Consider the following 57,671-nt stretch of genomic DNA (forward strand, 5'->3'; position numbering starts at 1 on the left):
ATGGGCGGCATCTCAAATGTAAATGGTTCTGGCAGCAACCTCCCTCCCTCTCCTTATGATGGAGGTGATTCAGGTGATAAGAAAAGCAAAAATTCAACAACAGATAAGGTCAACGCGCAAGCGGAGTCTTTATATGCTACTCCGCATAAGGGATATGCTACTCCGCGCAATAGTCAAAACGTGGAAACCCCATATTCGGTGGTAGATATTAGCGCTTCGATAGGCAAAGAAGTAAGCGAAGGGGTGAGCAAAGGGGTAAGCAAAGGAGAGAAAGCTCCTCGTTCGCGCAGCGTGTTAAGCTGGTTGCAGAAAGGTCTAGGAGGACTAGCAAACAAAGTTGGGCGAGCGGTTCGCAATACTGTAGGCTCGATCTTCCCTAAAAAACCTAGTAGTGCATCGCGTTCTAATACAAAAGGCTATTCTCCTTCGGCTCTCAGGGGATTACGCCTTATGTTCACAGATTTCTGGAAATATAAGGTTTTGCGCGGCACCCCCAAGATTGATGGGGTTTTTGCAACTCTTGATTCTAGAGAGGCCGAAGATATGGCTGCTTACATGACAGAGTATGCAGCGGCTTTGGAGAAACGAAATTTAATTGATCCTGAGAGACGCAAGGCTTGCGCAGACGTAGCGAATAAATGGAAGCAAAGAGCCAAAGATCTAAAAGACAAGGATGCTGCGAAAAAATTTCTGCAAGATCCTTTAGGGCGTAAGACTCCGAATTATAAAAGCGAAGGTTTTGGAGAGTACGTTGTTGGAAATTCTAAATTCTATGATGGTCCTGGGTTAGACCGTCTTAATGAAGTCGATACAGGGTTTTGGTTAGATATGCAGCATCTCTCGGATGTCGTGTTGTCTCGAGAGATTCAAACAGGACTTCGGGCTCACGTTGTTTTGAAGCAATCTATGTCAGAGTTGGAGGATCTTGAAACACAATTTAGAGCGTTACAAGAAGCTTATGATGCCGCTCGTAGTGAGATAGAAGAATCGGGATGGACAAAAGATGCTCCATCACAAACGGAAGTCGACGGACCCACTAGATCCTCTTCTAGTGCGCAACAAACTTTTCAGCGTTTTGTAAATGAGTGTCGAAGCGTGGAGCTTTCTTTCGGGGGATTTGGAGAGCATGTAAGTAGGCTCGCTGGTGCTGTATCTCGAGGCTTAGCTGCTGCAGGAGAAGCGGTTCGCAGATGCTTCCGTTGCTGCAACGGAAAAACGGGTGAATACGAAGTTATCGAGGATTTATCTCCAGAAGGATTAGCTTTAGCCGAAGAGTTAGCTAGATTTGCTGATGAGGTGGGCATAGAGCGAGGCGAAGACGGCCGTTACAATATTCCCTGTGTAGACCAGTGGAGAAAAGGGGTGCCTGATATTGAAGGAGAAGGGGCCGAAGCAATCTATGAAAGCATGCTACCTGCTTATGAATCGATGGATTTGGATATCGATGATCGGAGGAAATTAGCTATACAAACTCAGCATTACCAGGTTCCTAGATCTTCGGATTATGATGTGCCGCGTTCTTCAGATTATGATCATCCGAGAAGTATATTCCCAGAACCACCTAAAATGCCTACTAGATATGAGCTAGAAAACTTGGATACAACACTAGGATTTCGAGAGGCTGTTTATGCCAGCTTTGTGGCGGGAATGTATAATTTCGTTGTTACTCAGCCCCAAGACCGGATTCCAACTTCCGAGCAAGTAGAATCTTGTCTGCGAGAGATGCTTAGCAATGGCACGCAGACTTTCTTCGAGCTTATGAGGCGATGGAATAGAGACATCGATGACTCTTCTGATACTGAAGGTAAAGGTCGTCGTAAATAGGTTCGTTAGTCAAAACCCCAAGTTCACCATGGTTAATCCCATGGTGAACTTTTTTTTTGCTCAAAGAAGAACGCATTCTTCAAGGTTAAAAATTTTTATTCTCTGTGATCTGAGTGGTGGTGGCATCCCCCTTTGGAGGAGCAGCAGTCACCATGGCGCTTTTTACAGCAATTTTTAAAAAAGCTTAGAAAAACTATAACTCCTGCGATTCCCGTCATTACGTAGGCAGCTTGTGTTAACAGGGTGCCTTCACCAAGTAGGCGAGTCGCAATGTTGACTTTATAACCTGTTACTCCTAAAACTCCGGTATTGATGGCTCCGAGAACAACAATAAGAGAGGATAATCCTCTACAAACTTTACAAAGCATGACGTTTCTCCAACGTAGATGTATACTTAATTCCGACTTTTAATCTTTTTTACAATTTAATAAAGTCTTTTTTTGTTCTTCCTATTAAGGGCGTCTTTTGCTGTAGCAAAAGACGCTTCAGTGAGAGCGTTTTTAGTGTAAAAAAGTACGAAGGATTTTATTCTGTATAAGATCGTGATTGACCATGTTTAGGATGAAAGATGACACAGTCATATGTAAACAAAGAAGAAATTATTTCTTTAGCAAAGAATGCTGCAGTAGAGTTGGATGATGTCCACGTGGAAGAATTCGTCTCATCTATGAACGATGTCATTGCCTTGATGCAGGAGGTTATTGCTATAGATATCACGGATATTATTCTTGAAGCTACGGTGCATCATTTCGTTGGACCCGAGGATCTTAGGGAAGACATGGTAACTTCAGATTTTACTCAAGAAGAGTTTTTAGCAAATGTTCCCGTGTCTCTGGGAGGATTAGTCAAAGTTCCTACAGTTATCAAATAGGTGGAATCGCTATGTATCGTAAAAGTGCTTTAGAATTAAGAGATGCTGTAGTGAATAGAGAGATTTCAGCTACAGCAGTAACGGAGTATTTCTATCACCGTATAGAAAATCATGATGAGCAGATAGGGGCATTTCTCTCTCTCTGTAAGGAGCGCGCTTTGCTCAGAGCGTCTCGTATAGATGATAAACTTGCAAAGGGAGATCCTGTAGGAATGCTTGCCGGTATCCCTATTGGGGTAAAAGATAATATTCATATAACAGGGGTGAAAACCACCTGTGCTTCGAAAATGTTGGAGAACTTCGTAGCTCCCTTCGATGCTACGGTAGTGAGACGTATCGAGATGGAAGATGGGATTCTGCTTGGTAAACTGAATATGGATGAGTTCGCCATGGGATCCACGACTCGGTATTCCGCTTTTCAGAATACCAACAATCCTTGGGATCTGGAGCGTGTCCCTGGCGGATCTTCTGGAGGATCTGCGGCCGCGGTCTCGGCAAGGTTCTGTCCAATAGCTTTGGGATCCGATACGGGGGGATCGATTCGTCAGCCAGCATCTTTTTGTGGAGTAGTTGGGTTCAAACCTTCATATGGAGCGGTTTCTCGTTATGGATTGGTTGCCTTCGGCTCTTCTTTGGATCAAATTGGGCCATTGACGACCGTGGTCGAAGATGTCGCTTTAGCCATGGATGCTTTTGCTGGACGTGACATTAAAGATGCAACGACGCGAGATTTTTTCCGAGGGACCTTTTCTCAAGCTCTATCCTTAGAGGTGCCGAAGTTAATTGGAATTCCCAGAGGATTTTTAGATGGTCTTCAAGAGGACTGCAAAGAGAACTTTTTTGAAGCTCTTTCTGTGATGGAGCGGCAAGGTAGTCGGATTATTGATGTAGACCTAAGTGTTTTGCAACATGCGGTTCCTGTGTATTATATTATTGCTTCTGCAGAAGCTGCTACAAATTTGGCACGCTTTGATGGAGTTCGGTATGGACATCGTTGTGCACAAGCCGACAATATGCAAGAGATGTATGCACGCTCTCGCAAGGAAGGTTTTGGAAAGGAAGTCATTCGGAGAATTCTGTTGGGGAATTATGTGCTTTCTGCAGAAAGACAAAATATTTTTTACAAAAAAGGAACAGCTGTCCGAGCTACTTTAATAGAGGCCTTTCAAGCAGCTTTTGAGCAGTGCGATGTGATTGCCATGCCGGTATGTGTTTCCCCCGCTATTAAGGACTCAGATGTTCTTGATCCTGTTTCTCTGTATCTACAAGATATTTATACTGTAGCAGTGAACCTGGCCTATTTACCAGCTATATCAGTTCCTTCGGGACTTTCGAAAGAAGGGCTTCCTTTGGGAGTGCAATTTATCGGGAAAAGAGGGGCAGACCAGCAAATTTGCCAAGTAGGGTACAGTTTCCAGGAGCACTCACAAATCAAACAATTGTATCCTAAAGCTGTGAATGGACTTTTTGACGGAGGAATAGAGTAAATATGGGTATAGCACATACTGAGTGGGAGTCTGTGATCGGTCTGGAAGTTCACGTTGAACTGAATACTGCATCAAAATTGTTTAGTCCTGCACGCAATCACTTTGGGGATGAGCCTAATACGAATATTTCTACCGTATGCACGGGGATGCCAGGAGCTTTACCGGTTTTGAATAAAGATGCCGTGCGTAAAGCTGTTTTATTTGGGTGCGCTGTTGAGGGAGACGTTGCTCTGTTCAGTCGATTCGATAGAAAGTCTTATTTTTATCCCGACAGCCCAAGAAATTTTCAAATCACCCAGTACGAACATCCAATTGTAAGAGGAGGATGTATACGTGCTATAGTTGAAGGTGAAGAGAAAACTTTTGAACTTGCTCAGACGCATCTAGAAGATGATGCCGGAATGCTTAAACATTTTGGGGAGTTTGCTGGAGTAGACTACAACCGAGCAGGGGTGCCTTTAATTGAAATCGTCTCCAAGCCTTGTATGTTTAGTGCAGAAGATGCGGTAGCCTATGCGAACGCCTTAGTCTCTATTCTGAGCTATATAGGAATTTCTGACTGTAATATGGAAGAGGGCTCTATCCGTTTCGATGTGAATATTTCTGTTCGTCCTCGGGGAAGTAAGGAGCTTAGAAATAAGGTAGAGATCAAAAATATGAACTCTTTTACCTTTATGGCGCAAGCACTGGAGGCGGAGAAGCGTCGTCAGATTGAAGAATATCTTAGTCATCCTAACGAAGATCCTAAAAAGGTTGTTCCTGCGGCGACTTATCGCTGGGATCCAGAGAAGAAAAAGACTGTGTTGATGCGTCTTAAAGAACGCGCAGAAGATTATATGTATTTTGTGGAGCCAGATCTTCCTGTTTTGCAACTTACAGAATCTTATATTGACGAGGTTCGTCAGACATTACCAGAATTGCCTCATAGCAAGTATATGCGCTATATTACCGATTTCGATATAGCGGAAGATCTGGCAATGATTCTTGTAAGTGACCGACATACGGCCCATTTCTTTGAAACGGCAACAATGTCTTGTAAGAATTATCGAGCCCTTTCTAACTGGATTACCGTGGAATTTGCTGGGCGTTGCAAAGCTACTGGAAAGACTCTGCCCTTTACGGGAATTCTTCCAGAATGGGTTGCTCAGTTGGTGAATCTCATAGACCGTGGAGTGATTACAGGAAAAATTGCCAAAGAAATCGCGGATAGGATGGTTTCTTCGTTTGGAGAAAGTCCAGAAGATATTCTGCGAAGACACCCTTCATTATTACCAATGACAGATGACAATGCTTTGCGAGCGATTGTGAAAGAAGTCGTGGCTCAAAATACCGCATCCGTAGAAGACTACAAAAATGGAAAAGCGAAAGCTTTGGGCTTTTTAGTTGGACAAATTATGAAGCGAACGGAAGGGAAAGCGCCTCCTAAACGAGTGAACGAGTTGTTGCTAGCAGCGATACGAGAGCAATAAACCGTCGTTTTTGGTGGATAAAGAAAAGGCCTTTCCATAGCTATGGAAAGGCTTTTTTTATCTGTCGTAAAGAGTGTATTCCCGCAGCGTTCTTTTTGTGTCTATCAATGCTTTCTTTTTTTTCTTTTAGAAGAAGATGAGGAGCTTGTTGCCCCTTCGTCCGAGGAGTCTTCTTGATTTTGTTCTTTCTGTTCTTGATTATTGCGTTGATGACGAGCATCTCTCTGGCTGCGAGTGAGGCGCACAACACGTCGTTCTATTTTAGAAGAAGAAGGGGTTTTTAACGAGGTGGGGCTTGTTGTTCCCGAGACGTCGCCGAGAGCAACGGTTCTAGCATCGCTAACATCTGACAAGGCGGAAAAGTAGACGCTATTAGAAGAAGCATCCGAAGAGTCTGTGCTTTCCGATGTTGTGACAGAGAGAGGAGCTGCTTCAGAGTGTTTTTCTTGAATACGTGAGGAGGGTGTGGGTGAGCTGGATTTGCTTTCTGTATAAGGCTTGGAATGGAGGGATTCTTGGGACTGAGAGGACTCTTTTGTCGTTGCAATTAACGTCGTAGGAACAAGAACCTTTCTTCTGATAGCTCCGCGTCTATGCAAGTTTTTCTTTCTACCATGGGCGTTGCGAAGGCCTTCTTGTGAGGAGCTCACCTCTTCTTCTTTAGGAAGCTGATTCTCCCAAGCTGCTAGCTCAATTTGTTTAATTTTATTCTGTTTTTGCCACTGCTCGCGGTTGCTCAAATAATTATAGGTGACTTTGTGTAAAGACATTAGCGCAAATCCTAAAGTCATGGAGCCCATCAAGAACATCGGATTGGCTAAGATCAAAGCTCCACCTCCTACTGCGACAGCAGAGAACATGAGTCCTGCGGCAGTCCCTGTTAGGATGAAGGGGAGGGAGATAGCGGCTACAGTGTCCGCAATCTCCTTACTCTTTTGAGATTCTGCAAGATCGGAAACCAGAAGTGTTACTCCTAAGGCTCCGATAGCTAAAGCAGGAGCGAGTGCAAACAAGGCGAGCCCAGATCCTTGAGTCCAAAGAATAATGCTGACGATACAGAGGATGCTGATAGCAATTATAGAAATATCATAAACATAGCGTAGTTTAGGATGGCGATCAGGGGCTGTTAGGAATCTTGATAAAAGTCCTTTTGCTTGGAATGGCTGCTGAGGTGGTGTTGGTGTTACTGAGCCCATAATTTACCCAAAAAACAAAAAACGCTGAGTACCAGATCTATTATAAAATAATGGAAGTGTTTGCAGGGAAATTGTTTTTAATAATAGGTTAAGATTTTAACTAAAAACACTCGTTAACATTTTTTATAGGCGGAAGATTGCTTAGAGGAAACGGGTTTCGTGAACAGAGAAGGACAATTAAGATCAGGAGCAGATGAAGAACGAGAGAGCTTTGCTGCGGCGACTTCGATTTTAAGGGAGGGGGCGGGCTTGTGTTCCAGAGCGGGGAAAAGGTGGGTGTAAATTTGAAAACATGTCTCCGTAGTGGCTAGAGCCATACTGATAGAGATCATGGGGAAGATAAACCCGGGAGCCCAAGTGACGCAACTGACAATGCCTACAATGATTAACGCTAAAGAGAAAAGAGAAAGAAAAGTAGCCAGAATATACCCAGAGCACGTATCAAAGCTTTTACGGAATAAACAAGAAATTAGGCCCTTGATGGGGAAAATAAATAGGCCTGTCGCGCAAAGAACCGGAAAGGTAATGAGTTTAAGTAACCCAAGAATAAAACCTGCTAAAGAAGCTATAGACAGCGCTGCTTTGGGGTGTTTCTGAGCTAAAGGGCTCATATAGGCAGCGAAAACCCTTTCAGGGAACACTAAATTTAAAAAACGATCCGGGCCTGTTACAGGTGCTGCTGTGGAGGACATGTTTCCAACTATGTTTGATGTACCATAAAGCCCGCGTTACGGGCATAAAAGTTTATATCCGAGAGATATTCTGACAAAAAATCGATAAATTGTATCTATTTTATTTATAGTTAATCTGTTTCATCTAGGAGTTACTAGCTAAAATGTTTTTCCAAACAATTTGTTAGTAAAATCCTTACTATAGCTCAAGAGTTGTACATGCAATTTGATAAAAATTTTATTGAGCAGTATGATCCGCCCGATCCAAAATGTTTCTTTGATACAAGAATCGAATCCCTATATCAGGGATTCTCGCGCTGATTATATGATGGAGTCTTATGCTTAAAGTTTTTTTTCACACGATGACTCTTTTGGGGCATGTGTTATCTACGCCCATTTATATTGTAGGAGACGCTTGTGGAAAGGATCGAGATGAGTACAGAAATCCTCCTTTAAAAGCTTTTTCTCTTGAAAGCCAGTTTCTGCAAATCGAAAAGGCAGATTTTAAAACCTTACCGAATCAGTCTTTAGGATATCGACAAGCAGACACTATGTTGTTTGCTACACTTCCGGTTACCGATATGTCGGGATTTCTTCTATCCGCGCGCTATTTGGGAGCGGAACTTCTCTGGGAAAGCTCTAAAGAGCTACAAACTTCAGATCCGCATGCTTTAGGGTATTTTGCTTTTCAGGATAAGTCTTTTTATCAGTATGTTACTTTGTCAGCAGGAGCCTATACAATGGCCCTTGCTAATTGGCAGTGGTCTGTCCTTTTCTCGGGAATGCTAGATCCAGAAAATGTTGAGATCGGATCAGGATTATATCAGGTTATTTTGTCTTCCAAGTATCATGCTTCAGAAGTTTTTTCTGTTGTAATGGGAGTGATTAATGAGGTCGGCTTACATGATACACAAGCGTGGCCTTTACTGGGCTTCTCTTACAAGCCAGAAGCTAATCTGACTGTAAATTGTATCTATCCTGTGAACTTTTCTGCGGAGTATCAGTGCACCTCTGTTTGTGATCTAGGAGTAGCGTATCGCTTAACACGATTTCGTAAAAAATTTCCTAAAAATTCTTTAGCCACTTCCGAAGGAATTTTCGAATATTCGGGAAGAGAAATAGAAGGAAATATTAAGCTTATTTTTTGGCCAGGACAAACTCTCAAGGTATTTGGTGGATATTCTATAGGAAATGATATCTCGCTAGCAAACCCTCATAATGAAGATGAAAAGGTTTATAAATTTGGGTCCTCGCTCTTTTTTGGAGGTTCTGCAAACTTCCATTTTTAGAAACTCAGAGGCTTGTTAAGAAGTGGAATCAAGCACTTCAGAAAAGGTTTTAAAATGTGTTTTACAGAGTTTTGCTAAGATATCGCGACCTTTTGTGCGGAGAATCTCTTTTGCTTGCTGTTTGACCTTCCCAGAAGCTCCTTTAAGAAGGCGGACTTGATAGCGAGATTCTAGTGTTTGTATAGAAGTAAGAAAGGCTTCTCGAGCTAAGATCGAAGCAGCAGCCACGACGATGTCTTGTTCTGCGCGATGGCGCTGAACAAGTTCAATATCAGCACGTTTTTTTCGAACGGCGTGTAGAAGGACTTTCTCAGAAGAAGCAAATTGGTCGGAGATAGCAAAGACCTCTCCTGGTGGTGTAGGAGCTAAATCATCAATAATAGCAGCATGCGTCCAAGCAAGAAGAGCATTTAGGTTCTGAAAACTGGTGTATAGGGCATTATATTTTTCTGGAAATAGAGTGAGGACTTTGCAGGTACAAAGAGAACGAATTTTCTTAGCTAAAAAAGGGATTTTGTCGTCTGAGATGAGCTTAGAGTCGCAAATGGTGGTTTGGTAGAGCGCTTCTATAGCTTTAGTGGAAGGAGCATATACTCCTGCTGTGCACAAAGGACCAAAAAAATCTCCTTTTCCAGATTCATCTACGCCAATACGGGGACGCAAATCTTGCTGTGTATTTGGTATAGAAAAGGAGCATAAAATTTCTGGCTCAAGAAAAAATTCTACAAATTCTTGAGTGCCCTTTCCTTGTACGACAATCTTCCCAGATTGGTATACGGTGCAGCTTACTGATGGCGATCTTCCCTGGAAAACGGTGTGGGGAGGAATCGAAATGTGAAATCCTTTTTTCTCTAACTTGTCCCGGAGAAGGGCGAACAAAGAAGGAGAAAGTTGAGAAACGAAAGGGGATGACATAATTTTCCTACAAAAATTTCTTTTTCAAGAAGGAACCCGCAAATAAGGATTTTTCTCCACATTCTATCATCCTCAAAGCTTTATGACCGAAAAATTTTTCTAGGAAGAACAAAACCTTAAGTGTAACGCTTGAGAAAAAGTCTAATAAACTTTGATACTGTAAAAGAGAAAAATGAAGAGAGGTCCACTCATTTCAATGGCGGAGCCTGAGCGAACAAGGGGAACTACATGAGCGAACATATCCACAAAGAGTTGTTGCATCTAGGAGAGGTTTTCCGCTCACAAAGAGAGGAGAGAGCCCTTTCGTTAAAAGATGTTGAAGCTGCAACATCGATTCGTCTGTCTGCATTGGAAGCTATAGAAGCTGGGCACTTAGGCAAGTTGATTTCTCCTGTTTATGCTCAAGGCTTTATGAAAAAATATGCAGCTTTTTTAGGGTTAGATGGGGAAAGATTACTCAAAGAGCATCCCTATGTGCTAAAGATTTTTCAGGAATTTTCAGACCAAAATATGGACATGCTTCTTGATTTAGAATCTATGGGAGGAAGAAACTCTCCAGAGAAGGCCATTCGAAGTTGGTTCAATTTAGGCTGGGCGGGAGTCCTCGTTTTAGGAGTAGCTTGCCTCTGGTGGTTAGGGAGCGTGCTGAATTTTCTCTAAAATTTAGGCTTTTCGTAGTAACTTGCGAAGACTCTGTGTTAACAATTCTTCTTGTGATAGGGATGCTTTTAGCCTGTTTTTTGAAAAGATTTTTCTAGATCCCGTTTTTTTATAATGACGACGAGTCCTTCTAGATAGCCCAAATAAGTCTAGAACAGCAGGGAAAAAGTTGGGCTTAACCAAAAGCTCTTCTTCCGAAGATAAAAATTGTAAAGAATAGGGAGAAAGGGAACCTTCGGGAATGCTATCAAGCGCCCCTATAATCGCTAAGGAAAGAGAAGCATTTGCATAGAATTCTGCAAATTCTGTTAAAAATTTTTGCAAAGAGTTTAGCGCATCTCCTTTCACGATAACCAAAATATGACTAAACGCATAACAACGTTTAAATTTATGGCGAAGTTTTCGTTTCCAGCGTTTATGTAGCCACAACCACTGCTCCGGTTTACAAGCAATTCCTTTTTCGAGAAATCGCATTAATTGGTCCATTAATTGTTCTGTAGATTCTCGTATGGAAAGTTCTTGATTAGCGTAAAAAGCCTTGCTAGGGACTACAAGGTAGTTTCCGTTGGGTTGTCGGTAAATAACGACAGCAATAACAGGCTTTTTAGTTTTGTAAGCTAATAATGCAGGAGAGGTTGTAGTAAATGCCTGAGAACCGAATAAAGGATAGGAATATTGCGAAGATAATAAGACTTGATCTCCAACAATTCCTACAACTTCTCCTTTATGAAGAGCTCTCAATGCTTGGTTTATGGCATTTTGAGGAGGCACGATCCTTCCTTGAAAAGATTCTCTTAAGGAAATGATTTTTTTATTAAGTCGAGAATTTTTTACCGGTTTGGCAAAAGCTAAACCAGGATATCTCTTAGTAATATAAAGGAATGGAAGCTCCCAGTTTGCTTGATGTCCACAGAATAAAATAGCGCCTTTTTGTTGATCTAAATGAGCGAACAAATGCTCAAGTTCTTGTTTAGAGGAAACTTCTTCTGGGAAGAACCCTTCAGGAGAGTCTTCTGAGGTGGCAATGGTAATAATGTCATCAATATGTTTCGAGAATTTGTCTACAGTTGCAAGCTCTACAAACGTAATAATCACTTGTTGAACAGACTGCAAGGCTATTCGATATCGTTCAGCAAAGCTTTTTTCCGGGAATGCAAGAGCTAAATTCGTGAGGGCAGTTTTTCTAAAGTCAGATATGATATAAAAGATTATCGTCCCCACGCCCTTCCCAAAAAGTCGTAAAGATGAGCGAGGAAGTAGTCGCAGGATGGTCAGGATTCCAAGACCTAACCCATAAACGAGATGATCGACGAGGATTTTTCCTCCCGAGCGTAATCTTTTAAAGAGCATAGTGTCTTTCCGTAAGGCTATGTGTGATGTTGCGCATGGTTATAGCAAAGCTTTTTTACTAGAAAGGAATAGATAGGAGCCTAGCAAAATAGAAGCTTTTTTGTATAAATTGCCTCTTCAGTTGAAAAAAAGCTTGTCACAATCAGGAAGGTTTTTTCTTTAAAGAGGAAGAGGCTACTTGAATGATCACCTTATTCCCGGATGTTCTTGCTGTTAAAGCCAAAGGCTCTCCATCTTGATCAAATAGTGTAAGTTTCCGCAAGTATTCTCTAAAGCGGTGCCGGATTCCTGCCTCGTCAAGGATCATGTGTTTATTGGTTTCGCGATCTTGCGCAATAACTGCTTGAACAAAAGTGTCTTCTAAAGTTTTTTCGTCTAAAAATTCTACAGCCCAATGGATGAAGTGTTCTTTTTGAGATTTTATAGGAGGCTCCATAATGATGGTAAGCGCCATATTATTTTTTACCACATCCAGGAATAGATGGCTGACGTCTTTTACGTAAAGAGGGAGGTCCATTTGATAAATTCCATGGTTCAAGACCAAGGGGGCATTCTGTTCGAGATAATAATTTTGAGGATTTACAAACTGGCTGTTTTCTACAGGGAAAAATAGAAGAACAGGAAGATTGATATTCAAGGGAATAAATTCTTGTTTTAAGAACAGGAGTCGTAAAAAATCCGCTTGCGGATCGTTTAATTCCACATAGCTATTATCAAAGGGAATAAATACTTTTTTCCAATCTTCAGGAACAGGATAGACGACCTCATCAAGATTCCCTTGAGCTAGACGACTGCGGTCTAGCTCTTCGAAAGAAACCTTATTGAGATTAAAAGTCAGCTCTAATCCGTGATCCTTTAAAGAAGAAACGTATTCCTTAGGACCACTTACTTTTTGCACTAAGTACTTTGGCCAAACATCAAGGTATTCATATCCTTTCGGAGCTCTCCCTATAGGTTTCGTAATTGTGACAGAGATATCCTCTGTCACGAACTGAGTTAGACGAATGAAAATATCTTCCGACGTTACACTTTTGATATTTTTGCGTAGGTGAATGTCGGAATCCAAACAAACCAAATTATATGGGTTTATTGTTTCTATCCAACTTTCTGTTCTTCCTTTAGCACTAATAACAATCTCAAGGTTCGTAGGGCGAAGTTTTTCGATAACCGATTTATTCCCGGTTATCATCATGGCTACTTTTTTCTTCAACAAACCATTGGCTTGCAAACCAATAACTGTTTGCTCTGGAGTTAGATCAATTACACGTACAGGAATATTATGAAAGGTTCTTGTTACCGTAATGGACTGGTTAGCTAATGCCCAAATGATAATGGCAAAGCCCAAAGAAACTAGCTTTTGGAGCCAGTTACGAGAAACCCAAGAGACGAAATTGATCATTTTTTACGCATCCAGGAGATAATAGGGTTTGTCTTTCGTTCATTGCGAGTTAGAATACTTCGTAAAATGGCTTTAAATCTATCCATTTTCACTCCGCGAGTTAAGATCCCATCTCGGGCTAAAGAGACAGCTCCGGTCTCTTCCGACACAACAACTACGAGAGCATCGGTGCGTTGACTAGCACCCAGTGCTGCTCGATGGCGAGTCCCCATGGAGCGTGAGAGTTGTGTGGTATCATGGGCAAGAGGGAGAATCACTCGTGCGTAGGAGATAGTTTCTCCTTTCATCAGAACAGCGCCGTCATGTAAATGGGAAGACGGTTCGAAGATGGCTTCAAGCAGTTCTTCAGAAAAGTCCGCATTGATTTTTACAGCAGAGAGATTCAGCAGCTCATTTAAGAGACGCTCGTTCTCCAGTACGATAAGAGCTCCTATTTGTCGTTCGGCCATGCGATAAACGCAGGCCGTAAAATGATCAATAAATTCGTCTTGCAGGTTGATTACGAATTTTCCTCTGCGTAAGCGCACCCTAGAGAGCGCAAGACGAATTTCTGGTTGAAAGATAATAAACACTACGATTGCCGCAATATTGACTACATGGAGCATCAGATTGCGAATAACAGGGAGATGAAGCTTTTCTGCAAGAACAAATAGACAAAGAAAAGAGAGCAGACCAAAGACTAAGTCCATAGCTGCTGTTCCCCAGAAAAACTTTAGTAAGTAATTGAGGACCACCCAAATTAAAGCTATCTCCAACAGAGGTGTGGCGTAATACATTATACCTACGAACATCTATTAAGATAACCCTAGCAGTTGAAGTGTTTTCATTATTTTTCAACAGAACAAGAAATTCTGCAAAATCCCCGAAACTTATCATAAGCGAAAAGCGAACCGAGCCCAAGGAAGGTTTTCAAGAACCCCCTAGGGAGAGGACTCATCCCCAGTTTAGCTGGAAGAGGGTTAATGGCAAAGTATTTTGTGGAAAAGGACGACTTTAACAACTAATGACAGGGAAACGCGCATAGTATATAACTACAGAGAATGCAAGTAGTGTTTGATTTGGAGAGCCAAGTATGAGTGCTGAGATATTGGCGAGGGTGCAATTTGCGCTGTTTATTGGGTTTCACTATCTCTTTGTTCCTATTAGTTTAGGATTAAGCATGATGATAGTTCTTATGGAAGGGCTCTACCTGTTTACGAAAAAAAGCATTTATAACCAATTGACTTGGTTTTGGATTAAAATTTTCACTCTGACTTTTGTGGTTGGGGTTGTTACTGGAATCATGCAAATTTTTTCTTTCGGAGCCAATTGGTCTCGATTTGCAGAATATACAGGGAATATCTTTGGCATGTTCTTAGGAAGCGAAGGCATGTTTGCTTTTTTCTTGGAATCAGGGTTTCTAGGAGTCTTGTTATTCGGTCGACATAAGGTATCCAAGAAAATGCATTTTTTCGCAGCTTGTATGGTAGCTTTAGGGGCGCATATGAGCGCTTTTTGGATTGTTTGTGCAAATTCTTGGATGCAGACTCCTGCTGGTTATGAAATGGTTATGCGTAATGGAGTTTTGGTTCCTCAAATGACTTCTTTTTGGGCTGCGGTATTATCTCCTTCTGCTTTGCAGCGTTTCACGCATGTTGTCCTTGGAGCTTGGTTATCAGGAATATTTCTTGTTTTATCGGTAAGCGCTCATTATTTGCGCAAAAAGCGTCATACAGAGTTCGCGGAAAAAGGATTGAAGCTGGGGGTGTTTACAGCTTTGATTGTTTTGATGTTACAGCTTTGGTCGGCAGATGTCACAGCTCGAGGAGTTGCTAAGCATCAGCCCGCAAAACTTGCTGCTTTTGAAGGAGTTTTTAAAACTCAAGAACATACGCCGATCTACTTGTTCGGCGTTGTTGATATGAAAAACGAGCGCGTTATTGGCATTCCAATTCCTTCCGGATTATCTCTTTTGGTTCATCGAAATGCGAAAACTCCCGTTAAAGGCCTAGACCAGTTTCCCAAAGATGAGTGGCCAAATGTGGCTTTTGTTTTTCAAACGTATCACTTAATGGTCATGTTATGGGGAGTTATGCTCCTTTTAGCTTTGATAGCTTTGGCTGTGCACAAGAAGAAAACTTGGGCGTGTAGGAAGGGAATTTTATGGATACTTTCGCTTTCTGTATTCTGTCCTGAGTTGTGTAACGAAATCGGCTGGATCTCTACAGAAGTAGGCCGTCAGCCTTGGGTTGTTTATGGTTTGTTAAAAACTAAAGATGCAACGTCACCTATCGTTCATTCTGGACAAATTTGGCAGTCTTTAATTCTGTTTTCAATCGTTTTTATCTGTTTATTGAGTCTTTTCGTTTCGCTTCTTTTGAAAAAAATTGGCGAGGGACCTGATGAAAAAGATCTTATAGAAAGAGATTTGTGAGGGCATTCATTATGGAAATTTCTTTAACAATGATGCTTCCTGTTATTTGGTACGCAATTCTTTGCATCGCTGTATTTGCTTACGCTTTAGGGGAAGGCTTTGATTTGGGATTAAGCACGATCTATTTTCTTTCTAAAGAAGAGAAGGAGCGTCGATGGCTTTTAAACTCAATAGGCCCTGTTTGGGACGGGAATGAAGTGTGGCTCGTGATCATGTTTGCAGGTTTATTTGCAGGTTTCCCGACAGCCTATGGTACCCTGTTGTCCATCTTCTATATGCCCATCTGGACTATGGTTATGCTGTATATATTCCGAGGCTGCTCTTTAGAATTTCGAAGTAAAGCAGAGTCTCATCGCTGGAGATGTTTTTGGGATATTCTTTTTTCTGCTTCAGGGATGTCGATTAGCTTTTTTTTAGGAACTTTTGCTGGGAATCTATTGCTTGGGCTGCCAATAGCTCCGGATACTTCTTATAGTGCTTTGTCCTGGAAGCTCTTTTTACGACCCTATCCCGTATTATGCGGACTATTTGTAGTCGCTGCTTTTGCTTTGCATGGGATTAGTTTCGCTTTGATGAAAACAGGAGAAGGTTTGCAACTTCGCCTAAGAAATCGGTTTTCTTATGTTTTATCAGGTTATCTAGTTTTGTATATCAGCTTGCTCATTGCAACAATTTTAGATTTGCCTCAGGCTGTCGGAGTTTGTTGTCGTGTTGGAGGTGGCTCGGGTATTCCTGCTTATCCGGTATTGATTTTGCTGGCTTTAGCAACACTTTCTTGTTGCTATGCAGCAAAAATGGCTGTGACAGCTGCTAAGTATGGCAAAGCATTTGTTTTTTCTTGTATCAATTTACTGTTCCCCATACTGGCTTATAACGTGTTGCTTTTCCCTAACTTACTCGTGTCTTCTGTAGATAACCGTTATACCTTAACGATTTTTAATTCAGCTGTAGAACCGGGGGCCTTGCAACATCTCATTAAGATCGTTTTAATAGCTCTTCCTTTTGTTATTGCTTACACGATCTATATTTATCGGGTATTTAGGGGAAAAACGGATTTTCCCTCTATTTATTAGTTGTGATTAGGAATACAAAGCTCTTGTAAGAGCTTTGTACCAGATGATTGCTGCAGTGGCGAAGGAAGAGGATCAAAGAATGGTTGCAGCTGCGGCAGCAAGCTCGGAACGTTCTGTTCGAGTCATGAACATGTGTCCGTATAGAGATAAATGATGAAATTTTCCCACAAGATAGGTAAGACCATTGGAGTTTTCGTCGAAATACAAGCTGTCTATCTGAGTAGGGTCTCCTGTTAAAACAATTTTTGTGCCTTTCCCTGCTCGCGAGATAATAGTTTTGATTTCGTGTGGAGTGAGGTTTTGTGCTTCATCAATGATCATGAATACTTTGGGTAAGGAGCGTCCTCGGATATAGGTGAGTGCTTCCATCTCTAGCTTTTTGGTCTCCATCAAACTTTGCAGGGTTTCTGCGAAGTCTCCCATATTATTAGCGTCGAACAGAAACTCCATATTATCATAAATGGGTTGCATCCAGTGCATCAACTTTTCTTCTTTTATTCCAGGAAGAAATCCGATGTCTTTCCCCATTGGAATAATGGGTCTGCTAACCAGAAGTTTGTTGTATTTAGGCTTGTCGAAAACTTGATACATAGCGGCGGCTAAAGCCAGGACTGTTTTACCGGACCCAGCCTGTCCCATCAAGGTAACGAGTTTGATGTCATCCCTTAGTAGTAGATCTAGCGCGCAGCGTTGCTCTCTATTTAGAGGACTCACTCCCCAAATTTTCTCTGGAAGGGATTTTAGAGCAATGATTTTATTGTCTTTAGGGCTATAACGACCGAGGGCAGAGTGGTTTTCGTCATCTCCTGAAAGGAAGAAGTATTCGTTGGGGGAGGGTAAGGGAGTAAGATCTGAGGGGAAGGCTATCGAGCCGTCTTTGTAAAAATATTCTATAGAGCTGTTTGATACCTTAAGTCTTCTGTGGCCACGATAGAGAGAGCGGAAGGAGACGCATTTGTTTTCGTAGTCTTTAGCCTCAATACCTAAAGCCTCTGCGTACACCCTTCGGCTCAGGCTTTTGGTTACGAAAATTACGGGTTCTCGTTGGGAAATGATTTGTAATAATTCTAGAGTGAGGTGTTTTTTAGGTTTTTCATTGGTGGAAAAATTTGCTAAAGGAGAAACCTCAATGCATAACTCGCTGCCGTTTTTTAAAAAAATCTGGCCTGTAGCGGATTTGTCTGATTGTTCCAGTAGCAGACGAATGTTTCCTAATGCTCGAGAAGCGTTTTTTCCAGATTCGTCACGAAATTTGGCGCAAGACTCTAACTCTTCGATTACTGTAAAAGGGATAATGATACGAGTGTTAGATAAAGAGGAGAGGGCCTCTGGATCGTAAATAAAAACACTGGTGTCAATAACGGAGGTTTTTTTCATTGCAAGTTCCTAATTTACTCGAGGATAAGAGGGAAGCTGCTTCGATGTGTACCATATTAAGACAAATTAAAACATGTCTTTGTTCGAGGGGGAGGATGTAAGTTTTTAGCAATCGGGAGGCTTATCTGCTAATCTGTTTGTCAAAAATGCCTCCCTTAACTACAATGCCGGAGAAAGCGAGTCCTTCTGTTGGAGGTTGTTATGAAGGTCAAAATTAATGATCAATTCATTTGTATCCCCCCCTATGTTTCAGCTCGATGGAGTCAAGTGGCTTTCATAGAGTCCTATGACGGGGGCACAGAAGGGTGCGCTACCTTAAAGCTTCATCTGATTGACGGAGAGACAGTTTCTATTCCTAATCTTAAGCAAGCGATTATCGATGAGGCTTTTCAAGAGCATTTGCTCTATCTGGAATCAACATGTCCTCAGAAAAATAAGGAAGAGGAGAAAATAGGGTCTTTGTTAGGCGCCATTCAACAAGTGGCTAAAGGGTGTGAGGTACAAGTTTTTTCTCAAAAAGGCTTGGTGTCCATGCTTTTAGGCGGGGCAGGGTCTATTGATTTGTTATTGCAACACTCTCCGGAACACAAAGATTATCCTGATCTTCCTGCCGATCTTTTAGAGAAGTTGGCGCAGGTGTTGCGCTCTTTATCCTTGGGGGCTACGTCTGTTTTAGCTAAGCCTGAGCCTCATTGCAATTGTTTGCATTGTCAAATTGGCCGAGCCGCGGGAGAGGAAGAAGACAGTGTGGTTTCGGAAGAGGATTTAACTTTTCGTTCTTGGGACATTGCTCAAAGCGGAGAAAAAATGTACACCGTCACAGATCCTTTGAATCCTGAAGAGCAGTTTAATGTGTATTTGGGAACACCGATCGGGTGTACCTGTGGACAGCCCTATTGTGAACACGTGAAAGCTGTTCTTTATACGTAAAGATAGGCTGGTATGGACTGGAGCTCTTGGGGTAAGGACCGATAGTCGCGGTTGACTTTTTCTTTTAAGTCAATGATAATCCCCCTCTCTGGAGGTTGCGTCTTCTAGGGCTGCGAATGTCTCGATAGAGGCTTGGGTTTTAGCGAATTGCAGGAGTTTTTTTCGTGCGAACGTTGTCTATTTCTATGCTCATTTTCGCCCTTTCTTGTGGGGCAAACACCTGCTTGTGTGCTGCGGATTTTTCCAGTGCGAAAGTTGATGCTTCAGTTAATGATAAAGCGGCTTTTTCTCCGTTTACAGGAGAAATTAAAGGAAATCGTGTGCGATTGCGTCTGGCTCCACACACGGATAGTTTTATCATTAAGGAGTTGTCTAAAGGCGACTATCTGGCTGTTTTAGGAGAAAGTAAAGATTATTATGTAGTGGCTGCCCCTGAAGGGATGCGGGGTTATGTATTTCGAACGTTCGTTTTAGATAATGTCATTGAAGGAGAAAAGGTCAACGTTCGTTTGGAACCATCGACCTCGGCTCCTATTCTAGCAAGATTATCTAAGGGGACTAGTGTGGAAACCTTGGGTGCTGCTCAGGGAAAATGGCTGGAAATAGCTCTCCCAAAACAGTGCGTCTTTTATGTGGCTAAAAATTTTGTCAAAAATGTTGGCGCCTTAGAACTGTATAATCAAAAAGAAGGACAGAAAAAACTCGCTTTAGATTTATTAGATTCTGCCATGAATTTTGCTAGTGCTGAGCTACAAAAAAAGGTAGAAGATATTGATTTGGATGCTATCTATAAAAAAATGAATCTGGCTCAGGCAGAAGAGTTTAAAGATGTTCCGGGGTTGCAGCCTATGGTGCAAAAGGCCTTGGAAAGAGTGCAGGAGGCTTTTCTCGCTAAATCCCTAGAAAAGAATGTTCAGAAGCCGCAGGAAGCGCAACATAAAATTGTAGAAGAGGCGATAGCCTCCTCTTCTTTAGAGGTTCCGGTATTGACAGCCGTTGAGGAGGCGAAGGTCTCAGACACTCCGCCTGTTGCGGCAGATCCTATTCAAGATTTGGGCTCTGTAAAGGGTTCGTTGTTGTCTCATTACATTCGTAAAAAAGAGTGTGTGAAGACGTCTCCCGTCTTAGAAGGTAGAGAGAGTCTTGAGCGATCTTTGTATGAGATTTGGGTGAGCCTTCAGCCAGAAGAGAGTCGAGCTGGGCTGACCATGGAATCTTTTTATAGGGATGAGCAGAGGAAAAAACGTGTCCTGACTGGAGAGCTCGAGGTGTATCCTCATGTCGTTAAAAATAATCCCGGAGATTATCTTTTGAAAGACGGGGAGAATGTGCTGGCTTTTGTCTATGCCACAAATATTGATCTAAGCAAATGGCTAGGAAAACGTGTAGTTTTAGAGTGCGTTTCCAGACCTAACAACCATTTTGCCTTCCCAGCCTATATTGTTTTGGCTATCAAAGATGGTGCTTAATTGGAAGCAAGTCTTACTCTAGTGGGCAAGCTTTTTTAGAAAGTTTTAATAGCCACTTGGGGTTTCGTACACAGGTGTTTGAGAGGGGCTGGGGCATCCTAAGGTGTTTGCGGAGGTGCAAGCGCTTGGAGTAACAGGGGAATTGGTGCAAAAGGTTCTGTAGAAAAAAGCTCTTACAGCTCGAAAGATCTTCAAAAGAAGAGCTCCGAGGCAAACAAGCGCCTTAATTCCCAAAACTTCTTGTACGGCCGTTGCCTGAGCTTTGGGCCACTCTTTTCTAATAATTGAGCAAGGAAACCAAGTACAGGGGATGTTAGGATCGTTTTTGCAGAGAAACCCCCCTGTTCGCTCTGTTAGCTCTTTCTTTAATTTATGCATGTTGTACAGAGTGCGTAGCCCTACAGCGGTACTTAAAACAGGGACATAGCTACAGCAAGATGTGATTAAGCCGCGACGAAGATAGTTACGCTGTAAGCAATCCCATGCAGGAAAGGTGTCTGAGCCATGGGCGTGCTGCATAAAAAAGAAATAACCAGAAAAAATATACACGAGTAATATCTCCCTAAAAATATTAAGCTTCTAGCTCTTGGAGCTACAAAGAAAGAGAAGTGGGATTCGAAAGGAAAAACTGCTAAAAGCAAAAGAAATATTTTAACAGAAATAAGGATAAAACACGATCTAATAGCTTGTGTAAAGAAATTAAAAAAACGGTCCCTTTCTCTGTGCTGCTTCCCGGGTTCCTTGGTGGACTCGTTGTTTGGGAGGACACGAAGATCCAAGGCTCCTTGTTAAGCTAAAACAGAGGAAGAGACCTATGGAGGTGGAGAGAGTCGAACTCTCGTCCTTAGCAAACTCCCCGCTAACTTCTACATGCTTAGTTTCTAGATAATATACATTGAGCCTCCTCAGCTAGAAACCTCTATGGAGACCAACGACTCTCATTAAATTTCGAATTAGTTTCCTCGAGAATTAAAAGATCCTAACTCTAACCAGATACATGACGGTGTTTCGAAAACCTCTGGTGGAGCTCGCGAACACCGGGTTACCTGTATTTAGGTAACAACTTTGCTAATTAAGCAGCAACTCTGAGATCTTCGAGATCAGCGAAGCTGATAATTTCGCATTCAGCCTTAGGTTCGGCATTTATTGTTTTGTCGGCTTTTTAGGAGGCCAGCCAACGCCCTCCGCATGCAATTAACGCTTCATTTCTAAGTCGAAACCTTTACACCCCCTGCGGCCAGGATTGTAAGGGTTCTAGGGCTTTTCCGCAATGTTGTTTTGATGCGATTTTCTGTAACCTATTCAACTAAAAAAAATAGTGTTTGGTAATAGAAGGGGGAAGGAGCTTTTCAGGAAAGTGTAAGCCTTTTTTGTAAGTGGAAGGAGAGAGCTCTTTAGCGTTATCGAGAAGTATATTTTAATTAACGGTTTAAAAGAGGAATCTATCATAATCCATTGGTTAAGAAAAAAACGATTTCGGGAAGCGGTTAAACTGCAAACTTTGTGAGCAGGAAAACACTGTTTTCTACAGGATCAAAACCAGAGTGAATAATCGAAGAATGGATAACGAAGATAAGGTTAGTTTTTCTGCCAAAGAAGAAAAAATTTTAGCTTTTTGGAAAGAGCAAGATATTTTTCAGAAAACGTTAAAAAATCGAGAGGGGGGGCCCACTTTCTCTTTTTATGATGGGCCTCCATTTGCTACGGGCTTGCCTCATTATGGGCATCTATTAGCTAGTACGATTAAAGATGTCGTATGTCGTTATGCTACTATGGATGGGCATTATGTACCTCGGCGTTTTGGCTGGGACTGTCATGGGGTTCCTGTTGAGTATGAGGTAGAAAAATCCTTAGGCTTAATTGAACCTGGAGCTATTGAGCACTTTGGTATAGCTAACTTCAATGAAGAGTGCCGTAAAATCGTTTTCCGATATGTTGATGAGTGGAAATATTTTGTAGATAGAATTGGACGATGGGTAGATTTTTCTGCAACATGGAAGACTATGGACCCCACTTTTATGGAGAGCGTTTGGTGGGTCTTCCATTCTCTTTATCGCCAGGGGTTGGTGTATGAAGGAACAAAGGTTGTTCCTTTTTCCACTAAACTAGGAACCCCGCTATCTAACTTTGAAGCTGGGCAGAACTATAAAGAGGTAGATGATCCTTCCGTTGTTGTAAAGTTTGCTTTGCAAGATGAGCCAACTATTCTTTTGGCATGGACAACTACTCCCTGGACGCTTGTTTCAAATATGGCTTTAGCCGTGCACCCCAAGCTTACCTATGCTCATATTCGAGACAAGAGATCGGGAGAGGAGTACGTTCTTGGGCAAGAGAGTTTAGCTCGTTGGTTCCCTGATCGAGAGTCCTATGAATGGATAGGACAATTGTCGGGGGATAGTCTTGTTGGGAAAAGCTATCGTCCTCTATTTTCTTATTTTCAGGAGGAACAAGAGCGGGGAGCTTTTCGAATTCTTCCTGCCGACTTTATTGAAGAAAGTGAGGGGACAGGGATTGTTCACATGGCCCCAGCTTTTGGAGAATCAGATTTTTGTGTTTGTCAGGAGCATAACGTTCCGTTGGTGTGTCCTGTCGATAATCAAGGATGTTACACTGAAAAAGTAACGGATTTCGTAGGGGAATACATTAAATCTGCGGATAAGGGAATCATTCGGCGCTTGAAGAGCGAAAACGCTGTATTCTATCAAGGAACCATTCGCCACCGTTATCCATTTTGTTGGAGAACAGACTCTCCTTTGATCTACAAAGCGGTCAATTCTTGGTTTGTTTCCGTAGAAAAAGTAAAAAGTAAGATGCTGAAAGCTAATGAAGCCATTCATTGGACTCCCGGGCATATCAAACATGGGCGGTTTGGTAAATGGCTTGAGGGGGCTCGTGATTGGGCGATTAGTAGAAATCGTTACTGGGGAACCCCAATTCCTATTTGGCGTAGCGAAGATGGAGATGTACTCGTTGTTGGGTCCATCCAAGAACTGGAAGAATTATCTGGCCAGAAGGTGGTGGATTTACATCGACATTTTATTGATGAAATAACCATTCGCAAAGATGGAAAGGTTTTCCGTAGAGTTCCCTATGTTTTTGATTGTTGGTTTGATTCTGGAGCAATGCCTTACGCTCAAAATCACTACCCTTTTGAACGAGCTGAAGAAACGGAAGGGCGTTTTCCTGCCGACTTTATTGCGGAAGGCCTCGATCAGACTCGAGGATGGTTTTACACGTTAACCGTAATTGCCGCAGCTCTGTTCGATCAACCGGCTTTTAAGAATGTGATTGTGAATGGAATTATTCTCGCTGAAGATGGGAATAAAATGTCTAAGCGTTTGAATAATTATCCTAGTCCTAAAAAGATCATGGATACATACGGCGCTGACGCTTTGCGTCTGTATTTGCTACATAGCGTCGTTGTTAAAGCAGAAGATTTGCGATTTTCTGATAAAGGGGTAGAGGCTGTACTTAAACAGGTGCTTTTACCTCTGTCTAATGCTTTGGCTTTTTATAAGACTTATGCAGAGCTATATGGTTTTTCCCCAAATAAAACCCAAGATTTGGAGCTAGCTGAGATAGATCGTTGGATTCTTTCTTCTCTGTATAGTGTGGTAGGGAAAACTCGAGAAGGTATGGCACAATATGATTTACATACTGCAGTAAGTCCGTTTGTAGGTTTTATTGAAGATTTAACAAATTGGTATATCCGTCGATCTCGCCGACGTTTCTGGGAAGCAGAAGATTCTCCGGACCGTCGAGCAGCCTTTGCGACTCTCTATGAAGTGCTAATAGTTTTTTCTAAAGTCATCGCTCCGTTTATTCCTTTTACGGCAGAGGATATGTATCAGCAATTACGGATGGAGACAGATCCTGAATCTGTGCACCTGTGCGATTTCCCGCATGTTGTTTTGGAAAACATTCTGCCCGATTTAGAAAGAAAAATGAACGATATTCGGGAGATTGTTGCTTTAGGGCATTCTTTACGTAAAGAGCATAAGCTTAAAGTTCGTCAGCCGCTGCAAAATATGTATATTGTGGGGGCTAAAGAACGACTGGAATCCTTGACTCAAGCAGAATCGTTGATTGGTGAGGAGTTGAATGTTAAGGAAGTGCATTTTTGTTCAGAAACTCCGCAATATGTAACAACTCTTGTAAAACCCAATTTTCGTTCTTTGGGCAAGAAGGTAGGGAATCGGCTCCCTGAAATTCAAAAAGCTTTAGCGGGACTTTCACAAGAGCAGATTCAAGCATTTGTGCATACAGGCCTAATGGTCCTTTCTTTGGGAGAAGAAACGATTTCTTTGGATAAAGAAGACATTACGGTTTCTTGGGAATCTTCGCCAGGGTTCGTAGCTAGAAGCTCTTCCTCTTTTGTAGCGGTTTTGGATTGTCAGTTGACCCCATTCCTGATCTTGGAAGGGATAGCTAGAGAAATCGTCAATAAGATCAATACCATGCGAAGAAACGAGAAGTTACATGTATCGGATCGCATTGCTATCCGTTTACACGCTCCTAAAATTGTTCAAGAGGCGTTTTCACGACATGAGGAGTACATTTGTGAAGAGACGTTAACCACTTCGGTTTCCTTGATTGATCATAAAGAAGGGGAAGAGTGGGACATCAACGGTCATTCTGTCTCAATAGCTCTAAAGGTGATTTCGCGTTGAGGTGTGAATGGTAAAAGAGGTCTTGTTAAGACCTCTTTTTTTTTGTTGTTGTTATGGGAATAATCGATGGTTCTTTCGGTAGTACCACACTCCCATAAAATATATAAGCACTCCCAGGGCGAGTCCATTAACAAGGTATCCTGGCAAGCTTAAAGGGGTAATGCTGGAAGCTAGCAACCCTATCCGGTTCATGGGCCAAAAAATAGCTATTGGAGATCCTAAAAGGTTTTCTACAGGGACAAATCCGAAATCGCGGCTATCTGCGCTCATAGGGCAATTATCTCCTAAAACAAGCACATGGCCTTCTGGGATTTTAAGTCCGAAGTTAGTGATAAAAGAAACAAACTCTTCTGTAGATTCTGGAGGAGGGCCTCTATCAATGAAGGCGATATAAGGTTTTTCTTCAGAAGATAGGAGCTCTTTTTCTTTCTCCGCTAAGATAAATTTTTGCAAGGAGGGATCGCTGTCGATGAAAACAGGAGAGTCCATAACAAACAAGTTGCCTTGATTGAAAAAGGCATAACGATTTGGGAAAGGCGCACATTGAGGGTTTTTCGGAATATAGATGGTGTGAAAACTAATCCCGCAATTGAATAAATCAATAACCTGAGAATCGCTTAACTGCGTCAGAGGATGCGGTTGTTTTAGCTTCGTTCGGAAGCCCCCCATATGAATACTAAATACATCTCCCTTAGAAAACTCATAACAGCCATCTGGAACGTTGGGCATGGGAAGGGCAAACATTCTCGCTATGCCAGAAGTGTCAATAGGGGTTGGTTGATATTTATAGGCGTATCCTTCAATTACAGAGAACCGAGATGTTGTAAGGTTATTACGAATCAAATGGATGTGCTCCTTTCTTAAGGGGAGCAAGGTCTTCATCGGTTCGATAGTAGGAATCAGTTGTGTTTCGAACGGCCGTAAGTGCGGATGAGGATAGGAGACGTTGGGTGTATGAGCGATCTCCAAATAGGTGTCTGCAAAAGGAGAAGAGAGGACGTGGGTAAGTGCTGCCTGTTTTTTGGTGAGAATGCGTACCATGGCAAAATTTTTCATGCCAAAAAGGTCGGCATAGCTTAAAGGCTCGGCATGGGGATTTTTCAAAGCGTGGGGAGTGTCGTTGTGCCAAGTATCCTTATAGAAAAATTGTCCATAAGGAGATTGTTGAGGCAAGGAAATTTTGCCGCAGGGAGCATGGAATTGATTAAAAATTACATCCGTTTGTCCCTCAGAACGCGCGAAGATTTCTGTAGTGCCATCGAAAGAGATGTAGGGGACGTGGTAAAGGGTTTCTGTGTTTTTAGGGGTGATGGGAGTTCCATTGCGATCTATCCCGTAAATTTTGCCTCCATAAAAATATAATGTATCTCCTGGTTTACCCATACATCGTTTTATATATCGTTTTTTCCCGGGAATGATTCCGAAATATTTGGTGTCTGCGTTGGGGATAGGGAGATTTCCTACAGTAAAGACAACAAGCTCTCCTCGGGTAATTGCGTCTGGTGTAAAACCAATGTTTTTATTACTAAAAGGTGGGCGGAGTCCAAATGTAGTTTTAGAGACAAGAATGCGGTCTTGCTCAAGAATCGTAGGCCGCATAGAGCCGGTGGGAACCTCGTATAGCTCAAACCAGAACTGACGGATCAAAAAAGCTAGGACAGCTGCACAAGTCAAGGCATAAATCAAATCAAAAGTTGCGCGTATTTTTGAGCGCGGGAATCTTTTTTGAATATCTTGAGCTCGCTTGGCGAAAAGAGAGGCATCTTCTCTATTTTGATCTAAAATGGCTTCTTCGAGCAATTTTAAGGTTTCCAGCAATTCTTTTTGAGAGTCTGGATAAGAGAGCATTTTCTTGCTTTTCAGCAGTTTATAAGAGGAATGAAGAATGCGACGACTCTTATTCAAGGAATATAAGCGACTCATGTAATTGCTCGTTATTAGGAGAATTTAATGGTATTCACGTTATAGGAAGACCCCCGCTTCGCCTCTTATTGCGAAAATTTCCAATTTTTTCAGAACAAGCTCTACTTGATTCATACGGAGGTCTTTAAGCCAAGGTTCATCTTACACAAAAAGCTTTTTCGAAACTACAGGGAAACCGTTTTAGATGAAAGCATGAAAAAGAGCTAAAAATCTGGAAGTTTTGGATGAGGCGAAGAAGCTTGGTGCCCTAGTTCAATGGTTTTGATGATGACGGGTCCAGTAGGGGTGTCTATACTCGTCCAGAGCGGGAAGGTTAATCTTGTATCATCAGAGAAGTACATAAGAATGTTTTTTCCCGATAAAGAGGACGAATCTTTGGGCCAAACGGCAACCCAAGCACTAGAAGGTAGAGTAATGTTTTCTCCACCAAAAGATGTTCGGGGAGACCAGGGTGTGTGTGTCTTCCCTTTATACTTAATTAAATGAGCGGGAGCAGGAGATAGGGGAAGGCGAAGCATTTTGATAAAAAAGGGTAAAGAATCTTTTTCCTGGGAATGCGTCCACTCGTTTTTTTTGAGAACAAAAATAGAAAAGTTGTTTCTAGCAATTTGTAAAAGGTACACGCTTTTAGGGGAGCGTAACTGATGGAAAGCTTCTTTCCAAGAAGACTGTTCGATAAGCTTTTTGTCTTGTTGTGTTAAACAAGAAAACTCAGAGATCTCAATCCAAGTTGCTTCCGGAGAGTTGTGGCGAACCAAAAAGAAAAATTTTTGAGATCCGCGACTAAGAATGGCGTAATCTCCGGAACAAGAAGTTAAAATTTTGTCTTGAACAGACAAATGGCGGGGAGAATGAGCTTCTGCGGGTGGCAAGAAAAAGAAGAAAGCAAAGAAAAAAATAAAAAGTTTAAGAAGAAACTCTGAGTGCATTTTTTCTTGCTTTTTCATAAAACGTTCGGGTATGCTCTCCTCTCTGCTATGTGAGATTTTCACATACTAAGATAGTGATTTTGGGGTTGTCAAATGAAAAAAAACACTCATCCTGAGTATAGACAAGTTCTGTTTGTAGATTCTTCCACCGGTTACAAATTTGTTTGCGGGTCTACGTATCAGACAGATAAAACCGAGGTTTTTGAAGGACAAGAGTACCCTGTATGTTATGTCAGCGTTTCCTCATCTTCGCATCCGTTCTTCACAGGAAGCAAGAAACTTGTGGACGCTGAGGGACGTGTTGATAAATTCTTGAAACGGTACAGCGGTGTTAAACAAGTGGCTCCTAAACCAGAAACTGCTGTAGAAGAAGTTCTTTCAAAAAGTAAAAAGAAGTCTCCAGCTAAAAAGAAAAAATAATGTCTGTGAGAAAATTTTGAATTGGTAAAAAAGCGGGGCGCAAACCCCGCTTTTTTGTTTAACAAATTCCTAGGCTTGAACAAGCGTTAAGCCAAAGTCTAAAGTTTCCCAAAATTGGTGGCCAATGTACACTCTGGTCTTTGTTTGAAAGACACGAGAGTAAAGGCGGAAGAAGTCGTTCATGGAAATAAAAATTTTAGAGTGCTTAAAGCGTCTCGAAGAAGTTGAAAAGCAGATATCTGATCCCAATATCTTTAATAATCCCAAGGAGTATAGCTCTTTAAGTAAGGAGCATGCTCGTCTTTCTGAAATTAAAAATGCTCATGAGGCGATTGTCTCGGCAAAAAAAATACTTCATGATGACAAGCTAGCTTTGTCCATAGAAAAAGATCCTGAAATGGTGGCTATGCTGGAAGAGGGCATTCAGGGAGGAGAAGAGGCTTTAGAGCGACTATCTAAGCAATTGGAAAATTTGCTTATTCCTCCGGATCCAGATGATGATTTAAGCGTGATTATGGAGTTGCGAGCAGGGACAGGAGGGGATGAAGCTGCCCTTTTTGTGGGAGACTGTGTGCGTATGTATCACCTCTATGCATCAATGAAAGGGTGGCAGTGTGAGGTGCTCTCTGCATCGGAATCAGATCTCGGGGGGTACAAAGAATACGTTATGGGAATTTCTGGGACTGCTGCGAAGCGTTTTTTGCAATATGAAGCAGGGACTCATCGCGTCCAAAGGGTCCCAGAAACGGAAACTCAGGGAAGGGTGCACACTTCTGCGGTGACTGTTGCTGTTCTTCCCGAACCAGCAGAAGATGACGAGGAAGTGTTTATTGATGAAAAAGATTTACGCATCGATACCTTCCGTTCTTCGGGAGCTGGGGGGCAGCATGTGAACGTTACTGATTCCGCTGTTCGGATCACCCACGTTCCTTCCGGTGTGGTGGTTACCTGTCAAGATGAGCGGAGCCAGCATAAAAATAAGGCGAAAGCTATGCGCGTATTGAAAGCGCGTATTCGGGATGCTGAGGTGCAAAAGCGTGTGCAGGAGGCATCAGCGATGCGCTCTGCTCAGGTAGGTAGTGGAGATCGCTCAGAGAGGATTCGAACGTATAATTTTCCTCAAAATCGCGTGACTGATCATCGAATTGGTCTGACTTTGTATAATTTAGATCGGGTGATGCAAGGGGAGTTAGATGTGATTACCACAGCTCTGGTTTCTCACGCACATCGACAATTGTTTGGGCATGAAGAAGCTAATTAGAGAGGCTTCGGAGTATCTGGAGTCGCGAGGGGTTCGGTTTCCTCAAAGGGAAGCCGAGGATATTATGATGGATCTGCTAGGGGTTCCTTCTAGAGGAATTCTCTATGGCTTAAGATGCTTGTCGGATCAGGCGCAAAAGGCATATTGGAAGTGTGTGAAGAAGCGGGGATCTCGTTATCCCACAGCATATATTCATGGTAAAGTTTGTTTTTTAGGAGTGGAATTACAGGTTTCGCCAGAGGTTCTTATCCCAAGACAAGAAACCGAAGTCTTTGTAGAGAAGGTTATTGAGTATTTGCAAACACATAAAGAAAAAAAGATTTTTTATGATGTTTGTTGTGGGAGTGGATGTATTGGTTTGGCTGTGAAGAAGCATTGTCCTCATGTGCATGTTGTGCTGTCGGATGTTTGCCCAAAAGCTTTAGCTGTAGCCAGGTCAAATGCCGAAAGAAATGGTCTTCTTGTGCACTTTTTGTTGGGAGATTTATTTGAGCCTTTCAGCGCTCCTGCAGACGCTTTTGTCTGTAATCCCCCCTATCTTTCCTACAAGGAGTTTTTTGAATCTGATCCCGAAGTGCGTTGTCACGAACCTTGGAAAGCTTTGGTTGGAGGTGTTTCTGGGCTGGAATTTTATCGTCGCATAGCTGCGCATATTCGTGAAATTTTAGTTCCGGGAGGGGTCGGATGGTTAGAAATTGGCTCAACTCAGGGGGAAAGCGTAAAGCAAATTTTTTGCTCCAAAGGAATTCGGGGGCAGGTGCTCAAAGATTATGCCCAATTAGATAGGTTTTTTTTCCTTGAAAATCAAGCTAGTGATGCTGTATCCTCTGGGGAGATTTCTGGATTTTTCGAGAGATGATTAATTCTTTATCGCAAAAACTATCTAGTATTTTCTCCTCACTTTTTGCAGCAAAGAGGGTAACAGAGGAGAGCATTTCTGATTCCATTCGAGAAGTTCGGTTAGCTCTTCTAGACGCTGATGTGCATTATCTGGCGGTAAAAAATTTTATAGCCAAGGTGAAGCAAAAAGTTGTGGGGGAAGAGGTCTGGAAACAGGTGTCCCCGGGACAGCAGTTTGTGAAATGTTTGCATGAGGAGCTTGTAGCTTCGCTTGCTTCGGATCGGGCTGATTTGTCGTTGCAGGGGCGGCCTGCTGTTATTTTGTTTTGCGGATTACAAGGAGCTGGGAAGACGACTACCTGCGCTAAGCTTGCCGATTACGTTCTTAGAGAAAAGAAGGCTAAAAAAGTATTGGTAGTATCATGCGATTTGAAACGCTTTTCAGCGGTGGATCAATTGAAAGGCTTAATCGAGCAAACAGGAGCAGATCTTTTCCAAAAGGAGGGGCAAGAACCTGTAGATATGGCAGCGGCAGCTGTTCAGTATGCAAGGGATCAGGACTATGATTTGCTGATTGTCGATACAGCTGGACGGCTTCATGTGGATGAGGCGTTGATGGATGAGTTGGCTGCTATCGCTCGTGTAACAAATCCTTCCGAAACTTTATTTGTTATGAATGCTGCCATGGGGCAGGATGCTGTAGTCGCTGCTAAAGCTTTTGATGAGCGCTTAGGGTTGACGGGTATCGTTGTATCCATGGCAGATGGTGATGCTCGAGCTGGGGCTGTTTTGTCTGTGAAGTCTCTGCTCAATAAACCGATTAAATTTGAAGGATGTGGGGAAAAAATAAAGGACCTACGTCTTTTTAATGCTCAGTCGATGGCTGAGCGTATCCTAGGAATGGGGGATACTATAAGTCTCGTCGATAAGATGCGAGAGTGCATCTCTGAAGAGGAGCATAAAGAGTTAGAAGAAAAATTGACGAAAGCAACATTTACTTATGAAGATTTTCATAAACAGATGCGAGCTTTTCGTCGTTTGGGGCCTTTGCGTAAAATCATGAATATGATGCCAAGCTTTGGAGGCGCAAAGCCCAGTGATAAGGATTTAGAAGAATCCGAGAAACAAATGAAAAGAAATGAGGCAATTATTCTTTCTATGACTCCAGAAGAAAGAAAGGAGTTGGTTGAGTTGAATATGAGCCGGATGAAAAGAATCGCTGCGGGCTGTGGCCTAACCTTAGGTGATGTGAATCAGTTTCGCAAGCAAATGATGCAATCCAAGAAATTTTTGAAGGGGATGACCCGAGAAAAAATGGAACAGATGAGAAAAAAAATGTCTGGAGGGAATCTGTGGCGTTAAAAATTCGTTTAAGACAACAAGGGCGAAAGAACCATGTTGTATATAGATTAGTACTAGCTGATGTGGAATCTCCTAGAGATGGTAAATATATTGAGATGTTAGGATGGTATGATCCTCATAGTGAGCAAAATTATCAGCTGAAGAGCGAACGGATTTTTTATTGGCTGAATCAAGGAGCCGAGCTTACCGAGAAAGCTGGAGCTTTGGTGAAACAAGGGGCTCCGGGTGTTTATGCTGAGATAATGGCTAAAAAAAATGCTCGCAGAGCGGTTGTTAGACAAAAGAGACGAGCCTACCGTCAACGTCTTGCAGCAAGAAGGGCAGAAGCGGCTGCTAAATAATAGGGATAAGAGGAATGGAGATAGATATTCTTTCTTTGTTCCCAGACTATTTTGCTAGTCCACTGCAAGCAACTATTTTGGGCCGAGCTATTAAACAGGGCGTTTTATCTGTTCGCTCACGTGATATTCGAGAGTTCGGGTTAGGGAAGTGGAAGCAAGTAGATGATGCTCCTTATGGAGGAGAGGGAATGCTTTTGATGGCCGAACCTGTTGTGCAGGCTATCAGGAACATAAAGAAAGAGGGGACCAGAGTTGTATATCTCTCTCCGCAAGGACAGCTTCTTTCCGCAAAGAAGTGTCGAGAACTCTCTCAGTGCTCCCATTTGATTTTGTTGTGTGGGCATTATGAAGGGATTGACGAGCGAGCTTTAGCTGCTGAAGTAGATGAAGAGATCAGCATTGGTGATTACGTTCTTACCAATGGCTGTGCGGCAGCTTTGGTGCTCCTAGATGCTCTCTCTCGTTTCATCCCAGGAGTTTTGGGAAACCAGGAAAGTGCGGAATGTGATTCGCTTGAAGATGGATTGCTAAAAGGGCCTCACTACACGCGTCCGCGGGTTTTTGAAGGTGCACAGGTTCCTGAAGTTCTTCTTTGCGGAGACCATCAAAAAATTGCAGACTGGAGAAGACAGGTCAGTTTAGAGAGAACGAAAGAGCGTCGACCAGACCTGTATTTGCAGTACTTTTACGGGAATAGCAATGATTTGCAGGTTCGCGAAGGACAGTCTGAGATAAAAGAAGGGGCTCTGCAGGCTTTTTCCATCATTCTAGAGGTGCAGGATCTTCGAAAGGCTAGGAGATTTTACTCTCGGGTGTTTGGGCAAGAACTAGGAGACGGCGATCGCTTGCCTGTATTGGGAAAGACCAGTTTGTATCTGCAGCAGACAAATGAAAGAAGGGGCGCGACCAAAGTATTTTTAGAGTTGGAAACAGAAGAGGCTGTTGCTCGCTTTTTAAAAAGGTGGGAAATGCTGGGTGGGCGACTCGGTGAAAGCGGGGCAGGAAATCTTCTTCTAAGGCAGGTTTTTGACTTAGATGGCCATATTTGGGTTATCTCTTGCGTACAAAAATAAAGAAAAAAGAATGTTTTTAGGTGAAATACAATGGGGAACTTAATCAAAGAATTGCAAGACGAGCAGTGTAGAGCTGACCTCGTTGATTTCTGTGTTGGTGACACGATTCGTGTAGCAACAAACATTTCGGAAGGAGGCAAAGAACGAGTTCAGGTGTTCCAAGGAACGGTAATGGCTCGTAAAGGCGGTGGTGCAGGAGAAACTGTTTCTCTTCATAGAGTCGCTTATGGCGAAGGGATGGAAAAAAGCTTCTTGCTTAATAGCCCCAAAGTAGTAAGTATTGAGGTGGTTAAGCGCGGAAAAGTATCGCGAGCACGTCTTTTCTATTTAAGAGGGAAAACTGGTAAAGCTGCTAAAGTTAAAGAGCTTATTGGTGCTAAGGCTGCTAAGAAGTAGTAAAAGCAGAAGGGCGGCATAAACCTCTTTTTGCTATTCTCAACGTTAAGAGATTGTTGGTGTATGAAATCGATCGTTGAGCAGACATTGCTTTTTGAAAAAAAAAGCATTTTTGAGAATCAGGCTATTAAGCAAGGATACTCACAAATTGCTGGCGTGGATGAGGCTGGAAGAGGCCCCCTTGCGGGCCCTGTCGTTGCTGGAGCTTGTATCTTACCTAAAGGAAAGGTTTTTTTAGGTATTGATGATAGCAAGAAATTAACCCCTAAGCAGAGACGCTATTTATACGAGCTGTTGTTAGAGGATCCTGAAGTCGTCTGCGGAATCGGTGTTGTCTCTGTTGAGCGGATAGATGAAATCAATATTCTAGAGGCCACAAAGGAAGCTATGACTCAAGCCATAGCTTCATTGCAGAATACCCCGGATTTTTTATTGGTTGATGGGTTGTTTTTGCCTCATGAGATCTCCTGTCTTAAAATTATAAAAGGAGATGCGCGCTCCGTGTCGATAGCTGCGGCATCTATCTTAGCTAAGGAGTATCGTGACGAATTGATGCGGAAGCTTCATTCGGAGTTCCCCGAATATGGATTCGATAAGCATAAGGGATACGGGACGGCAGCGCATTTACAAGCTTTAAAGCAGTTTGGCCCCTGTATACATCATAGAAAAAGTTTCTCTCCTGTAAAGGAAGCTATTCGAGAGGGAATATGTCAGTGAAAGTTGTTTCCCCTTTTTCTCAAGACGGGGTTCAATGTCTTCCTAAACTTTTTACTATCAGCGCTCCTGCTGGAGCTGGGAAGACCACTCTGGTTCATATGCTGAAAAGAGAATTTCCTTCTACGTTTGAAAAAACATTGTCTTCAACTACGCGTTCTCCCCGTCCAGGAGAAGTGCATGGTGTGGACTATGTATTTATGTCTGAAGACGAGTTTAGAGAAATTTTAGATAACGATGGGTTTCTAGAATGGGTCTTTTTATTTGGGACCTATTATGGAACTAGTAAAGCGGAGATTTCTAACATTCTTCAAAAGGGGAAGCATTGTATAGCGGTGATTGATGTACAGGGCGCTTTAGCTTTGAAAAAGCAAATGCCCACAGTAGCTATTTTCATTCAGGCTCCTTCTCAAGAAGAACTCGAAAGACGTTTAAATACAAGAGACTCGGAAGAAGAGCTCCAAAAAAAAGAGCGATTGGAGCATAGCGCTGTAGAAATCGCTGCCGTAAACCAGTTCGATTACGTCGTTGTTAATGATGATTTAACCACTGCATATCAAGTTTTAAGAAGTATTTTTATAGCTGAAGAACATAGGATAAGTCATGGCTAGAAAAGAGCGTTTAACCAATGAGAAACTAAATAAGCTATTCGATAGCCCATTTAGTTTGGTTAATTATGTAATTAAACAAGCTAAAAACAAAATTGCTAAAGGTGATGTACGTTCTTCCAACGTAGCGATAGAGGCGCTAAACTTTCTGGATCTTTATGGAATTCAGTCAGAATATGCGGAAAAGGATGATCGAGAAAGAAACTTGTCTGCAGCAGGCGAAAGACGAAAAGAACAAGGTGTTGGAATTTCCAGAAGAAAAGATCCTTCTCTGTACAACTGGAGTGATGTGAAATAGTGGAACCGTCCCGTATTCTTATAACTTCTGCTTTACCCTATGCAAATGGCCCTCTCCATTTTGGACATATTACAGGCGCTTATTTGCCTGCAGACGTTTATGCTCGTTTTCAAAGATTGTTAGGAAAAGAAGTGCTATACATCTGCGGTTCCGATGAATACGGGATTGCCATTACTTTGAATGCAGAATTAGCGGGCATGGGGTATCAGGAGTATGTCGATATGTATCACAAACTTCATAAAGATACCTTTAATAAACTCGGAATTTCTGTAGATTTTTTTTCCAGAACCACCAATTCCTATCACCCTGCTATCGTGCAAGATTTTTATCGAAATCTGCAGGAAAAGGGAGTGATAGGAAATCAGATAACAGAGCAGCTTTATTCCGAGGAAGAAGAAAAGTTTCTGGCTGACCGTTATGTTGTAGGAACTTGTCCCAAGTGTGGTTTTGATCGAGCTAGAGGAGACGAATGCCAGCAGTGTGGTGCTGATTACGAGGCTAAAGATTTGAAAGACCCACGTTCTAAATTAACTGGTGGGGCTTTGACTTTACGAAAGACAGAACACGCTTATTTACATCTAGAACGAATGAAGGAAGAATTACTGGCCTTCGTAGAGAACATATATCTACGTCCTCATATGCGTAATTTTGTCGTAGATTACATTAAAAATTTACGTCCTCGGGCTGTGACTAGGGATTTGTCTTGGGGAATCCCTGTTCCAGGTTTAGAGAATAAAGTATTTTATGTGTGGTTTGATGCTCCAATCGGCTACATTAGTGGAACTATGGATTGGGCGGCATCTATTGGAGATCCTGAAGCTTGGAAAAAGTTTTGGCTGGATGATCAAGTGACCTATACTCAGTTCATCGGTAAAGATAATACCTCTTTTCATGCAGTGATTTTCCCGGCTATGGAAATGGGCCAGACGATTCCTTATAAGAAGGTCGATGCTTTAGTGACTTCCGAGTTTTTGCTTTTGGAAGGGTTCCAATTTAGTAAATCCGAAGGCAATTTTATAGATATGGATGCGTTTTTAGAAACGTATTCTTTGGATAAATTGCGTTATGTATTAGCCGCTATTGCTCCAGAAACCTCGGATAGCGAGTTTTCTTTCCAGGAATTTAAAACGCGATGCAACTCTGAGCTCGTAGGAAAATTCGGAAATTTTGTGAATCGTGTTCTTGCTTTTGCGGTGAAAAATGACTGCACAGAACTTTCGAATCCTCAGCTAGAACAAAAAGATTTGGAATTTATAGCTGAAGCGCAAGCTCTTGTTAAAGAGGCTGCTAATCACTACCAACAATACAGTTTGCGGAAAGCAAGCTCAACGCTTATGGAGTTGGCTGCTTTAGGGAACGGGTATTTTAATGATCAAGCTCCCTGGAAACTTGCTAAAGAAGGGAATAGGAATCGAGTACAAGCGATTCTATTTTGTGCTTGTTACTGTCAAAAATTGCTGGCTCTTATTTCCTATCCTATTATGCCAGAAACAGCTTTGAAAATATGGGAAATGATCTCCCCGCGTTCTTTGGATTTAACTTCTCAGGATCCAGATAGGCTGCAGTCGCTTTGGACAGAGGCTTTTTTCGATTACTCCAAAGAAACTTTCTCATTGAAAGAACCAGAGCTGTTATTCACTATAGTCGAGTAGTTTGAGTCAGATTTTTTTAGGAAGAAGGATTCTATTTATTAGAGTCCTTCTTTTAGGGGACTCAGAGATGGGCAACCAATCGTATAGGACGAGAAAGGCTGAGGCTTGCTGAGAAGAGCATGCATAGCTTGTTGTAGCCCAGTGCACCGATGCTGTACTTTATCATTGCGGACAGCAATAGCAACAGCTTTCTTTGTCCCGACGAGAATAACCAGTTTTTTTCCTCTAGTGATTGCTGTATACAGAAGATTTCTATACAGCATAACGTAATGTGAAGTGTGAATAGGGACAATGATGCACGCGGTCTCACTTCCTTGGTATTTATGTATGGAAGTCGCATAGGCCGGTGTTAGGTCATTCAGTTCTGTCTGTGAATAACCAATATAGCGACCGTCAACACAGGCTACTAAGCTTTTTTTAGAAAGATCTATAGAGGCGATGTATCCGATATCGCCATTAAAAACCTCTTTATTATAGTTATTGCGTGTTTGCATCACGCGATCTCCCGTAGAAAAAGAATGAAATTTCCCTTGAATAAAGGGTTTGTTCGGGTTGAGAGCAGCTTTTAATTCCCTATTTAGATTCCGTATGCCTAATACACCCTTTTTCATGGGGGCTAAAACCTGAATGTCTTTTGTAAAGATACCAAATTTCTTCGGAACAAAATCAGAAACAAGATGAATGATGTGCTTGATAGCGTCTTCTGGGTCCTCCTTTTGAAAAAATAAAAAATCTTTTTTCCCGCAAGAGCTATTAAGAATTGGGAATTCTCCTTGATTGACTTTATGCGCATTGGTAATGATGTTCGAGTTTTGCAACTGACGGAAGATTTTGGTCAGGTAGGTCACTTCAATATGGTGAGAAAGAATCAGGTCTTTCAGGACATTGCCGGGGCCTACACTCGGAAGCTGGTGCACATCTCCAATAAGAATAAGAATAGCGTGATCGGGTAGTGCGGCAAGAAATCTTTGAAGGAGAATAGTATCAATCATTCCTGACTCATCAACGATCACGAGATCGCAATCAATTGGGTCTGCATGATTTTTACGAAAAGATAAAGTCTTAAAATCATATTGGAGAAGAGAGTGGATGGTTTGAGTACGTTTTCCCGTGATTTCCGTCATACGCTTCGCAGCTTTCCCGGTGGGAGCTGCTAGGATAATCTTTTTAGGAGAAGAGATCTTTTCAAAAATGGAGAGGATTGCCCGAGTAATGGTACTTTTCCCTGTTCCCGGCCCTCCGGATATAATGTGAATTTTTTGGGAAGAACTAGCGTGGAGAGCTTCTTTTTGTTTCTCTTCTAGCTTCAAATCTAAAAGATTTTCTACTTCAAGAATGGCCTCTTGGGTATTGATCGATCGTATGCGTTTCGAGGAAAACAAAAGTCTCCGGATGTCTATAGCGATTTGCTGTTCGGCAAGAAAAAGTTGCCGGGACCAAATATAGGAATCTTGCTCCAGTTCTTTGACATAAACAGCTTTTTGGCGGGCAAGGAAATGAATTTGTGTGCGGATTTCCTCCTTACGAACAATTTTTTCAGGGGTATCTTCATTCAACAATTTTTCAACAAGAACAATAAACTCATTAAGAGGATAGCAGGTGTGACCCTCCTCTTGTAGCTCATCCAAAGAGTACTGAATTCCAGCAACGATACGATTTGGGGAATTTAAAGGTACTCCTAGACATGTTGCAATAAGATCGGCAGTTTTAAACCCTACGCCGTACATTTCTTTGGCAAGAAGAAAAGGATCTTGACAGACTTTATCAATAGTTTGGTTTTGGTATTTTTTGTACAAGCGTAAGCCATAGTGAATAGCAATTCCATGCCGTTGCAGAAATAAGAGAGCATTGCGCAGGTCTTTTTGTTCTTGGAGTTGTCTGGAAAAATCCTCACATCGGGTAGGGGAGATTCCATCCACTTCTACAAGTTTAGAAGGACTGGAATCTAGTACAAAGAGCGTTTCTTCCCCAAAAGTCGAGACAATTTTTTGAGCAAGTTTGGGTCCAACGCCTTTAATTTGCGCGGTAAGATAAGCCATAATTGCTGAAGCAGGATTGTACGTTGTAGCAGCAGTAAAGCGAAATACTAAAGCTCCGCTAGCATCTACGCTCCAGTGACCAGTTAAATCAACAGAAGAGCCGATTTTAAAGAGAGAAAGGGAGTGATTTCCACAAATGGTAACGAGTGAATTTTTATAAGGGACCCTTAGAAAAGCATATGCTATTTGATCGGATAGGGGATCTTCTGGCAGGATGAGCTCCAAAATACCGGAAAGTTTTTCTTCACAACCCATATCTTTTTAACTCTCTTGGAAGTGCTTGAATTTTAGAAAGGCTTAAGTCGGTGTCGGACAGCATTATAGATTCTAATAAGACTCTGATCGGTATTTTTTATATTTAACTAACAAAAGAAGTCTATGGAAAAATGAAACTTTTGCGGAATGTTTCTTAGTCTTTTAGACGATTGGTGGGGGAAAAGTAGAGGCCTCCAAAAAAGAAAGAAAAGGGGAAAGGATAGAGGTTAGTTGGGATCGATCTCTGAACTTACAACAGTTTCCGCAGCAATTTCGCGCTCATTAGCTTTTTTCTGAGCAAGAAGAAGACAAATGCTTGCTCCCAGCATTAAAGAGAATCCTAGGCCCTCTTGAAAAGACGGTATTTCCTGTTTGTACACATAAGAAAGGATCCAGCCAAAGATTGGTTCAAAGATAAGCAGCGCTCCTAAAAGAGCTGTAGACAGATGGAGGGAGGCTTTGTTCCAGGCTGCGATGGCTCGAGAGGATGAAAAAATCCCCATGGCGGAGCAAAGAAGAATAAACAAGAATCTTTCAGAAAGAGGGGTGTGAAATAGAAAATCTTGAGCAACATGAGTAACCCCAGAGCAATCACCTAAAATAATCAAGGGGAGGCAAATAATAAGAGAGCTAATCCCTAGCATATGACACCAAGTATCTGGAGAGATCTGAGGATGTCTTTCCAAGAAATCATGATTACAGATGATGTATCCGGCCCAAATGCTGGTTGCTACTGTTACACATCCTAGTCCAAAAAGGTAGAGAAGAAGGGAGGAACTAGAGTCCGATTGGAATTCAGAGATATTCGACAGAATAATCCCGATCACAATAATACCGCTCATGCTTAAAAGAAAGGGGTAAGAAAGAACCTTTTTTTTAAGATTAGAATAAAAAAGGATAGCAATGGGAGCTAATCCAGCAATAATCACTGTCACCGCGGATCCCGAATAACGGACAGCTTGTGCAATGCCAAAATAATACACGATATTGATAAGAAACGCCCATAAAGTGCTTGTTTTCCAAAGGGAAAAAGGAACGGTTTTGAAAATGTTCGAACGCCTATAACAAATAGTAATGAGCGAACAGATTCCAAAAACGGAATAGCGGGTGAGTACAATATCCAAGTCTGGGAAATTTCCTAGCATACTAGGAATCACAAAAACAATGCCCCAATAGAAACAAGCTAATAGGCTATAGAAGATACCTAAGGGCGTGTTACGAGAGCTTGTCATTGGATTAGGGGAGGACATCATACTTTATCGGCTCTCCTACTTAAAAGTTGTGTTACTAAGGCGTTACAAAAACAGAGGACTTGTGAGGACGAAGGTCAGATAAAGACAAAAAGAGCCGGTAGAATGCCTCTCTTTTCTTTTTTCTCCCTTTTTAAAGGAGCTCACAGTCCAAAAAGGACTATTACAGAACGATTATATTCTTATAAAGATTTTTGGTAAACAGTGTGGGGCGAGGCTATTTACCGTTTTAAGTAAAGATTTTAAAAAGCCCTTTTATTTAACAGTTAAAGATCTACTATTGGATAAGTGCTTAAAGAATGTTTTCTGTTACAATGTGGAAAGCGTTTTCAGAGGGCTTGGATATGAAACGTATTTTAGTTTATGCGGATAAGGGAGTCTCTCCTTACTATTTACGTCATACAGTTCGTTGGCTGAAGCTAGTTGCGGAGCCTTTCAAGATGGAGGTGTGTCGTGTGAATGGGCATTTTCTCATTCACGAGCCCTTTTGGGAGGAGACCACTCAGCTTTTGGTGATCCCGGGTGGTGCCGATGTCCCTTATCATAATGTATTGCATGGATTAGGAACCGCCAGGATTGATAGTTACGTAAGAGAGGGAGGATGTTACCTGGGAATTTGTGCAGGTGCGTATTTTGGGTGTGCTCGTTTTGCTTTTTTAGAACCAAACGGTTCTTTATTTGTAGCTAAAAGGGATTTAGGATTTTTTCCTGGCACAGCTCATGGCCCAGCTTATGAGAGCGCATTCTCTTACACAAGTTCCTCCGGAGTCCTCGCTGCGCCGCTAATTTTTGCTGATTTCCCTGAAAGAAGTTTCGCTCTCTTTAATGGAGGGTGTTATTTTGAGGGGGCTGAAGATTTCTCAGGAATACGAGTAGAGGCTCGTTATCATGATCTTCCGGGGTGCCCAGCAGCGATTATCTCTCGTCGTCTCGATAAAGGCTTGGTGGTTCTTTCCGGCCCTCACATAGAATATATTCCAGAGTTTTGCTCGCTACAAGAAGAGAATGTTGTCCATGCTCGAAGGCTGATTGCGGATAACTCCCAGAGTCTCGAGGAATATAAGCAGTCATTAATCCAGCGTTTATTAAGCAATGTCGTTGAACACGTTTTGCATTAAGATTGTTTCGAAGCTTTGGGGGTGAGTTTTCTCTGCCGAGAACAAGAATGGCTGAATTTGTCCCAACAATCCCAATGTATCTTTTGTCTCTAATCCAGATAAAATAATCGTTGTTAGCGCGGTTTCACTGATAGGTCTTACAGGAGAGAGAATCCGCATATTCGATACGTGTCCTGGCAGTGTGTAGAGCTGCTTTTTCATGAAAATAGTAAAGAAATCTTCATAATCTAGAGGGAATATCGGAGCGAGTTGTTTTGTTCTCCACTCAGAAACTTTTGCATAGCGCAGCTGTTCTAAAGCGCAGAACAGGGCCAATAACTCTAATGTTCGAGCTTTGGGTGTGTGTATTGGGGTTTTAAGAGGTTCTAGCAGCAAAACGCTATTAGATAGGTTATGTTCTATGATCTGTGCATAGTGCATAAAAAGCGTTTTAAACAGCTCTTCCTGCTGTAAAGGCCTATTCTCTTGAATAGGGATAAAGAAAGTTTCTGTTCCTGTATTGTAGTGTTGTTGCAGCACGCCCTTGGTAGCTTCACGCATAATGGGGTTGGCTGGGGGTAATTGGTGAGCATAGCCTACTTTACAGGTCAATTCATTGGATTTGACGAGGTAGGTGTGGAGGGTTTCAAAATCCAAGGTCGATAGTGTTAACGAGAAGGGTAAATAGTGATGCGATAAGACCACGGTTTCTGGCTGTTGCGAATCCGAAGGGATGATTTGAGGAGTCCAATCAGTAAAGGCTCCAGAGAGGAGGGTTTCTGGGTGCTTAAAGAAAAACTCTTTGTATTTAGAATTTGCCCCTTTAAAGCAATCTTTTAAACCGGGATCAGGGCGTAAACTTGAGATGTTTTTCGATTCTGTTTTTAAAAAATCGATAAGAGAAGCGGAGAGAGAAGGAATGGATTTTGTGAAGGAAATGAGCTGCTGTATTGCATAGGGAACGAGTTTTTGGCATCCAAGAAAACTAATTACAGAAACCAGTAAGGCGAAGCAAATCCCGGAGGCAATGAAAATGGGGGGGCCGGCGAAAAAGAACCCGCATGCAGTGATGAACCCTATAATTAGAGAGAGCATTCCCGAAAAAATGATAAAAGCCTTGGTTGTTAGCTGTTCTGCTGCTAAGGAAAGAATGTATCTAAAGGATGAATAAAAGGAGTGACATTCTATGGGATACATAAGGTCCTCGGATCCTCTAAAAGAGCGCATTGGAGAAAATGATCTTGTCTGTAGATAGAAAGAGTAAGATTTACCGTTAAAAGTTGCTCAATATATCACGAGATCAAAAAAATAGGTGTTTATTGCAAAGGGGCGCTGATGAATCTGAAAAAGATTTCCTACAGGACCCAGAGTTCGTTTTGCCAAATGCTTAAAAACAAACAGAAATCCTGAGGCTAACAAAAAAAAGACTCCGGAGGATGGGTTCGAACCAACGACCAATGGATTAACAGTCCACTGCTCTACCGCTGAGCTACTCCGGAACAATTAAAGCAACATTCTGCATCAATAGGTAATAAAAAGTCAAGCGATCATGAAAAACTTTTTTATTTGTGATCATTTTTTTCCGCTTGAGGCTGATCCTGGAAGCATATTTTTTCATACCCCTTGGGAACCAGACCTAATTTATGAATAAGAGCTAACTCAATGACTTGGGGATTATCCCAGAAAGCTAAGTGGGTGCTGAGTGCTTGTTGTTTATTCTGGGCTTTTTCTAAACGAGTTTTTAAGTGAAAAACGCGCTGTTGCAGGCGGAGTTCTTGCGCGCGTAACTGAGAGATTGCTCTATCATATACAAAACCTCCGCCCAAAAGATAAAGAATAAGCCACCAAGAACGGATGACTAGTTCCTCAATATACCTGAACCCAAAAATCGGTTTTTTACTCGCCATATCAGTCCAGGGAATGGGAAGTTACACAAAGGGGATAGTGATACCCTGTTGTTTTTGATATTTTCCTTGACGTTCTGCATAAGAGACGTCGCAAGCAGAATCTCCTTCAAAGAAAAGAACTTGGGCAATACCTTCATTCGCATAAATTTTAGCTGGAAGCGGAGTAGTATTAGAAATTTCAATAGTTACATATCCTTCCCATTCAGGTTCGAAGGGAGTGACATTGACAATCAGTCCGCAACGAGCGTATGTCGATTTTCCAATACAGACGGTAAGAACGTTTCGGGGGATGCGGAAATATTCCACGCTACGAGCTAAGGCAAAAGAGTTGGGGGGAATAACACAAACATCATCCACAATAGAAACGAGAGCATCTTCTGTGAAACATTTTGGATCGACTAAGGAATTGTAGATATTGGTAAAAACTTTGAATTCTCTAGAGATGCGCAAATCATATCCGTAACTGGATAAACCATAACTAATCAATTTTTCGCCAGTTTCTGGATGTACTTTGACTTGACTATCAGCAAAAGGTTCAATCATACCTTCTTCGATAGCCATTTTGCGAATCCAGTTATCTTCTTTAATCCCCATAACTTTTCTCGATTATTTTTTTTTATGCCTATTTTTCAGAATGATTGTAGAAAACAAGAGCCGAAACTCTCAACACTACAGCATGTGCAATTGTATGAAAAGACGCAACGTTTTAATGCCATATTGAAGAGGGTTTTTTTCTTTAAATAGTCTTTTATATAAGGCGGGAATAAATCAACAGTCAGGGGAATCCCTTGACTTCGCTTATTAGAGGATGTCAAAATAAGTTTCTTGATTTTGATTAATCAATAACCGCAGCTACAAATACTTATATGACTCATAAAATTTCCGTTTTACATCAAGATAAAAAGTTTGACTTTTCTTTAAGACCAAAAAAATTAACAGAGTTCTGTGGGCAAATACAGTTAAAAGAGCGATTGGATCTTTTTCTTCGAGCTGCGGTTCAGCGGGAAGAAGTGCCGGGGCACTGTTTGTTTTATGGACCTCCAGGCTTAGGCAAGACCTCTCTAGCGCACATCATGGCAAATACTATAGGTAAAGGGCTGGTGATTGCTTCAGGTCCTCAGCTATTAAAACCGGCGGATCTCATAGGATTATTGACTGGGCTGCAAGAGGGGGATGTCTTTTTTATTGATGAGATCCATCGCATGGGGAAAACCGCTGAAGAGTATCTCTATCCAGCTATGGAGGATTTTAAAGTAGATATTACTTTAGATTCTGGGCCGGGGGCTCGTTCTGTACGTCTGGACTTGGCTCCTTTCACCTTAGTCGGAGCAACGACTCGCGCAGGAATGTTAAGTGAACCTTTGCGCACACGTTTTGCTTTTACGGGACGAGTGGATTACTATGATGATGAAGAGCTCGTTTCCATTCTATCTCGTTCTGCGCAACTGCTCGATATAGAGGCGAATAAAGAAGCTCTATTGGAAATTGCTAAGAGAGCAAGGGGGACCCCGCGTTTAGCAAATAATCTGCTTCGATGGGTTCGAGATTTTGCTCAAATGCGAGAGGGAAATTGTATTAATAGTGTCGTAGCAGAAAAAGCTTTAGCTATGTTATTAATAGATAACTTAGGGTTGAATGAGATTGATATTAAGCTTCTCTCTGTAATGATTGATTTTTATCAAGGCGGTCCTGTTGGCATGAAAACGCTCGCAATGGCCGTAGGAGAAGATGTCAGAACTCTGGAAGATATGTACGAGCCCTTTTTGATTTTAAAGGGATTGATTCAGCGAACTGCTAGAGGACGAGTCGCAACCCCGTTGGCGTATCAACATCTGAACAGGAACCCAAAAGACAGGTGGGGAGAGGAATAAAGTGAGAAAGTTAAATCTACTCGTACTGCTAGGAGTTTTTTGTGGAGTAGGGGTTGTTGGGGATGCTGACGTTAAAGTGTCTGATGCTTTATCGCAATCTATTCTTAATGAACCCAAAATCCGAGTTCTTTTGCTCAAAGAAAGTACGACAGCTTTGGTGGAAGCTAAAGGCGCGTTCTCTGTATTTGGGGACGGTGAACTTTTGCAAGTTTCTTCTCAAGGACAACGTTGTGCTGCTCACGCGTTATATGGAGGAATTCGTTGGGGAGAGAACTATCCAAATGTTGAGTGTTTAAAGATTGAACCTCTTGATGGGTCTGCCTCGCTGTTCGTTAATGGTATTCAATATAAAGGCGCTGTTTACATTCACAGAACAGAGCGTAATTGCCTATTTGTCGTGAATGAGTTGGCTGTAGAAGATTATCTGAAATCGATTCTTTCTGTGAAGTATTTGAAGGAATTGGACAAAGAGGCTTTATCCGCTTGCGTCATTTTAGAAAGGACAGCTCTGTATGAGCGTCTCCTTGCAGGTAACTCGAACAACTTTTGGCATGTGAATGCTCAGGATGACTGTTACGGGGGATTTGGAGTTACATCGCAATTTTATGGTGTAGAAGAAGCTGTAGATTGGACATCGAGACTCGTTTTAGATAATCCTGAGGGGTTGGTTTTTAATGCGGATTATTTATTGCAAGCAAATGTGGGGCGTTTAGCTATAGAAGGCTACAATGCTCGGCAAATCTTGGAAAAATTCTATAAGGATGCAGAGCTTGTGGTTATTGAGTCCTGGGAAGACGATAATAAAGGTGTTTAGGGACTAGCTTCGGAATAGAACGAGGGAAGATCGAAATCTCTTGAAGGTTCTATCTTGTTAAGGAAGATCGAAAGATTTCTTTTTTCTACTGATAGCCACTAAAGAGCTGTAAGGTTCCAGTACAAGTTTAGGAGATAGGATCTGAGAAAAGAACCCTGTTGTACTATCTACAATTTTCTCGTAAGCCAGGTGTTCTTTTCTTAATTTAGGCAGAGCAATTTCAATGCGCTCATTCCCACTATAGAAGGCGATAAATAGGCTATAGTTGGGATGTTTCAATTCAAAGGCTAGATAGTGGTCTGGCGTCCATTCTCTAGGAGAGCCTTTCGCATTTAACCAGGTTACAGTCTCTTCTGACAAAAAATTCGTATTGAATAATTCAGCGTGGGCTTTTCGTAAAGAAATGACTTGGCATAGAAAAGAAAACAATTCTTTCCTTTCCGTTAAGCGGTCCCAAAGGAAATGATTGATTTTTGTATCCAAACACCAGTGATTATTATTCCCATACGCAGTATGCCCGTATTCATCCCCAGATTTTATCATAGGAATTCCCTGAGATAAAAAAAGAGCGAGAAAGAAATTTTTTATTTGGCGTTCACGTAGCTGGCAAATGTCTGGGTCAGAAGTTTCTCCTTCATGGCCAAAATTATAGCTGTAATTTGCAGAGGTGCCATCAAGATTATGCTCTCCATTCTCTTCATTATGTTTATCATTGTAAGAGACGGTATCATAGAGGGTGAATCCGTCATGAGAACAGATATAGTTAATAGAATTCGTAGGGTTTCCGTTGGGATAGATATCACGAGACCCGGATATTCGAGTGGCGAAAGAACTGACTTGATGAGGATCTCCGTTAAGAAAGGCTTTCACGTGATCTCGATAACAACCATTCCACTCACTCCATCTAGTTGATATAGAAGGGAAGTGACCTAGTTGATAGAGTCCTCCCGCATCCCACGGTTCAGCAATGAGCTTGGTTTCTGATAAAATGGAATCTGATGATATCGCTTGCAGAATAGGGGTTAAAGGATGAGGGACTCCCTGCGAGTCTCTAGAGAAGACCGAGGCTAAATCAAAACGAAATCCATCCACATGCATTTCTTTCACCCAGTAACGCAGCGCATCGAGAATCCATTTAAGCGCTGTGGGAGTATTGGTGTTTACGGTATTCCCGCAACCAGAAAAATTAAGCAGGTCTCCGCGGTCATTAAGCATATAGTAGGATTCTAGATCTATCCATGGGAGAGGGCAACTAGTTCCTTCGAATCCTGTATGGTTGAAGACCACATCTAAGATAACCTCTATTCCTGCACGATGTAATGTTTTTACAAGGGTTTTGAATTCTCGTGCAGGAGCGCAAGGATCTGCTCCATAAGTGTAACGGCGAGAAGGACAGAAAAAGTTAACAGAAGAATACCCCCAATAGTTACATAGGTGAGGGAAATCTTTATTTTTAAAGGGATGGACGGTTTCGTCAAATTCAAAAATAGGAAGTAATTCGACAGCGTTAACGCCGAGTTGTTTGAGATGATCTATCTTTTCGATGATGCCAAGAAATGTTCCCGGATGAGAGGTTCGAGAAGAGGGGTCTTGAGTGAAAGATCGAACATGCATCTCGTAAATAAAATAGTTTTCTTTAGGAAGACGTAAAGGGCGATCGCCTTCCCAGTCAAAATCTTCTTGTTTTAAGTAGCTAAACGCGTAATCTTTATCTCGCTTAGGAGATCCAAAAAGTTGCGGAGAATAAATGTTTTTAGAGTAAGGATCCGCAATGTAGGCGTTTGTAGAAAAATTTTTATGGAAAGAGTCTGCCTGGTGAAGCTTGTAAGCATACGACCACTCACTCGAAATTCCTGAAATTTCGATGTGCCAGATAGCCCCGGTTCGGTGATCGGTAGAAGAAAGCGGAATTTCATGGATTACAGAAGAAGGATCTAACAGTACTAGGATGACCTGTCGAGCCTGAGAGGCAAATAGAGAGAATCGGTAGCGATTTGCGGAGAGCCTGTGCGCTCCTAGAGGAAGTGGGGTGGTGGAATGAACCGACAAAGACTCCATAAAAACCAAAGCGCGAAAATCAGGTGAAAGAAGAGAGGGGGATTTTAATGCACAAAAGGAAGAGTTTCTTCTCTTCCTTTTGTTACATGAAAGCAAAAATTACGCACGAATTCCTGTTGGAGGCGGTTGAATTCCCCCGCTTCCCCCTTGAGGCATTTGTGGCATGGTATCAACGGTAGGCTCTCGTCCTGCGCTGATATCAGAACAAACAGTTCGCCATTTCACAACGGTTTCAATGAAGAGTTGCGCAAAAGCTTTCAATAAGTTGGTCTCTGCATATTTCATGTCTAACACGCAGTGCATTAAGATCAACTGTTCCTTGGTGGCAACTCCAACCCCTCCACCAGCCATTTGGCCTCCGAGCATAGAGCCTTCCAACAATTTTTCATACAGAGCCAACTTCCTCTGGGGATTATCTGGCAGCCCATCAAGAAGAGGTGCATAAACGTAAAGGCGATCAGAGTGTTCTTCGTAGGTCAGGTGAAGAGAAAACTCTCCATCAACAAACAGAATGCACGTATTATTCTGATCGAAGGCTACGTCGGGGAGTTTAAGCTCTTTAGCAAAATTTTTTAGATTTTCCTCAGCATTCTGCCTGGACATGAGGGAATCTCCTTCGTACTGTTTTTTTTAAACCTAGCATAAGCAGGTTTGTTAGTAAATGATTAGGGCCGCGACAAGATAACTTGTTGTTAGCAAGGCTTCCTCGGTCGCGGGGTGCGACATCCTTGCTCAAGTTTCTTGACAGTCCTAGTGCTTTTTAGCTGGCAAAAAATGAGAAGGCGCAAGCTCGTTCCCTTCGTTCTGTTATGCATGGAACGCACGCTAAAAGACCTTTTAGTTGCTGTAGATCCAACGAGGGGACAATTGTCACAGGATATTTTTTTTAGTCATTTTCCGCAACACCCTATAGAGAATACTTGTGTTCACGAAAAAACCAGTCCTAGTGTACAGTCTTCTCTGATGATAAAGAGGTTCTGGAAGAACACCTTGCATTTTGAGTAGGGTAGCCTCATAGGAAGTTTTATAGACAAGGAAGGTTTTTATGTTGTTCGGATATCTGGTAGGATTTTTAGCTGCCGATCCTGAAGAAAGAATGACGTCTGGAGGTAAACGAGTTGTTGTTTTGCGTTTAGGCGTGAAGTCTCGTGTGGGATCCAGAGATGAAACAGTATGGTGCAGATGTAATATCTGGAACAATCGTTACGATAAAATGCTTCCCTATTTGAAAAAAGGCTCTTCGGTGATTGTTGCTGGAGAGCTCTCTTTGGAAAGTTATGTAGGTAGAGATGGGACTCCACAAGCTTCTATTTCTGTAAGTGTGGATACGTTGAAATTTAATTCTGGATCGTCGCGTCCCGAAGGTAAAGGCTCGGAAGAGAACCGTCAACGATCCAATGACAATGTCTCCATTGGGTTTGATGGGGAAAGTTTAGATACAGATTCAGCTCTCGATAAGGAAGTCTATGCTGGATTTGGAGAAGATCAGCAATACGCTAGCGAAGACGTTCCTTTCTAATTGTCCTAGAGGCCTCATTTTAGGAAGCAGAGCTTTTTCTGAAGGGGGCCTTTTCCTTGGTAAAACATCAAAATGTTTGGTTTTTGGGGGCTGCTTAGAGACAAGACTGCATAGCATGTTTGCTAAAAAGCCCACTCTTTCCTATAGTCCTTTTTTTCATCTCGGAATAATGTAGAGATGAGAGCTGAGTCGTTTTGCTTTTCTGACTTTCTCTTCCAAGGAAATTGTTTGGTCAGACCGCCAGCTTGAGACGGAAATGTGCAAAACGCGTTCTGACGGTGCTTAATTTTGACTCAATCGATTCAACAAAGAGGTTATTGTGGTGTTACTCTATTCTCAGGCGAGTTGGGATAAACGATCAAAAGCAGAGGCCCTTGTTCTTCCTTTTTGGATGAAGGGCGTTAAGGCTCAGGAGGCTGCGGTTGTTGACGAGGACTATAAACTTGTCTATCAAACTGCGTTACAAAATTTTTCTGGGAAGAAAGGAGAAACCGTTTTTCTTTTTGGAAATGATAAAACCAAAGAGCAGAAAATTGTTCTTTTAGGATTAGGAAAGAGCGAAGAGGTTTCCGGGGCTTCCATTTTGGATGCCTATGCCCAGGTTACTACCGTATTGCGAAAAGCTAAGTGTAAAACAGTAAATATTTTGCTGCCCACAATTTCTCAGTTGCGTTTTCCCGTAGAAGAGTTTTTGACTAATTTAGCTGCAGGAGTCCTCTCTCTTAACTATAACTATCCGACCTACCATAAAGTAGATGTCTCTTTACCTCTCTTGGAAAAAGTCACTGTAGTAGGCATTGTTCCTAAAGTAGGAGATAAAATCTTTAGAAGAGAAGAGCGTTTATTTGAAGGAGTGTATTTAACTCGAGACTTAGTGAATACCAATGCTGATGAGGTAACTCCAGAGAAACTTGCGGCTGTTGCCAAAGGATTGGCGGGAGAGTTTGCTAGTTTGGACGTCAAGATTCTCGATAGGAAAGCCATATTAAAAGAGAAAATGGGGTTGTTGGCGGCTGTTGCCAAAGGAGCAGCTGTTGAGCCGCGGTTTATTGTCTTAGATTATCAGGGCAAACCTAAATCGAAAGATAGAACCGTACTCATTGGTAAGGGAGTGACATTTGACTCTGGGGGATTAGATTTGAAGCCTGGCAAGGCAATGATTACTATGAAGGAAGACATGGCAGGAGCTGCCACTGTCCTGGGTATTTTTTCTGCGTTGGCTTCTTTAGAACTTCCCATTAATGTAACGGGAATTATCCCTGCTACCGAAAATGCTATTGGATCTGCGGCTTATAAGATGGGGGATGTGTATACCGGAATGTCTGGTCTCTCTGTAGAGATTGGCAGTACAGACGCTGAGGGGAGACTGATTCTAGCGGATGCCATTTCCTATGCTTTGAAGTATTGTAATCCTACGCGGATCATTGATTTTGCTACCTTGACAGGGGCTATGGTGGTTTCTTTGGGAGAGTCTGTAACAGGATTCTTTGCGAATAATGATGTTTTAGCTAGGGATCTGGCGGAGGCTTCCGCGGAGACTGGAGAAGCTCTTTGGAGAATGCCTCTGGTCGACAAGTATGATCAAGCCTTGCACTCGGATATTGCAGATATGAAAAACATAGGAAGCAACCGGGCAGGATCCATTACCGCGGCTTTGTTTTTACAACGTTTTCTCGAGAATAGTCCTGTAGCATGGGCTCATTTGGATATTGCAGGTACTGCTTATCATGAAAAAGAGGAGCTTCCTTATCCGAAATATGCAACAGGATTTGGCGTGCGTTGTTTAATTTATTATATGGAAAAGTTTTTGTCTAAATAGTTGTTGTTTAGATTCGTTAAAAACAAATTGTTCGGGTTAGTTTTTAATAAAAAGTTAAAAACTAACCTTTTTTATTAAAGTTTTTCATTCTTCCTGTCGATAGATCAAATAAGTAGTAGTTACCTGTCTAATTAGGGGAATGAACATGTTGGGAGTACAAAAGAAACGCAGCACAAGAAAGACGGCTGCAAAAAAGACTATAGTACGCAAGCCTGCCGCTAAGAAGACGGCTGCTAAAAAAGCTCCCGTAAGAAAAGTTGCAGCCAAGAAGACTGTAGCTCGTAAAACAGAGGCTAAGAAAACGGTAGCAGCTCGTAAGCCTGTAGCTAAGAAAGCAACGGCTGCTAAAAAAGCTCCCGTAAGAAAAGTTGCAGCCAAGAAGACTGTAGCTCGTAAAACAGAGGCTAAGAAAACGGTAGCAGCTCGTAAGCCTGTAGCTAAAAGAACTTCCTCAACAAAAAAAGCTGCTGTCGCGGCAAAAGCTGGAGTTTGTATGAAAAAACATAAACACACTGCAGCTTGCGGACGTGTAGCTGCTTCTGGTGCAAAAATTTGTGCGTCAGCTGCTAAAAGAAAAACTCATCACAACCGTACGCGTACAGCTCATAGTTGGCGTCAGCAATTAATGAAGCTTGTTGCTAGATAGTTATCGCTATCAGGTTTTCTTTTGAAAGTAGCCGGGAAAAAAATCTTTTTTCCCGGTTTTTTTTTATTTATTGGCTGAGTTGAAATGTCTTATGGAGATAGAATCTCGAAGAAAAGGATTTTTTCCTGCGAGTTAAGTGTGTACGATTGCTTATGGAAAGCGGCCAGAAGAGTGTCTATGTAAAGTCTGTGAAAGACTTTGTTCAACGTCTTGAAGACCAGCGTTTTGGAATTGTGGTGGTGGGCTCCTCAGTGTTTGAGGATAAGGACATTTTTTTAGAGCTCTATGTCTCTGAAAAGAAGCGTTTGCTTGATGGGCAGCGTTTAACACAACAAGAGCTTTTGTCTTGGACCGATAACTTTGGTTTGTTTGCTTCTAAAGAAACGATTGGCATTTATCAAGCAGAGAAGATGAGCCCTTCGCTACAGGAGTTTATTGTAAATTACTCGCAGCGGCCCAACCCACAGCTTACTTTGTTTCTTTTTATCAATAAAGCTGAGTTCTTCTCCTCTTTTTCCCCTAAGCTTTCACAGGCCCTGTGTCTGTCCCTTTTTGGTGAGTATTTTGCTGAACGAGACTCTCGTATAGCGCAGGTATTAGTTAAACGCGCCGAGGAGGCACAGCTTTCTTGTTCTTTAGGAGTTGCTAAGCTTTTTGTAAGTAAGTTTCCTCAGGCAGGAGTTTTTGAGATGTTTAGCGAGTTCCAAAAATTGCTTTGCCAAATTGGGGACAAAGAGTGTTTAGAAGCGGCAGATGTTCAATCTTTTATAGAAAAAAAAGAAGCCGTTTCCTTATGGAAGCTCCGGGATGCTCTGCTTCGTAAAGAGCATACAACAGCGCAAAGTTTGATACAGGCTTTGGTAGTTGATTTGGGAGAGGATCCTTTAGCTATTCTCAATTTTTTGCGTAATCAGTATCTATCTGGGCTGCGAGCAATAGCAGGGCAGTCGAAAGACCGCAAGATGCAGATTTTTTTGGCGGCAGGAGAGACGACTCTTTTAAATGGTCTGAATGTATTTTTTCACGTGGAAAGTTTGATTAAGAATAACTGGCAAGATGCTCTGCTTTCTTTAGAAACAATGGTAGGTAGATTGTAGATTTAATTAAAAATTTTCGCTGTGTATTTTTTCGCGGGTATTCTTTAGAATAGATTCTCTTTTGATTATTTAGAATAACTTTTATTTATGACGCTCTATCTTCTTCCCAATACTTTAGGTAGTAAAAGAGTAGAGGACCTTCCTGCTTCTGTAGGAGATATTGTCCGGAATGCTATCCAGGGATTAATAGTGGAAAGCGTGCGTGGTGGTCGGTTATTTTTAAGCTTGTGTAAGCTTGAGGAGCCACATAAGTTTCCTCTTGCCGTAATGAGTAAAAGTGATACTTCTGTTAAGGCTTGTGATTTTTACTTAGAGCCCATCATAAAAAAACAGGAGTCTTGGGGAGTTATTTCTGATGCAGGCTTGCCCTGCATTGCGGATCCTGGTGCAAAGCTTGTGCGGAGAGCTCGGTCGTTAGGGATTACGATTCGAGCTGTGTCTGGGCCTTGTTCAATTACACAAGCGTTAATGCTTTCCGGACTACCTGGACAAAATTTCACGTTCCACGGCTATCTCCCTCAGAATCCTAAAGAGAGGGCTCGTTATGTACGCGGATGCTCAGGAAAGGCGCATACACATATTTGTATAGAGACGCCTTATCGTAATCAGTACACATTTGAAGCTTTGTTGGATCAGCTTCCCGGCCATGGGGAGCTTTGTGTTGCTGTGGATTTGATGGGAGAGCAGGAATATGTTTCTACGCGAAGCGTGGCCTCCTGGAACCAGGCGGCAGATAGAGAAGAGGTTTGTGAGCGCTTGAAAAAAGTTCCGGCTATTTTTCTATTTATTACTTCTTTTTAGTTGCGCTTTTTGTTTTGTTTGTTAATTAAATTTTTTCTAATTAAAAGAAATTTAGAATTTAATTAATTAAAAGGCGAAGCGTGAACAAAAAAATTAGAATTCATAAAAAAACTGCTGCCGTCCCGCCAACCCAACCCCAAGCTCCCGTTATCAAAATGTTGCTGGAATGTGAACCGTCACAGCCTGGCGCAACTCCTGGTGCTGGCGTAACTCCTGGTGTTGATGACATGGTCACCACAGTCCATGTCAATCTGAATGCCAAGAACCAGCAGGTGCGACAGGTAGCTGAAGGGAAAGACGATCAGGATGTGATTGTGCTGTCGCAACTCGATGGTTATTTGCAAAAAGGTTCCAAATCGATAGCTGGATTGTTCCTTCCGACTTCTGGAGGAATGATGGTGGGAGATATCAATATGGGAACCACCCCGGGGGGAAATGGGGGAAATACTATCAAAGGTCTTCCTTCCTCCTGGGGAGGGGCTGGTTATCTCGGGAATGATTACGCGGCATCGACCGGGATAGTCAAGGATGTGCTGGGGGATTATGGCGATCGTATAAAAAGTTTGATTGATAAAATCACTAAGTATGCAGGAAGTGCGGAGGGTAGCTTGGAGCTGCTGCTTAAAGATTTGGGTAGCCCTAAAGAGAACTCTCAGCCTGGTGGGCAAACTTCTTCTGTAACACTTCAGACACCAAAAGATGCTAAATGGCTTTTGTTAAGCGCTGAGAACGCGATGACAGGAACCTTGCGCCTTGAGCAAAAACAGGGAGCTTTGCCTACAGATCCCGAGCCCACAATAAAAAATCTAAAATCTGGAGAGGTAGGGGTTGTAGGAACGGCCACGCCCAAAGAAAAATTGCAAAAAATTATTACAGTCTCAGACCTTAAAACCATACTGAAGGATTTACAAAATAGCACTTCCTCAGGAAGCTCTTCGGGATCAGGAGCGGGAGCAGGAGCTGGGGCAGGAACAGGGACAACAAAAGCTACTTTTCCAGAGTGGACAGGACAAGAAGTGCCTTACTTGATTGATAATACGGGTGCAGGGAGTGCACAAAATCCTGTTAAATCTACCAATGCCGACAATTACATCACAAAGGGGAATGGTACCTATTCTTTGTTGAGACGAGGGATCTATCTTGTAACATTTGCTTACGAGTTTTCTCCAACACAAAATGAAGCGGTTACTTGTACAGGGACCCTCACAGCAAAACCAAAAACAACAACAGCAACACCTGGAGGAACTGGATCACAGACAGCAGCTCCTGTGACAGTGTTCTCTATCAAAGGCTCTTCGGATGGGCAGACTGTTACGGGGAGTTCGTACATTTTAGTTCCAGGAGAACAAGCATCTTCAGAGTATACGCTAGCAATGGCATTAACTAGTGGCGATACTGGAGCAAATCCTGCTACTGCTTCTAAGAGTTATGTGGCGATTTCTTATATGGGAGCTGGATATTAATTCCCAGAAGTTAAGGGAGGTTCTCTCCCTTAACTTTTCTTCTTTTCATTTAAAAACCAATTAAGGCTGTGCTGGAGGTTGTGTAGAAGACGCTGTCTTTTCGATTTCTCCAGGTGTTAATACTAAAGACCAAGCGAAAGATTTTAAGGTAATTCCTACAGGTGTTGGATCGGGCTGTGTTGGATCGGGTGTCGTCGTCGGGTTCCCGGAAGCGGGAGGGGTTGTCGTCGTCGAGTTCCCGGAAGCGGGAGGGGTTGTCGTCGTCGAGTTCCCGGAAGTGGGAGCGGCTGTTGCGCCTCCATTTCCCTGATTGTTTAGGCTATCGTTGTAGCCTTTATTGGGGTTGACGTACTTCAGTTTTAATATAGAGCCTACGGCCTGCACAGGGATCTGTAGGGTACAAGATTGTCCCGAGGATAGCGTAAATTTTTTTGTAATAGTGTCGGGGACTGTTGTTGTTGGTGTAGAGGGGGGCGTTGTAGTGGTGCCTGGGGCTGGTGGGGCGGTAACAGTCAGCTCTAAAGAAATTGGGTCTTGAGTTGGGGTTGGAGTTGTAGGTTGAATTGGAGGTTGGGGTGATCCGGATCCTGGGGTAGAGTTTGTGGATAGGGTCGGATGCTCCCAGGAGCCTTGCATAGAAAAGGTCAGGAGTCCTGTTTTTTGAACAACCATTGCGGATCGGGAACTGTCTGAAAAGGAAAAGAATTCCTCCCATAAAGGGGATGTTTCTGAAAACGTCGTATTTGGTGTAACGGGATCTGGATCTGGTGTTGTTGCTCCAGAAGATGTGGCTGCATATTTTTGGATGGAGGTAGTTACTCTAGTAGATGGGGATGGTGAATTATTCGAGGGGTTGGTTGTAGAAGACGTCCCTGCATTTGGTTGAGAAGGATCTGGAGCAGGATTCTCGACTACGGGATTGGGATCTTGTAGCCAGTCAAAGTATTCTGAAACAACATGGGAGAGCTTTGTGTCATTGTTTTTTAGAAAGGCCATTTGAGGAGAGGTGATTTTTGCTTGTACGAACTCCACATTGATAGCGCTTTTGGTATCTTGATTTGTTGGGGTCCCGAGATCGGATACGGTATTTTGGCTCATATCGATATTTCCGTATACCGTTCCTCCGCTTGTTTTCAAAAATTCAGCCGTCGTGTTGTCGGCTTCGGGATCATCCGTAATACCTAACAGTTGGTTTAACGTTGCTACCTGCGTATCGATATCCGATAACTTGGTTACGGCGTTTGTAATTTTGTTATTCGTTTTGATGGCGTCGGCCTGCTCATTTACGTAGTTGATAGTGATCGCGGAGTGATCCACGGGATTTTGTTGACCATTTTTGTACATAGCAAGGTTTGTAATATTGTTTCCCTGCATATCAATGCTTCCTGTCATCGTTCCCCCGGTCGTAGCTAAAAAACCTGGGTTAGTATCAGTTTCCTTTGTGTAATTATCTTTTAGATATTTAAGCGTGACTGCATCAGAAGGATCCGTAGGGGCTGCGGATTGGGTAATCTTTTTGGCATTTTTGATGATTCCAGGAGTGGATTCAATACCAGTCTCGCTAACGTTCAACAAGACCTTGGTAACCACTCTGCTATTGTTCCAAAGGGAGGAAGAAGTGTTGTTTTTTTTATAGCTCATGATTTTAGTTTTGTAATCTTTATTTTCTGAATTTTTCATGTTGTTTTTATTTAAAACAGATTTTGATTTAAGGGCTCAGCCTTTAAATCAAAACCTTTCTTAAGGAGCTGGAGCTGGGGCTGGAGCTGGAGCCGGTGATGGTGGTGTTGGAGTTGGTGGTGGTGTTACAGGAGTAACATCTGTCGGAAACAGCGCAGCTTCCCAGGACCAGGAAGATAGGGCTGTTTGAGCAGGTGTGCTCCCGCCTCCACCGCTTCCAGATTGGGTGTTGGTTTCAATTTTCACTTTGGAAGGTGTTGTAATGGGAAGTTGTAACATTACAGACTCTCCGGAATGAAGTTTCAGAGGGAGTGTCAGCGTGGCTGCCGTTGTTGTTGAACTTCCAGAGGAACCCGATCCGCTTGATGTAGGGTCTGGTGTAACAGTTAGACTTATAGGGAAAGTATCTGGAGTTTGTGCAGTTCCACTGCCTCCTCCTGAATTAGTAGCATTCCAGGTGCCCCTTACAGATAAG

The 57,671-nt window shown here is 42.3% G+C and carries 51 protein-coding genes, 1 tRNA gene and 1 other RNA gene (1 of these 53 running past the window's edge); 31 read left to right on the forward strand and 22 right to left on the reverse strand.

Annotation, left to right across the window (positions count from 1 at the left end):
- Complete coding sequence (locus B6E89_RS00005) at positions 1-1,824, forward strand: type III secretion system early effector TepP (protein WP_080132798.1); 1,824 nt, start codon at positions 1-3, stop codon at positions 1,822-1,824.
- Positions 1,825-1,919: 95 nt separating this feature from the next.
- On the opposite strand, the gene B6E89_RS00010 is transcribed toward B6E89_RS00005, so the two are convergent.
- Positions 1,920-2,192: a DUF378 domain-containing protein gene (locus B6E89_RS00010; RefSeq protein WP_080121043.1), complete on the reverse strand. Its 273-nt coding sequence runs from the start codon at positions 2,190-2,192 to the stop codon at positions 1,920-1,922.
- A 200-nt stretch (positions 2,193-2,392) separates the two neighbouring features.
- Between B6E89_RS00010 and gatC the strand changes: the two genes are divergently transcribed.
- From gatC to gatB, 3 genes are read left to right on the forward strand one after another with little or no spacing between them, the layout of a single operon-like run.
- Complete coding sequence (gene gatC, locus B6E89_RS00015) at positions 2,393-2,695, forward strand: Asp-tRNA(Asn)/Glu-tRNA(Gln) amidotransferase subunit GatC (RefSeq protein WP_035405420.1); 303 nt, start codon at positions 2,393-2,395, stop codon at positions 2,693-2,695.
- Positions 2,696-2,706: 11 nt separating this feature from the next.
- Positions 2,707-4,182: an Asp-tRNA(Asn)/Glu-tRNA(Gln) amidotransferase subunit GatA gene (gatA, locus tag B6E89_RS00020; protein WP_080132799.1), complete on the forward strand. Its 1,476-nt coding sequence runs from the start codon at positions 2,707-2,709 to the stop codon at positions 4,180-4,182.
- 2 nt (positions 4,183-4,184) lie between these two features.
- Complete coding sequence (gene gatB / locus B6E89_RS00025) at positions 4,185-5,651, forward strand: Asp-tRNA(Asn)/Glu-tRNA(Gln) amidotransferase subunit GatB (RefSeq protein ID WP_035405426.1); 1,467 nt, start codon at positions 4,185-4,187, stop codon at positions 5,649-5,651.
- Between the two features lie 104 nt (positions 5,652-5,755).
- Here gatB and B6E89_RS00030 read toward each other — a convergent pair whose 3' ends face one another.
- A complete protein-coding gene (locus B6E89_RS00030; RefSeq protein ID WP_080132800.1) occupies positions 5,756-6,847 on the reverse strand; it encodes an IncV family inclusion membrane protein in 1,092 nt (363 codons plus the stop codon).
- Positions 6,848-6,960: 113 nt separating this feature from the next.
- Positions 6,961-7,539, reverse strand: coding sequence for a DUF5422 family protein (locus B6E89_RS00035; protein WP_080132801.1), 579 nt, complete (start codon positions 7,537-7,539; stop codon positions 6,961-6,963).
- Between the two features lie 317 nt (positions 7,540-7,856).
- On the opposite strand from B6E89_RS00035, the gene B6E89_RS00040 reads away from it, so the two are divergent.
- Positions 7,857-8,807: a hypothetical protein gene (locus B6E89_RS00040; protein WP_080124175.1), complete on the forward strand. Its 951-nt coding sequence runs from the start codon at positions 7,857-7,859 to the stop codon at positions 8,805-8,807.
- 15 nt (positions 8,808-8,822) lie between these two features.
- Here the strand turns inward: B6E89_RS00040 and rnhC are convergent, their stop codons facing one another.
- Positions 8,823-9,722, reverse strand: a complete 900-nt coding sequence (gene rnhC / locus B6E89_RS00045) for a ribonuclease HIII (RefSeq protein WP_080122844.1) — start codon at positions 9,720-9,722, stop codon at positions 8,823-8,825.
- Between the two features lie 228 nt (positions 9,723-9,950).
- On the opposite strand from rnhC, the gene B6E89_RS00050 reads away from it, so the two are divergent.
- Positions 9,951-10,382: a helix-turn-helix domain-containing protein gene (locus tag B6E89_RS00050; protein WP_035405441.1), complete on the forward strand. Its 432-nt coding sequence runs from the start codon at positions 9,951-9,953 to the stop codon at positions 10,380-10,382.
- Positions 10,383-10,385: 3 nt separating this feature from the next.
- Here B6E89_RS00050 and B6E89_RS00055 read toward each other — a convergent pair whose 3' ends face one another.
- From B6E89_RS00055 to cdaA, 3 genes are all read right to left on the reverse strand, one after another.
- Positions 10,386-11,732, reverse strand: coding sequence for an LpxL/LpxP family acyltransferase (locus B6E89_RS00055; protein WP_080132802.1), 1,347 nt, complete (start codon positions 11,730-11,732; stop codon positions 10,386-10,388).
- 142 nt (positions 11,733-11,874) lie between these two features.
- Positions 11,875-13,131 (reverse strand): YbbR-like domain-containing protein, encoded by a 1,257-nt coding sequence (locus B6E89_RS00060; protein WP_080121059.1) that lies wholly within the window; start codon positions 13,129-13,131, stop codon positions 11,875-11,877.
- The gene (cdaA, locus tag B6E89_RS00065; RefSeq protein ID WP_035405453.1) at positions 13,128-13,922 is read right to left on the reverse strand and encodes a diadenylate cyclase CdaA; all 795 of its coding nucleotides are present in this window, start codon (positions 13,920-13,922) and stop codon (positions 13,128-13,130) included. Before cdaA ends, B6E89_RS00060 begins: the two co-directional genes overlap by 4 nt.
- 281 nt (positions 13,923-14,203) lie before the next feature.
- Here cdaA and B6E89_RS00070 point away from each other — a divergent pair, with 281 nt between their 5' ends.
- Positions 14,204-15,544, forward strand: a complete 1,341-nt coding sequence (locus tag B6E89_RS00070) for a cytochrome ubiquinol oxidase subunit I (protein ID WP_080121060.1) — start codon at positions 14,204-14,206, stop codon at positions 15,542-15,544.
- A gap of 11 nt (positions 15,545-15,555) precedes the next feature.
- Positions 15,556-16,617: a cytochrome d ubiquinol oxidase subunit II gene (gene cydB / locus B6E89_RS00075; protein ID WP_080123453.1), complete on the forward strand. Its 1,062-nt coding sequence runs from the start codon at positions 15,556-15,558 to the stop codon at positions 16,615-16,617.
- 72 nt (positions 16,618-16,689) lie between these two features.
- Here cydB and B6E89_RS00080 read toward each other — a convergent pair whose 3' ends face one another.
- Positions 16,690-17,994 (reverse strand): PhoH family protein, encoded by a 1,305-nt coding sequence (locus tag B6E89_RS00080; RefSeq protein ID WP_080123454.1) that lies wholly within the window; start codon positions 17,992-17,994, stop codon positions 16,690-16,692.
- A gap of 201 nt (positions 17,995-18,195) precedes the next feature.
- On the opposite strand from B6E89_RS00080, the gene B6E89_RS00085 reads away from it, so the two are divergent.
- Together B6E89_RS00085 and B6E89_RS00090 are read left to right on the forward strand one after the other, a co-directional pair.
- Complete coding sequence (locus tag B6E89_RS00085) at positions 18,196-18,924, forward strand: hypothetical protein (RefSeq protein WP_035405464.1); 729 nt, start codon at positions 18,196-18,198, stop codon at positions 18,922-18,924.
- Positions 18,925-19,109: 185 nt separating this feature from the next.
- The gene (locus tag B6E89_RS00090) at positions 19,110-20,393 is read left to right on the forward strand and encodes an SH3 domain-containing protein (protein ID WP_080127015.1); all 1,284 of its coding nucleotides are present in this window, start codon (positions 19,110-19,112) and stop codon (positions 20,391-20,393) included.
- Between the two features lie 45 nt (positions 20,394-20,438).
- Here the strand turns inward: B6E89_RS00090 and B6E89_RS00095 are convergent, their stop codons facing one another.
- Positions 20,439-20,912: a hypothetical protein gene (locus tag B6E89_RS00095; protein WP_307781489.1), complete on the reverse strand. Its 474-nt coding sequence runs from the start codon at positions 20,910-20,912 to the stop codon at positions 20,439-20,441.
- Between the two features lie 293 nt (positions 20,913-21,205).
- Positions 21,206-21,625: a transfer-messenger RNA gene (gene ssrA, locus B6E89_RS00100) on the reverse strand.
- A 327-nt stretch (positions 21,626-21,952) separates the two neighbouring features.
- Between ssrA and ileS the strand changes: the two genes are divergently transcribed.
- Positions 21,953-25,063, forward strand: coding sequence for an isoleucine--tRNA ligase (gene ileS, locus B6E89_RS00105; protein WP_080132804.1), 3,111 nt, complete (start codon positions 21,953-21,955; stop codon positions 25,061-25,063).
- Positions 25,064-25,114: 51 nt separating this feature from the next.
- Here ileS and lepB read toward each other — a convergent pair whose 3' ends face one another.
- A complete protein-coding gene (lepB, locus tag B6E89_RS00110) occupies positions 25,115-27,001 on the reverse strand; it encodes a signal peptidase I (protein ID WP_099156058.1) in 1,887 nt (628 codons plus the stop codon).
- Between the two features lie 188 nt (positions 27,002-27,189).
- Positions 27,190-27,933, reverse strand: a complete 744-nt coding sequence (locus B6E89_RS00115) for a hypothetical protein (protein ID WP_035405473.1) — start codon at positions 27,931-27,933, stop codon at positions 27,190-27,192.
- A 75-nt stretch (positions 27,934-28,008) separates the two neighbouring features.
- Here B6E89_RS00115 and B6E89_RS00120 point away from each other — a divergent pair, with 75 nt between their 5' ends.
- The 11 genes from B6E89_RS00120 (at position 28,009) to metG (ending at position 36,880) form a co-directional block, all read left to right on the forward strand.
- Entirely contained in the window at positions 28,009-28,335 is a 327-nt protein-coding gene (locus B6E89_RS00120) for a type B 50S ribosomal protein L31 (protein ID WP_035405476.1), read from the forward strand.
- 181 nt (positions 28,336-28,516) lie between these two features.
- Positions 28,517-29,596 carry a peptide chain release factor 1 gene (gene prfA / locus B6E89_RS00125; RefSeq protein ID WP_035405481.1) on the forward strand — a complete coding sequence of 360 codons (1,080 nt, stop codon included), beginning with the start codon at positions 28,517-28,519 and terminating at the stop codon, positions 29,594-29,596.
- Positions 29,580-30,455 carry a peptide chain release factor N(5)-glutamine methyltransferase gene (prmC, locus tag B6E89_RS00130; protein ID WP_080122853.1) on the forward strand — a complete coding sequence of 292 codons (876 nt, stop codon included), beginning with the start codon at positions 29,580-29,582 and terminating at the stop codon, positions 30,453-30,455. The genes prfA and prmC overlap by 17 nt, the downstream gene beginning before the upstream one ends.
- The gene (gene ffh, locus B6E89_RS00135) at positions 30,452-31,798 is read left to right on the forward strand and encodes a signal recognition particle protein (RefSeq protein ID WP_080124185.1); all 1,347 of its coding nucleotides are present in this window, start codon (positions 30,452-30,454) and stop codon (positions 31,796-31,798) included. The genes prmC and ffh overlap by 4 nt, the downstream gene beginning before the upstream one ends.
- Positions 31,789-32,139, forward strand: coding sequence for a 30S ribosomal protein S16 (locus B6E89_RS00140; RefSeq protein ID WP_035405489.1), 351 nt, complete (start codon positions 31,789-31,791; stop codon positions 32,137-32,139). The genes ffh and B6E89_RS00140 overlap by 10 nt, the downstream gene beginning before the upstream one ends.
- 14 nt (positions 32,140-32,153) lie before the next feature.
- On the forward strand, positions 32,154-33,212 hold the full coding sequence (gene trmD, locus B6E89_RS00145) for a tRNA (guanosine(37)-N1)-methyltransferase TrmD (protein WP_080121072.1): 1,059 nt from the start codon (positions 32,154-32,156) through the stop codon (positions 33,210-33,212).
- A gap of 30 nt (positions 33,213-33,242) precedes the next feature.
- The gene (rplS, locus tag B6E89_RS00150; protein WP_035405496.1) at positions 33,243-33,608 is read left to right on the forward strand and encodes a 50S ribosomal protein L19; all 366 of its coding nucleotides are present in this window, start codon (positions 33,243-33,245) and stop codon (positions 33,606-33,608) included.
- A 63-nt stretch (positions 33,609-33,671) separates the two neighbouring features.
- Entirely contained in the window at positions 33,672-34,325 is a 654-nt protein-coding gene (locus B6E89_RS00155) for a ribonuclease HII (RefSeq protein ID WP_080121074.1), read from the forward strand.
- Entirely contained in the window at positions 34,316-34,933 is a 618-nt protein-coding gene (gene gmk, locus B6E89_RS00160) for a guanylate kinase (protein ID WP_080122855.1), read from the forward strand. The genes B6E89_RS00155 and gmk overlap by 10 nt, the downstream gene beginning before the upstream one ends.
- Positions 34,926-35,228 (forward strand): hypothetical protein, encoded by a 303-nt coding sequence (locus tag B6E89_RS00165; RefSeq protein ID WP_035405502.1) that lies wholly within the window; start codon positions 34,926-34,928, stop codon positions 35,226-35,228. Before gmk ends, B6E89_RS00165 begins: the two co-directional genes overlap by 8 nt.
- On the forward strand, positions 35,228-36,880 hold the full coding sequence (gene metG / locus B6E89_RS00170) for a methionine--tRNA ligase (RefSeq protein WP_080132805.1): 1,653 nt from the start codon (positions 35,228-35,230) through the stop codon (positions 36,878-36,880). Before B6E89_RS00165 ends, metG begins: the two co-directional genes overlap by 1 nt.
- 38 nt (positions 36,881-36,918) lie before the next feature.
- On the opposite strand, the gene recD2 is transcribed toward metG, so the two are convergent.
- Together recD2 and B6E89_RS00180 are read right to left on the reverse strand one after the other, a co-directional pair.
- Complete coding sequence (recD2, locus tag B6E89_RS00175; RefSeq protein WP_035405507.1) at positions 36,919-39,174, reverse strand: SF1B family DNA helicase RecD2; 2,256 nt, start codon at positions 39,172-39,174, stop codon at positions 36,919-36,921.
- Positions 39,175-39,401: 227 nt separating this feature from the next.
- On the reverse strand, positions 39,402-40,427 hold the full coding sequence (locus B6E89_RS00180; protein WP_099156059.1) for a DMT family transporter: 1,026 nt from the start codon (positions 40,425-40,427) through the stop codon (positions 39,402-39,404).
- A gap of 341 nt (positions 40,428-40,768) precedes the next feature.
- Here B6E89_RS00180 and B6E89_RS00185 point away from each other — a divergent pair, with 341 nt between their 5' ends.
- On the forward strand, positions 40,769-41,542 hold the full coding sequence (locus B6E89_RS00185; protein ID WP_080127017.1) for a BPL-N domain-containing protein: 774 nt from the start codon (positions 40,769-40,771) through the stop codon (positions 41,540-41,542).
- Here B6E89_RS00185 and B6E89_RS00190 read toward each other — a convergent pair.
- The 4 genes from B6E89_RS00190 to dcd form a co-directional block, all read right to left on the reverse strand.
- On the reverse strand, positions 41,510-42,718 hold the full coding sequence (locus B6E89_RS00190; RefSeq protein WP_080123465.1) for a hypothetical protein: 1,209 nt from the start codon (positions 42,716-42,718) through the stop codon (positions 41,510-41,512). The two genes, B6E89_RS00185 and B6E89_RS00190, sit on opposite strands and share 33 nt — an antisense overlap.
- Before the next feature lie 230 nt (positions 42,719-42,948).
- Positions 42,949-43,020: transfer RNA gene (locus B6E89_RS00195), tRNA-Asn, on the reverse strand.
- 63 nt (positions 43,021-43,083) lie between these two features.
- Positions 43,084-43,428, reverse strand: a complete 345-nt coding sequence (locus B6E89_RS00200; protein ID WP_035405514.1) for a hypothetical protein — start codon at positions 43,426-43,428, stop codon at positions 43,084-43,086.
- Between the two features lie 21 nt (positions 43,429-43,449).
- Positions 43,450-44,022 (reverse strand): dCTP deaminase, encoded by a 573-nt coding sequence (gene dcd / locus B6E89_RS00205; protein ID WP_080122859.1) that lies wholly within the window; start codon positions 44,020-44,022, stop codon positions 43,450-43,452.
- A 272-nt stretch (positions 44,023-44,294) separates the two neighbouring features.
- Between dcd and ruvB the strand changes: the two genes are divergently transcribed.
- Positions 44,295-45,299, forward strand: coding sequence for a Holliday junction branch migration DNA helicase RuvB (gene ruvB / locus B6E89_RS00210; RefSeq protein WP_080121081.1), 1,005 nt, complete (start codon positions 44,295-44,297; stop codon positions 45,297-45,299).
- 1 nt (position 45,300) lies between these two features.
- Positions 45,301-46,113, forward strand: a complete 813-nt coding sequence (locus B6E89_RS00215) for a SpoIID/LytB domain-containing protein (protein WP_035405520.1) — start codon at positions 45,301-45,303, stop codon at positions 46,111-46,113.
- A 57-nt stretch (positions 46,114-46,170) separates the two neighbouring features.
- On the opposite strand, the gene B6E89_RS00220 is transcribed toward B6E89_RS00215, so the two are convergent.
- Together B6E89_RS00220 and B6E89_RS00225 are read right to left on the reverse strand one after the other, a co-directional pair.
- A complete protein-coding gene (locus tag B6E89_RS00220) occupies positions 46,171-48,171 on the reverse strand; it encodes a glycogen debranching protein (RefSeq protein WP_080133246.1) in 2,001 nt (666 codons plus the stop codon).
- 99 nt (positions 48,172-48,270) lie between these two features.
- Positions 48,271-48,774, reverse strand: coding sequence for a type III secretion chaperone Slc1 (locus B6E89_RS00225; RefSeq protein WP_035405522.1), 504 nt, complete (start codon positions 48,772-48,774; stop codon positions 48,271-48,273).
- Positions 48,775-49,216: 442 nt separating this feature from the next.
- On the opposite strand from B6E89_RS00225, the gene B6E89_RS00235 reads away from it, so the two are divergent.
- The 6 genes from B6E89_RS00235 (at position 49,217) to B6E89_RS04935 (ending at position 55,516) form a co-directional block, all read left to right on the forward strand.
- A complete protein-coding gene (locus B6E89_RS00235) occupies positions 49,217-49,690 on the forward strand; it encodes a single-stranded DNA-binding protein (protein ID WP_035405525.1) in 474 nt (157 codons plus the stop codon).
- A gap of 319 nt (positions 49,691-50,009) precedes the next feature.
- On the forward strand, positions 50,010-51,509 hold the full coding sequence (locus B6E89_RS00240) for a leucyl aminopeptidase (RefSeq protein ID WP_080121085.1): 1,500 nt from the start codon (positions 50,010-50,012) through the stop codon (positions 51,507-51,509).
- Positions 51,510-51,654: 145 nt separating this feature from the next.
- Positions 51,655-52,155, forward strand: coding sequence for a histone H1-like DNA-binding protein Hc2 (gene hctB / locus B6E89_RS00245; RefSeq protein ID WP_080132806.1), 501 nt, complete (start codon positions 51,655-51,657; stop codon positions 52,153-52,155).
- Between the two features lie 152 nt (positions 52,156-52,307).
- Entirely contained in the window at positions 52,308-53,252 is a 945-nt protein-coding gene (locus B6E89_RS00250; RefSeq protein WP_080132807.1) for a DNA polymerase III subunit delta, read from the forward strand.
- An 87-nt stretch (positions 53,253-53,339) separates the two neighbouring features.
- Complete coding sequence (locus B6E89_RS00255) at positions 53,340-54,053, forward strand: SAM-dependent methyltransferase (RefSeq protein WP_080129269.1); 714 nt, start codon at positions 53,340-53,342, stop codon at positions 54,051-54,053.
- A gap of 80 nt (positions 54,054-54,133) precedes the next feature.
- Positions 54,134-55,516, forward strand: a complete 1,383-nt coding sequence (locus tag B6E89_RS04935; RefSeq protein ID WP_080132808.1) for a hypothetical protein — start codon at positions 54,134-54,136, stop codon at positions 55,514-55,516.
- A gap of 60 nt (positions 55,517-55,576) precedes the next feature.
- On the opposite strand, the gene B6E89_RS00265 is transcribed toward B6E89_RS04935, so the two are convergent.
- Entirely contained in the window at positions 55,577-57,157 is a 1,581-nt protein-coding gene (locus B6E89_RS00265) for a hypothetical protein (protein WP_080133247.1), read from the reverse strand.
- A gap of 99 nt (positions 57,158-57,256) precedes the next feature.
- Positions 57,257-57,671, reverse strand: the final stretch of a protein-coding gene (locus B6E89_RS00270; RefSeq protein WP_080132809.1) for a hypothetical protein. 1,121 nt of this gene lie beyond the right edge of the window; only the last 415 of its 1,536 coding nucleotides appear in the window; its start codon lies off the right edge, out of view; the stop codon is at positions 57,257-57,259.

Origin of the sequence: Chlamydia suis (genome assembly GCF_900169085.1) — a bacterium.
Taxonomy (GTDB): Bacteria; Chlamydiota; Chlamydiia; order Chlamydiales; family Chlamydiaceae; genus Chlamydia; species Chlamydia suis.

Bases quoted from the DNA above. Each gene is read 5' to 3' on its own strand.
- trmD (WP_080121072.1), top strand. From the start codon at position 32,154: ATGGAGATAGATATTCTTTCTTTGTTCCCAGACTATTTTGCTAGTCCA.
- gatB (WP_035405426.1), top strand. From the start codon at position 4,185: ATGGGTATAGCACATACTGAGTGGGAGTCTGTGATCGGTCTGGAAGTT.
- B6E89_RS00050 (WP_035405441.1), top strand. From the start codon at position 9,951: ATGAGCGAACATATCCACAAAGAGTTGTTGCATCTAGGAGAGGTTTTC.
- B6E89_RS00070 (WP_080121060.1), top strand. From the start codon at position 14,204: ATGAGTGCTGAGATATTGGCGAGGGTGCAATTTGCGCTGTTTATTGGG.
- gatA (WP_080132799.1), top strand. From the start codon at position 2,707: ATGTATCGTAAAAGTGCTTTAGAATTAAGAGATGCTGTAGTGAATAGA.
- prfA (WP_035405481.1), top strand. From the start codon at position 28,517: ATGGAAATAAAAATTTTAGAGTGCTTAAAGCGTCTCGAAGAAGTTGAA.
- B6E89_RS00255 (WP_080129269.1), top strand. From the start codon at position 53,340: ATGACGCTCTATCTTCTTCCCAATACTTTAGGTAGTAAAAGAGTAGAG.
- B6E89_RS00115 (WP_035405473.1), bottom strand. From the start codon at position 27,933: ATGAAAAAGCAAGAAAAAATGCACTCAGAGTTTCTTCTTAAACTTTTT.
- rnhC (WP_080122844.1), bottom strand. From the start codon at position 9,722: ATGTCATCCCCTTTCGTTTCTCAACTTTCTCCTTCTTTGTTCGCCCTT.
- B6E89_RS00060 (WP_080121059.1), bottom strand. From the start codon at position 13,131: ATGATCAATTTCGTCTCTTGGGTTTCTCGTAACTGGCTCCAAAAGCTA.
- recD2 (WP_035405507.1), bottom strand. From the start codon at position 39,174: ATGGGTTGTGAAGAAAAACTTTCCGGTATTTTGGAGCTCATCCTGCCA.
- gatC (WP_035405420.1), top strand. From the start codon at position 2,393: ATGACACAGTCATATGTAAACAAAGAAGAAATTATTTCTTTAGCAAAG.
- B6E89_RS00120 (WP_035405476.1), top strand. From the start codon at position 28,009: ATGAAAAAAAACACTCATCCTGAGTATAGACAAGTTCTGTTTGTAGAT.
- dcd (WP_080122859.1), bottom strand. From the start codon at position 44,022: ATGGGGATTAAAGAAGATAACTGGATTCGCAAAATGGCTATCGAAGAA.
- B6E89_RS00185 (WP_080127017.1), top strand. From the start codon at position 40,769: ATGAAACGTATTTTAGTTTATGCGGATAAGGGAGTCTCTCCTTACTAT.
- cydB (WP_080123453.1), top strand. From the start codon at position 15,556: ATGGAAATTTCTTTAACAATGATGCTTCCTGTTATTTGGTACGCAATT.
- B6E89_RS00090 (WP_080127015.1), top strand. From the start codon at position 19,110: ATGCTCATTTTCGCCCTTTCTTGTGGGGCAAACACCTGCTTGTGTGCT.
- B6E89_RS00005 (WP_080132798.1), top strand. From the start codon at position 1: ATGGGCGGCATCTCAAATGTAAATGGTTCTGGCAGCAACCTCCCTCCC.
- gmk (WP_080122855.1), top strand. From the start codon at position 34,316: ATGTCAGTGAAAGTTGTTTCCCCTTTTTCTCAAGACGGGGTTCAATGT.
- B6E89_RS00190 (WP_080123465.1), bottom strand. From the start codon at position 42,718: ATGTATCCCATAGAATGTCACTCCTTTTATTCATCCTTTAGATACATT.
- B6E89_RS00030 (WP_080132800.1), bottom strand. From the start codon at position 6,847: ATGGGCTCAGTAACACCAACACCACCTCAGCAGCCATTCCAAGCAAAA.
- B6E89_RS00235 (WP_035405525.1), top strand. From the start codon at position 49,217: ATGTTGTTCGGATATCTGGTAGGATTTTTAGCTGCCGATCCTGAAGAA.
- B6E89_RS00265 (WP_080133247.1), bottom strand. From the start codon at position 57,157: ATGAGCTATAAAAAAAACAACACTTCTTCCTCCCTTTGGAACAATAGC.
- B6E89_RS00155 (WP_080121074.1), top strand. From the start codon at position 33,672: ATGAAATCGATCGTTGAGCAGACATTGCTTTTTGAAAAAAAAAGCATT.
- B6E89_RS00250 (WP_080132807.1), top strand. From the start codon at position 52,308: ATGGAAAGCGGCCAGAAGAGTGTCTATGTAAAGTCTGTGAAAGACTTT.
- B6E89_RS00165 (WP_035405502.1), top strand. From the start codon at position 34,926: ATGGCTAGAAAAGAGCGTTTAACCAATGAGAAACTAAATAAGCTATTC.
- B6E89_RS00080 (WP_080123454.1), bottom strand. From the start codon at position 17,994: ATGAAAAAAACCTCCGTTATTGACACCAGTGTTTTTATTTACGATCCA.
- rplS (WP_035405496.1), top strand. From the start codon at position 33,243: ATGGGGAACTTAATCAAAGAATTGCAAGACGAGCAGTGTAGAGCTGAC.
- B6E89_RS00200 (WP_035405514.1), bottom strand. From the start codon at position 43,428: ATGGCGAGTAAAAAACCGATTTTTGGGTTCAGGTATATTGAGGAACTA.
- B6E89_RS00040 (WP_080124175.1), top strand. From the start codon at position 7,857: ATGCTTAAAGTTTTTTTTCACACGATGACTCTTTTGGGGCATGTGTTA.
- ileS (WP_080132804.1), top strand. From the start codon at position 21,953: ATGGATAACGAAGATAAGGTTAGTTTTTCTGCCAAAGAAGAAAAAATT.
- B6E89_RS00095 (WP_307781489.1), bottom strand. From the start codon at position 20,912: ATGCAGCACGCCCATGGCTCAGACACCTTTCCTGCATGGGATTGCTTA.
- B6E89_RS00055 (WP_080132802.1), bottom strand. From the start codon at position 11,732: ATGCTCTTTAAAAGATTACGCTCGGGAGGAAAAATCCTCGTCGATCAT.
- ruvB (WP_080121081.1), top strand. From the start codon at position 44,295: ATGACTCATAAAATTTCCGTTTTACATCAAGATAAAAAGTTTGACTTT.
- B6E89_RS00225 (WP_035405522.1), bottom strand. From the start codon at position 48,774: ATGTCCAGGCAGAATGCTGAGGAAAATCTAAAAAATTTTGCTAAAGAG.
- prmC (WP_080122853.1), top strand. From the start codon at position 29,580: ATGAAGAAGCTAATTAGAGAGGCTTCGGAGTATCTGGAGTCGCGAGGG.
- B6E89_RS00010 (WP_080121043.1), bottom strand. From the start codon at position 2,192: ATGCTTTGTAAAGTTTGTAGAGGATTATCCTCTCTTATTGTTGTTCTC.
- cdaA (WP_035405453.1), bottom strand. From the start codon at position 13,922: ATGTTCGTAGGTATAATGTATTACGCCACACCTCTGTTGGAGATAGCT.
- B6E89_RS00220 (WP_080133246.1), bottom strand. From the start codon at position 48,171: ATGGAGTCTTTGTCGGTTCATTCCACCACCCCACTTCCTCTAGGAGCG.
- hctB (WP_080132806.1), top strand. From the start codon at position 51,655: ATGTTGGGAGTACAAAAGAAACGCAGCACAAGAAAGACGGCTGCAAAA.
- ffh (WP_080124185.1), top strand. From the start codon at position 30,452: ATGATTAATTCTTTATCGCAAAAACTATCTAGTATTTTCTCCTCACTT.
- B6E89_RS00085 (WP_035405464.1), top strand. From the start codon at position 18,196: ATGAAGGTCAAAATTAATGATCAATTCATTTGTATCCCCCCCTATGTT.
- B6E89_RS00035 (WP_080132801.1), bottom strand. From the start codon at position 7,539: ATGTCCTCCACAGCAGCACCTGTAACAGGCCCGGATCGTTTTTTAAAT.
- B6E89_RS00180 (WP_099156059.1), bottom strand. From the start codon at position 40,427: ATGATGTCCTCCCCTAATCCAATGACAAGCTCTCGTAACACGCCCTTA.